Origin of the sequence: Pseudomonas sp. S5F11, assembly GCF_019641515.1 — a bacterium.
GTDB lineage: Bacteria > Pseudomonadota > Gammaproteobacteria > Pseudomonadales > Pseudomonadaceae > Aquipseudomonas > Aquipseudomonas rhodesiae.
The window spans coordinates 1,205,956-1,263,626 of record NZ_JAIFJZ010000001.1 but is presented as its reverse complement, the minus strand read 5'-3'; the positions used below and the strand labels follow the sequence as shown (position 1 = coordinate 1,263,626).

The 57,671-nt window shown below is 64.5% G+C and carries 45 protein-coding genes and 1 pseudogene; 34 read left to right on the top strand and 12 right to left on the bottom strand.

Going from position 1 to position 57,671, the window contains the following annotated elements:
* Positions 1–28 precede the first annotated feature (28 nt).
* Complete coding sequence (locus K1567_RS05385) at positions 29–901, bottom strand: undecaprenyl-diphosphate phosphatase (protein WP_034096895.1); 873 nt, start codon at positions 899–901, stop codon at positions 29–31.
* A 178-nt stretch (positions 902–1,079) separates the two neighbouring features.
* On the opposite strand from K1567_RS05385, the gene K1567_RS05380 reads away from it, so the two are divergent.
* A complete protein-coding gene (locus tag K1567_RS05380) occupies positions 1,080–1,586 on the top strand; it encodes a GNAT family N-acetyltransferase (protein WP_034096896.1) in 507 nt (168 codons plus the stop codon).
* Here the strand turns inward: K1567_RS05380 and K1567_RS05375 are convergent.
* On the bottom strand, positions 1,564–2,508 hold the full coding sequence (locus tag K1567_RS05375; protein ID WP_034096897.1) for a GlxA family transcriptional regulator: 945 nt from the start codon (positions 2,506–2,508) through the stop codon (positions 1,564–1,566). The genes K1567_RS05380 and K1567_RS05375 overlap by 23 nt on opposite strands.
* Positions 2,509–2,681: 173 nt before the next feature.
* Between K1567_RS05375 and K1567_RS05370 the strand changes: the two genes are divergently transcribed.
* The 3 genes from K1567_RS05370 to K1567_RS05360 all read left to right on the top strand — a co-directional run bounded on the left by K1567_RS05370 (position 2,682) and on the right by K1567_RS05360 (position 5,191).
* On the top strand, positions 2,682–3,311 hold the full coding sequence (locus tag K1567_RS05370; protein WP_034096898.1) for a TetR/AcrR family transcriptional regulator: 630 nt from the start codon (positions 2,682–2,684) through the stop codon (positions 3,309–3,311).
* On the top strand, positions 3,308–3,985 hold the full coding sequence (locus K1567_RS05365; protein WP_034096899.1) for a type 1 glutamine amidotransferase domain-containing protein: 678 nt from the start codon (positions 3,308–3,310) through the stop codon (positions 3,983–3,985). The genes K1567_RS05370 and K1567_RS05365 overlap by 4 nt, the downstream gene beginning before the upstream one ends.
* Before the next feature lie 81 nt (positions 3,986–4,066).
* The gene (locus K1567_RS05360) at positions 4,067–5,191 is read left to right on the top strand and encodes an alkene reductase (protein WP_040267957.1); all 1,125 of its coding nucleotides are present in this window, start codon (positions 4,067–4,069) and stop codon (positions 5,189–5,191) included.
* 122 nt (positions 5,192–5,313) lie between these two features.
* On the opposite strand, the gene K1567_RS05355 is transcribed toward K1567_RS05360, so the two are convergent.
* A complete protein-coding gene (locus tag K1567_RS05355; protein ID WP_220698226.1) occupies positions 5,314–6,312 on the bottom strand; it encodes an NAD(P)H-quinone oxidoreductase in 999 nt (332 codons plus the stop codon).
* 160 nt (positions 6,313–6,472) lie between these two features.
* Between K1567_RS05355 and K1567_RS05350 the strand changes: the two genes are divergently transcribed.
* Positions 6,473–6,859, top strand: a complete 387-nt coding sequence (locus tag K1567_RS05350; protein WP_047882910.1) for a DoxX family protein — start codon at positions 6,473–6,475, stop codon at positions 6,857–6,859.
* A gap of 43 nt (positions 6,860–6,902) precedes the next feature.
* Here the strand turns inward: K1567_RS05350 and K1567_RS05345 are convergent, their stop codons facing one another.
* The 3 genes from K1567_RS05345 to K1567_RS05335 all read right to left on the bottom strand — a co-directional run bounded on the left by K1567_RS05345 (position 6,903) and on the right by K1567_RS05335 (position 10,087).
* Positions 6,903–7,721 carry an alpha/beta fold hydrolase gene (locus K1567_RS05345; protein WP_169868769.1) on the bottom strand — a complete coding sequence of 273 codons (819 nt, stop codon included), beginning with the start codon at positions 7,719–7,721 and terminating at the stop codon, positions 6,903–6,905.
* An 81-nt stretch (positions 7,722–7,802) separates the two neighbouring features.
* Positions 7,803–9,194, bottom strand: coding sequence for an alginate export family protein (locus K1567_RS05340; protein WP_220698225.1), 1,392 nt, complete (start codon positions 9,192–9,194; stop codon positions 7,803–7,805).
* The gene (locus K1567_RS05335; protein ID WP_034096905.1) at positions 9,191–10,087 is read right to left on the bottom strand and encodes a VOC family protein; all 897 of its coding nucleotides are present in this window, start codon (positions 10,085–10,087) and stop codon (positions 9,191–9,193) included. Before K1567_RS05335 ends, K1567_RS05340 begins: the two co-directional genes overlap by 4 nt.
* A gap of 146 nt (positions 10,088–10,233) precedes the next feature.
* Here K1567_RS05335 and K1567_RS05330 point away from each other — a divergent pair, with 146 nt between their 5' ends.
* Entirely contained in the window at positions 10,234–11,301 is a 1,068-nt protein-coding gene (locus K1567_RS05330) for an NAD(P)-dependent alcohol dehydrogenase (RefSeq protein WP_034096906.1), read from the top strand.
* 72 nt (positions 11,302–11,373) lie between these two features.
* Here the strand turns inward: K1567_RS05330 and K1567_RS05325 are convergent, their stop codons facing one another.
* A complete protein-coding gene (locus K1567_RS05325) occupies positions 11,374–11,688 on the bottom strand; it encodes a hypothetical protein (protein WP_220698224.1) in 315 nt (104 codons plus the stop codon).
* A 217-nt stretch (positions 11,689–11,905) separates the two neighbouring features.
* Between K1567_RS05325 and K1567_RS05320 the strand changes: the two genes are divergently transcribed.
* The 3 genes from K1567_RS05320 to K1567_RS05310 are packed head-to-tail and all read left to right on the top strand — an operon-like array spanning position 11,906 to position 14,056.
* Entirely contained in the window at positions 11,906–12,550 is a 645-nt protein-coding gene (locus tag K1567_RS05320) for a secretin and TonB N-terminal domain-containing protein (protein WP_220699022.1), read from the top strand.
* Positions 12,547–13,092 (top strand): RNA polymerase sigma factor, encoded by a 546-nt coding sequence (locus K1567_RS05315; RefSeq protein ID WP_034096908.1) that lies wholly within the window; start codon positions 12,547–12,549, stop codon positions 13,090–13,092. Before K1567_RS05320 ends, K1567_RS05315 begins: the two co-directional genes overlap by 4 nt.
* 37 nt (positions 13,093–13,129) lie before the next feature.
* Positions 13,130–14,056 carry a FecR domain-containing protein gene (locus K1567_RS05310; RefSeq protein ID WP_034096909.1) on the top strand — a complete coding sequence of 309 codons (927 nt, stop codon included), beginning with the start codon at positions 13,130–13,132 and terminating at the stop codon, positions 14,054–14,056.
* A gap of 1,045 nt (positions 14,057–15,101) precedes the next feature.
* Here K1567_RS05310 and K1567_RS05305 read toward each other — a convergent pair.
* Positions 15,102–15,704 (bottom strand): type II secretion system protein J, encoded by a 603-nt coding sequence (locus tag K1567_RS05305; protein ID WP_034113026.1) that lies wholly within the window; start codon positions 15,702–15,704, stop codon positions 15,102–15,104.
* A complete protein-coding gene (gspH, locus tag K1567_RS05300) occupies positions 15,701–16,153 on the bottom strand; it encodes a type II secretion system minor pseudopilin GspH (RefSeq protein ID WP_047882886.1) in 453 nt (150 codons plus the stop codon). The genes K1567_RS05305 and gspH overlap by 4 nt, the downstream gene beginning before the upstream one ends.
* 93 nt (positions 16,154–16,246) lie before the next feature.
* On the opposite strand from gspH, the gene K1567_RS05295 reads away from it, so the two are divergent.
* Positions 16,247–16,678: a type II secretion system protein N gene (locus tag K1567_RS05295; RefSeq protein ID WP_220698223.1), complete on the top strand. Its 432-nt coding sequence runs from the start codon at positions 16,247–16,249 to the stop codon at positions 16,676–16,678.
* Here the strand turns inward: K1567_RS05295 and gspI are convergent.
* Entirely contained in the window at positions 16,665–17,030 is a 366-nt protein-coding gene (gene gspI / locus K1567_RS05290) for a type II secretion system minor pseudopilin GspI (RefSeq protein WP_034113028.1), read from the bottom strand. The two genes, K1567_RS05295 and gspI, sit on opposite strands and share 14 nt — an antisense overlap.
* Before the next feature lie 148 nt (positions 17,031–17,178).
* Between gspI and gspG the strand changes: the two genes are divergently transcribed.
* The 22 genes from gspG (at position 17,179) to K1567_RS05180 (ending at position 51,901) form a co-directional block, all read left to right on the top strand.
* Positions 17,179–17,628 carry a type II secretion system major pseudopilin GspG gene (gspG, locus tag K1567_RS05285; RefSeq protein WP_034096914.1) on the top strand — a complete coding sequence of 150 codons (450 nt, stop codon included), beginning with the start codon at positions 17,179–17,181 and terminating at the stop codon, positions 17,626–17,628.
* Positions 17,629–17,636: 8 nt separating this feature from the next.
* Positions 17,637–18,515: a type II secretion system minor pseudopilin GspK gene (gspK, locus tag K1567_RS05280; protein ID WP_156796369.1), complete on the top strand. Its 879-nt coding sequence runs from the start codon at positions 17,637–17,639 to the stop codon at positions 18,513–18,515.
* The gene (gene gspL / locus K1567_RS05275) at positions 18,512–19,576 is read left to right on the top strand and encodes a type II secretion system protein GspL (protein ID WP_220698222.1); all 1,065 of its coding nucleotides are present in this window, start codon (positions 18,512–18,514) and stop codon (positions 19,574–19,576) included. The genes gspK and gspL overlap by 4 nt, the downstream gene beginning before the upstream one ends.
* Positions 19,569–20,081: a type II secretion system protein GspM gene (gene gspM, locus K1567_RS05270; protein WP_169868764.1), complete on the top strand. Its 513-nt coding sequence runs from the start codon at positions 19,569–19,571 to the stop codon at positions 20,079–20,081. The genes gspL and gspM overlap by 8 nt, the downstream gene beginning before the upstream one ends.
* Positions 20,078–22,396, top strand: a complete 2,319-nt coding sequence (gspD, locus tag K1567_RS05265) for a type II secretion system secretin GspD (protein WP_220698221.1) — start codon at positions 20,078–20,080, stop codon at positions 22,394–22,396. Before gspM ends, gspD begins: the two co-directional genes overlap by 4 nt.
* Before the next feature lie 139 nt (positions 22,397–22,535).
* Positions 22,536–23,957, top strand: coding sequence for a type II secretion system ATPase GspE (gspE, locus tag K1567_RS05260; protein ID WP_034096918.1), 1,422 nt, complete (start codon positions 22,536–22,538; stop codon positions 23,955–23,957).
* Positions 23,954–25,159: a type II secretion system inner membrane protein GspF gene (gene gspF / locus K1567_RS05255; protein WP_169868762.1), complete on the top strand. Its 1,206-nt coding sequence runs from the start codon at positions 23,954–23,956 to the stop codon at positions 25,157–25,159. Before gspE ends, gspF begins: the two co-directional genes overlap by 4 nt.
* Before the next feature lie 345 nt (positions 25,160–25,504).
* Positions 25,505–26,686, top strand: a complete 1,182-nt coding sequence (locus K1567_RS05250; protein WP_220698220.1) for a substrate-binding domain-containing protein — start codon at positions 25,505–25,507, stop codon at positions 26,684–26,686.
* A 183-nt stretch (positions 26,687–26,869) separates the two neighbouring features.
* Positions 26,870–39,436 (top strand): filamentous hemagglutinin family protein, encoded by a 12,567-nt coding sequence (locus tag K1567_RS05245; RefSeq protein ID WP_220698219.1) that lies wholly within the window; start codon positions 26,870–26,872, stop codon positions 39,434–39,436.
* 241 nt (positions 39,437–39,677) lie between these two features.
* The gene (locus K1567_RS05240) at positions 39,678–40,271 is read left to right on the top strand and encodes a transposase (RefSeq protein ID WP_034096922.1); all 594 of its coding nucleotides are present in this window, start codon (positions 39,678–39,680) and stop codon (positions 40,269–40,271) included.
* A gap of 59 nt (positions 40,272–40,330) precedes the next feature.
* Positions 40,331–41,914: a ShlB/FhaC/HecB family hemolysin secretion/activation protein gene (locus tag K1567_RS05235; RefSeq protein ID WP_034096923.1), complete on the top strand. Its 1,584-nt coding sequence runs from the start codon at positions 40,331–40,333 to the stop codon at positions 41,912–41,914.
* A 24-nt stretch (positions 41,915–41,938) separates the two neighbouring features.
* Positions 41,939–43,738: a DUF2341 domain-containing protein gene (locus tag K1567_RS05230; protein ID WP_220698218.1), complete on the top strand. Its 1,800-nt coding sequence runs from the start codon at positions 41,939–41,941 to the stop codon at positions 43,736–43,738.
* An 11-nt stretch (positions 43,739–43,749) separates the two neighbouring features.
* Positions 43,750–44,175 (top strand): biopolymer transporter ExbD, encoded by a 426-nt coding sequence (locus K1567_RS05225; protein ID WP_010211136.1) that lies wholly within the window; start codon positions 43,750–43,752, stop codon positions 44,173–44,175.
* Between the two features lie 3 nt (positions 44,176–44,178).
* Positions 44,179–44,880, top strand: a complete 702-nt coding sequence (locus K1567_RS05220) for an energy transducer TonB (protein WP_034113041.1) — start codon at positions 44,179–44,181, stop codon at positions 44,878–44,880.
* Positions 44,881–44,922: 42 nt separating this feature from the next.
* A complete protein-coding gene (locus tag K1567_RS05215; protein ID WP_034113042.1) occupies positions 44,923–46,623 on the top strand; it encodes a putative porin in 1,701 nt (566 codons plus the stop codon).
* 18 nt (positions 46,624–46,641) lie between these two features.
* Positions 46,642–47,268 carry a hypothetical protein gene (locus K1567_RS05210; protein WP_047882895.1) on the top strand — a complete coding sequence of 209 codons (627 nt, stop codon included), beginning with the start codon at positions 46,642–46,644 and terminating at the stop codon, positions 47,266–47,268.
* Positions 47,269–47,288: 20 nt separating this feature from the next.
* Positions 47,289–47,765, top strand: coding sequence for a YbjN domain-containing protein (locus tag K1567_RS05205; protein ID WP_034138689.1), 477 nt, complete (start codon positions 47,289–47,291; stop codon positions 47,763–47,765).
* Positions 47,762–48,703 (top strand): peptidylprolyl isomerase, encoded by a 942-nt coding sequence (locus K1567_RS05200; RefSeq protein WP_034096929.1) that lies wholly within the window; start codon positions 47,762–47,764, stop codon positions 48,701–48,703. The genes K1567_RS05205 and K1567_RS05200 overlap by 4 nt, the downstream gene beginning before the upstream one ends.
* A gap of 51 nt (positions 48,704–48,754) precedes the next feature.
* Positions 48,755–49,732 (top strand): LysR family transcriptional regulator, encoded by a 978-nt coding sequence (locus tag K1567_RS05195; protein WP_220698217.1) that lies wholly within the window; start codon positions 48,755–48,757, stop codon positions 49,730–49,732.
* Positions 49,733–49,815: 83 nt separating this feature from the next.
* A complete protein-coding gene (locus K1567_RS05190; RefSeq protein WP_169868757.1) occupies positions 49,816–50,418 on the top strand; it encodes a histidine phosphatase family protein in 603 nt (200 codons plus the stop codon).
* The gene (gene cobF, locus K1567_RS05185; protein WP_034096931.1) at positions 50,415–51,170 is read left to right on the top strand and encodes a precorrin-6A synthase (deacetylating); all 756 of its coding nucleotides are present in this window, start codon (positions 50,415–50,417) and stop codon (positions 51,168–51,170) included. The genes K1567_RS05190 and cobF overlap by 4 nt, the downstream gene beginning before the upstream one ends.
* An 11-nt stretch (positions 51,171–51,181) precedes the next feature.
* Entirely contained in the window at positions 51,182–51,901 is a 720-nt protein-coding gene (locus K1567_RS05180; RefSeq protein ID WP_220698216.1) for an alpha/beta hydrolase, read from the top strand.
* A 135-nt stretch (positions 51,902–52,036) separates the two neighbouring features.
* On the opposite strand, the gene K1567_RS05175 is transcribed toward K1567_RS05180, so the two are convergent.
* Complete coding sequence (locus K1567_RS05175) at positions 52,037–52,591, bottom strand: hypothetical protein (protein ID WP_034096933.1); 555 nt, start codon at positions 52,589–52,591, stop codon at positions 52,037–52,039.
* A gap of 72 nt (positions 52,592–52,663) precedes the next feature.
* On the bottom strand, positions 52,664–54,472 hold the full coding sequence (locus K1567_RS05170) for a monovalent cation:proton antiporter-2 (CPA2) family protein (RefSeq protein WP_034096934.1): 1,809 nt from the start codon (positions 54,470–54,472) through the stop codon (positions 52,664–52,666).
* 282 nt (positions 54,473–54,754) lie between these two features.
* Here K1567_RS05170 and K1567_RS05165 point away from each other — a divergent pair.
* A pseudogene (locus tag K1567_RS05165) lies at positions 54,755–56,298 on the top strand (DUF726 domain-containing protein).
* A 41-nt stretch (positions 56,299–56,339) separates the two neighbouring features.
* Positions 56,340–57,659, top strand: coding sequence for an Nramp family divalent metal transporter (locus K1567_RS05160; protein ID WP_034096936.1), 1,320 nt, complete (start codon positions 56,340–56,342; stop codon positions 57,657–57,659).
* Positions 57,660–57,671: the final 12 nt, after the last annotated feature.

The window sequence follows — 57,671 nt, the reverse complement described above, 5'->3', positions numbered from 1 at the left end:
TTTATGCCGGGTTGAGACGGGTGTTATATCAACTCAGCAGCCCGGTGCTGACGGCCACAATCAGGAACACCCCCAGCAGCGCGCGGTAGATCACGAAGGGCCAGGTGGAGAACCGCTCCAGGAATTTCATCAGGCCCCAGATCGCGAAGAAGGCCGAGACACTGGCCACCACCAGCCCGAACAGCAAATGCGGCCAGGCATGGGCAGGCAGCTCGGCGTGCAGTAGCACCCACAACTCTTTCAACCCCGCCAGGGCGATGGCCGGCAGGCCCAGCAGGAAGGAAAAGCGCGCGGCTTCTTCGCGTTTGAAGTTGAGGAACAGCGCCGCAGTGAGGGTCGAGCCGGAACGCGATACGCCCGGAATCAACGCGCCAATCTGCGCGACACCGACGATCAGCGCATCCCGCAGGCGCATCTGGCTGACCTCACGGGTATGCCGGGCTCGCAGCTCGGCCGCCGCCAGTAGCACCGCCATCACCACACAGGAAATCCCGATCACCATCAGTCCGCGCAGCGGCGAGTTGCAGGTGTTCAGGGTCGAGGACAACGCCAACCCGGCGATGCAGATCGGCACCGTCGCCAGCACAATCGCCACCGCCAGCTTGAACCACGGGCTGTCGTAGTCGCCCTGGCGTACTGCACCGATGCTGCCGCTGACCACCTGGCGCACATCGCGCCAGAAGTAGCTGACCACCGCCGCCAGCGCCGCCAACTGCATGGCGGCGGAGAACGCCGAGCCGGGGTCTTGCCAGCCGAGCAGGGCGGGTACTACGCGCATATGGGCCGTGGAGGACACCGGCAGCAGCTCGGTAATGCCCTGGATCACGCCCAGGATGAAAATCTGCAAGTAATCCAGAGAGGCGAAGCCTACATCCAGGCCGGCGGTACAGACGTTGGTCAAAGTGCGTGTCCTTGAAAAAGTGGCGAACCGGCGAAGTCTATTCGAAATGTTTCAAGAATTTGGCCGAGTCCATGGCTAACTGTGATCCGTTCAGCCAGCAGAAAGGTTCGCCGCGCGCTTGGCCCCTGCCGGGGTTTTGTGAACAATGGCGCCCTGTTTTTTTCTGACTGAGCGCCCTATGCCTGAAACCACCGTGGAATTGATCCAGACCGGCCCCGAAGAGGCCGAGCTGATCCGCAATCTCTACCAGTACTACGCCTACGAGTCGTCGGACTGGGAGCAGGAAGATGTCGAGGCCGATGGCCGTTTTTACATTCACGACGAACACTTGGCCCGCTATTGGCAAGACCCGCGTTGGAGCGCCAACCTGCTGTTGGTGGACGGCTATATCGCCGGCTTCCTGCTGATCGAAGACAGCGAGCTGCCCGGCATCGACGCGCTGGAGCTGGCTGACCTGTTTATTCTCAAGCGCTACCGCCGCAAAGGCATCGGCCGCGCCATTGCCAACCAGGTGCTCTGCAGCGGCCAGACAAATTGGCTGGTGCGCTTTTATGATCAGGATGAAGTGTCACAGGCGTTCTGGCGCACGGTGCTGGATAACCTGCCACGCCCAGTGCAGATGCTTGAGCTGGATGACGACCCGCAACTGCTGAGCTTTTTGATTACCCGAGCGGCGCTGCATTAAACGCCTGTTGCATCGCCTGGGGCGGCTGGCCGAACGCCCGTAGAAACGCCTGGCGCATGCGCTCGCGATCACCGAAACCGGTCTCGCGGGCCACCACTTCCACCGGGTGCCGGCTGGTTTCCATCAGCGCCCGCGCGGCTTCCACCCGCAGGGCTTCGATGGCCTTGGCCGGGGTTTGCCCGGTTTCCTCGCGGAACACTCGGCTGAACTGGCGCGGGCTCAACCGCGCCACATCGGCCAATGCCTCCACGGAGAGGTCATGGGTCAGGTTCTCGCGGGCGTAGGCCAGGGCCAACTGCACGCGGTCGGATTTGGGGTCCAGTTCCAGCAGCGCCGACAGTTGCGACTGCTCGCTGCCACGGCGCTGGGCGATCACCAGTTTGCGTGCGATGCGCCGGGCGAGGTCGCTGCCCAAGTCGTTTTCCACCATGGCCAAGGCCATGTCGACGCCAGCGCTCATGCCGGCGCCGGTCCAGACCTGGCCGTCCACCACAAACAGTTTGTCGTCTTCCAGGCGGATGTCCGGGTAGCGCTTGCGAAAGGCCGGCGCGTGAATCCAGTGGGTGGTGGTGCGCTTGCCCGCCAGCAGGCCGGCCTCGGCCAGCACGAAGATGCCCATGCACAGCGAGGCCACGCGCCGTGATTGCGCGGACGCGGCCTTGACCATGTCCAGCAGGTTGGCTTCCGGCAGGCGGAATTCCAGATAACCGCTGACGATCAGCGTGTCGTAGCCCTGGGGGCGAATCGGCGAGGTGTTCACCGAAAAGCCCTGGGACGTCATCACCGCGCCGCCGCTTTCCGATACCAAGTGAAACTCATAGGCCGGCTCGCCGCGCAGCAGGTTCGCGCACTCGAACACCGAACCCAGGCTGAGGCTCAGGGACTGGAAGTTCGGGTAGACCATCAGCGCAACGCTGTGCATCGTCATTCTCCAAGGGGCGCGTGAGGGGAGATTGTCGGCGTGTACCGGGTAAACGGCAACTGGCTTGGATGGCATGTCCGGAATCCTTGCGGATCTGACATTGTGGGCATCCGGCCTGCCTCCTACCATGGCCCCACGCACTAGACGACTGGTCTAATCGGCAGGAGTGAAGCATGAGCAACCCCAGTAAAGACGCACGCCAGACGATTCTGCAAACCGCGCAAGCGATTGTCGGGCGCAAGGGTTTTTCCGCGGTTGGGCTGACCGAAATCCTGCAGGCCGCCGATGTGCCCAAAGGCTCGTTCTATCACTACTTCGATTCCAAGGACGCGTTCGGCGTGGTGTTGCTCGACACCTACTTCGACCATTACGTACTGGGCATGCAGCAACTGTTCGATCAGCCGGGGCTGAGCCAGCACGCCAAATTGATGCGTTATTGGCAAGCCTGGATCGACAACCAGACCGGCTGCACCGATGCGGGCAAATGCCTTGCCGTCAAACTCGGTGCCGAGGTGTCAGACCTTTCAGAGCCGATGCGTCTGGCGTTGCAACGCGGTACGTCGCGCACCATCGATTTACTAGGGGTGGCGCTGCAACGTGGCATCGACGACGGCTCCCTCAGCTTTACGCAGCACCCGCAGCACCTGGCCCAGCGTCTTTATGCGTTGTGGTTGGGCAGCAGCGTCATGAGCAAAATCACCCGTACATCGGCGCCGTTCGACGCGGCGCTCGGGTTGACCCAGCACCTGTTGGGCGGCCCCGAACACACTGACATTCACACCGATCGAGGCACTGGAAAATGAAAGTATTAATGGTACTGACCTCTCACGACCAGCTCGGCGATACCGGGCGCAAGACTGGCTTCTGGCTCGAAGAGTTTGCCGCGCCGTATTACGTGTTCAAGGACGCCGGCGCCGAGCTGGTGCTGGCATCCCCAGCCGGTGGCCAGCCGCCGCTGGACCCGGTCAGCGATGCACCGGATGCGCAAACCGAACAGACCCGCCGTTTCGCCGCCGACCCGGCCGCGCAACAGGCGCTGGCCAATACGGTCAAGCTGGATTCGGTGAACGCCGCCGATTTCGACACGGTGTTCTACCCAGGCGGCCACGGCCCGTTGTGGGACCTGGCGGAGTCGCCGACCTCCATCGCACTGATCGAGGCCTTCGAGCGCGCCGGCAAGCCCATCGGATTCGTCTGCCACGCACCGGGGGCGTTGCGCCACGTCAAGGCGGTCAATGGCGAGCCGCTGGTCAAGGGCCGTCGCGTCACCGGTTTCTCCAACTCCGAAGAAGCTGCCGTGGGCCTGACCGAAGTGGTGCCGTTCTTGATTGAAGATGAGTTCAAGAAGCTCGGCGGCCACTACCAGAAGGGCGCCGACTGGTCGTCCTTCGTGCTTGAGGACGGGCTGTTGATCACCGGCCAGAACCCGGCCAGCTCTGCCGATGTGGCCAAGGCCCTGCTGAAACTCACCGCTTAAGTTAACCCCCCTGCGCTGTATTCATTGGCGACTCCAACGAGTCGCCAATGCTTTTGTTCGCCTCGAATTTGGAATAACGCAATGACTGACAGTCTCTTGAACACCCCGGTAAAACTCGGGCATCACACCTTGAACAACCGCGTCGTGCTGCCGCCCCTGACCCGCCAGCGCAGCGCGCAACCGGGCGACATCCCCACCGCGCTGATGGCCGAGTATTACCGCCAGCGTGCCAGCGCCGGCTTTATGGTCAGCGAAGGCACCCAGATCGAACCGCGCGGCCAGGGGTATGCCTGGACGCCGGGTATCTACTCACCGGCCCAGATCGATGGCTGGCGCAAAGTCACCGATGCGGTGCACGCCGACGGCGGGGTGATCTTTGCCCAGCTCTGGCATGTGGGCCGCGTATCCCATAACGCCTTGCAACCGGACGGTGCGGCACCGGTGGCACCCTCCGCGCTCCCGGCCTTGCAGGCCAAAGCCTTTATCCAGACCGGCCCGGGCGTCGGCGAGCTGAAGCAACCGCCGGTGCCGCGCGCCTTGAGCACGCTGGAAATCGAAGAATTAGTCGCGCAGTACGCCCAAGCGGCCCGCAATGCGCTGGACGCCGGCTTCGACGGCGTGGAGATCCACTCGGCCAACGGTTACCTGGTCAACCAGTTCATCTCGGCCCATTCCAACACCCGCGACGACCAATACGGCGGATCGCTGCACAATCGCCTGCGCTTCCTGCGCGAGATTGTCGAAGCGGTGTGCAAAGTGGTCGGCCCGGAACGCCTGGGCGTGCGTTTTTCGCCGCTGTTCAGCGGCACCGATCAGGACCGCGTGTACATCGGCCTGGTAGAAGAAGATCCCCATCACACCTACATCGAAGCGATCAAGGTGCTGGAAGAATCGGGGATTGCCTATGTGTCCATCGCCGAAGCCGACTGGGACAACGCGCCGGACCTGCCCGACAGCTTCCGCGAAGCGGTACGCAGCACCTTCAGCGGCCGCATCATCTACGCCGGGCGCTACACCGCCGAACGCGGCGAGCGTCTGGTGCAGGCGGGGTTGGCGGATTTGATCGCGTTCGGACGGCCTTTTATCGCCAACCCGGACCTGCCCCAGCGCCTGTTCAATGGCTGGCCGTTGAATCCGCTGCGGGAAGAGGGGATGTACGGTGGCGGTGAGGCGGGCTATATCGACTACCCCACCTACCTCAGATAATCACGCGGACAATGTGGGAGGGGGCTTGCCCCCGATAGCGGTAGGACAGTCACAGCATCATTGACTGACCCACCTCTATCGGGGGCAAGCCCCCTCCCACATTGTTTTGTAGTGTTTTTGAATCAGGCGACCTGCAACACAATCTTGCCGATATGATCGCCGCCTTCCATCCGCGCATGGGCCTGGTCGGCGTCGGTGTAGGGGTAGACCTTGTCGATGATCGGCAGGCAGCGCCCGGCGGTGAGGACCGGCCAGATGTACTCGCGCAGTTGCTCGGCGATGGCGGCTTTTTCCGCGCCGGTGCGTGCGCGCAGCAGGGAACCGGTAATCACCGCGCGTTTGGCGAGGATGCTCAGCAGATCCACGTCATGGGCTTTGCCGCCGCCGAGGAAGCCGAGCATCACCAGGTGCCCGTCCATGGCCAGGGACTTGAGGTTATTGTTCAGGTACGAGGCGCCCATGATGTCGAGGATCACATCTACGCCATGGCCTTCGGTCTGTTGGGCGATGACATCGGCGAAGTCCTGCTCGCGGTAATTGATCGGTTCGGCGCCGAGTTTGGCGATGGCCGCGCATTTGTCGGCGCTGCCGGCGGTGGCGAACGCCTGGATGCCAAACTCGCGGCACAGCATCAGCGCGGTGGTGCCGATACCGCTGGTGCCGCCGTGGATCAGCACGCGCTGGCCGGTATGGGCATCGCCCAGGCCGAACAGGTTGGCCCAGACGGTGAAGAAGGTTTCCGGTACGGCGGCGGCCTGGATCCAGTCCATGCCTTCGGGGATCGGCAACGCCTGGCCGGCCGGAACCGCGCAGAACTGCGCATAACCGCCGCCGTTGGTCAGCGCGCAGACCTTGTCGCCGATGGCGTATTCGCTAACGCCGTCGCCCAGCGCCACTACTTCCCCAGCCACTTCCAGCCCGGGGATCGGGCTCATGCCCGGTTTCATCGGGTACTTGCCGGCGCGTTGCAGAGCGTCGGGGCGATTGACCCCGGCGGCGTGCACACGAATCAGAATCTCACCGGGGCCAGCCTCCGGCACCGCCGCCTGACGCGGTTGCAGCACCTCGGGGCCACCGGGGGTGGTGATTTCGATCAAGGTCATTTCTTTTGGGAGTGTCATTCGAACGTTCCTGCAACGATGAGCGTATGGGGTGGGACCGCGCCAAGCGGCCGGCGGTTCAGCGCGCGACGGTGAGCAGGTCAGCACAAGGCTGCAAGCGTGGGTGTGCATCTGCCCGCACCATCGGTGGCACCAAAAGGCCAACGAACAGGAAGCATATATGAATGACGGCAAAAACCAGGACTTCGGGTTGCTCTTTTTGCGCGTGAGCGGGGCGCTGTTTCTGCTGTGGGTGCATGGTTTGCCCAAGGTGCTGCACTACAGGGAACAACTGACGCTTATCGAAGACCCGTTCCACCTCGGTGCCCACGTGACCCTCGGGCTGGCGATTTTCGCCGAGGTGCTGTGCCCGCTGCTGATCGTGGCCGGGGTGCTGGTGCGTCTGGCGTGCCTGCCGATCATTGCCGTTTTAGTGATCGCCATGCTGGTGGTGCATCCGGAGTGGACGCTATTGGAGGGCCAATTCGGCTGGCTGCTGCTGATCATCTTCACCAGTCTTCTGATCGCCGGGCCTGGGCGGTTGGTGGTGGGCCAGCGTTTCTCTTGAGCAAAAAAAGGCCGGGCAAGCCCGGCCAAAACGAGAGGATGTTTCAGCGGTTCAGGAATGCCAGCAAATCTTCATTGAGTGCCTGGGCGTGGGTCACGGCAAAACCGTGGGGGGCGTCTTTGTACACCTTCAGCTCGGCGCCCTTGATCATCTCGGCGGCCACCTTGCCGGTGGTTTCGAACGGCACGATCTGGTCACCGTCGCCGTGGATCACCAGGGTCGGTACATCGACCTTGGCCATGTCTGCGCGGAAGTCGGTTTGCGAGAACGCGCTGACGCAGTCCACGGTCGACTTGAGGGACGCCAGCATGGCGATCTGCAGGGTCTGCGACAGCACGCCGTCGGAGACGGTCTGGCCTTTGTTCAGGCCGAAGAACGGCGTGTTGAAGTCCGCGATAAATTGCGCGCGATCCTTGAGCAGGCCGGCCTTGATTCCGTCGAATACTTCAGCCGGCACGCCCTGCGGGTAATCCGCAGCCTGGCCGAAAATCGGCGTGACCGCACCCAGCAACACCAGGCCGGCAACCCGTGCGCTGCCGTGGCGCCCGATGTAGCGCGCTACGTCGCCGCCGCCCATGGAGAAACCGACCAGCGTCACGTCGCGCAGGTCCAGGTGTTCGATCAGTTGCGCGATGTCATCGGCGAAGGTGTTGTAGTCGTTGCCGGCCCACGGCTGGTCGGAGCGGCCGAAACCACGGCGGTCGAAGGCGATGGTGCGGTAGCCGCGACTGCTGAGGTATTCCATCTGGTATTCCCACATATCGGCATCCAGTGGCCAGCCATGGCTGAACAACACGGGCTTACCGCTGCCCCAATCCTTGTAGTAGATCTGGGTACCGTCTTTGGCAACGAATGTGCTCATGGAAAACTCCTGGGTGGGTGAAAACCGTCACTATTGGGGTAAATCGAATGGGCGGCTTGTACGCCTGTGCTCGCTTGAAGGTCACCAACTGAACTTGAGTTCGACCCCCAGGTAGTTGCTGTCATCGCCACCGGCGTCGCGCAGGGTTTGCCCGACCTGGTAATGCACCGCCTCCACGGCGCCGCTGAGGTTGCCGGTAAAGGCATAGTCGGTGCGCAGTTGTGCATAGGCCCCGGTCCAACGCTCGCCCTGGCCCGCAGTGCCGGCGACCGGCAGGTTGGGCTGAGTGTAGACCGCGTCCTCGGTGGTCTGGCGCCAGAGCAAGCCGATGGCGGTTTGCACGCTGAGCTTGTCGATCGGCTTGACGGTGATGGACGGCTTGACGTGGATCAGGTTGCTGTACCCGGTGTAGCCGGCCAGGGAAAAATAATAGCCATTGGGGAACAGCGGGTTGAACGTACCGAGCGTGCCGTCACCGCTCTTGCGGTCGCCCGAGGCGATGTCCAGTTGCAGACCGATGCGCGGCTTCCAGGCCAGGCTGTCGAACGTGTAGCCAGTGCGGCTGCCACCGGCCCAGGCGCGAATATCCTTGCTGCCCACCGCGCCGCTTTGCAGCATCCCTTCGATGTCCCAGTCAAACCCCATGGCCGCGCCGCCCAGGCGTGCGTCGACCAGGTGGCGGGTTTCGTCGCCGTCCGCGTCCAGGTAGTGCGCGGCGCTGCGTTCGTACACGCCGTAATAGGCCGACAGCTCATTCTTGCCGCCCACCAGGCGCTCCACCCGGAGTAAGTGAAAGCGCGCGTCGCTGTTGGACTTGTCGTCGAAGTGCCGGCCGTCCTGGTACTGCACCGGTTGGCTGGCGAGGCCGATAAAACGCCAGTCCGCCGTCTCCCAGTCGGCCCACAGCGCATCGAACGACTGGCGCACATTTGGCCCGTCCCGCGATGAGATAAAACGCTGCAGGTCGAAGGCGAAGTCCTGGCGCCCTACGCGAGCTTTCAGGGTGCCGCTGTTGAAGCGCTTCACGTATTCGGCGAACGCCAGGCGCAAGTCAACGCGGTTCTGGTCGGCCCCGCCCACTGTGGTTTTGTCGTAGGCCCGCACATCTTCAAGCTGGGTGAACAGCCGCCAGTGTTCGTTCAGGTGCAGGTCGGCGTGTACCTGAAAGCGCTGGATCAAATAGCGATCGCGGGCCACGTTCTTCACACCGAAACCGCTGGCGTCGTTCATCTCGAAGCGTTCGCGCAGCGTCGCGCCCAACGACAGGTAGGTGAACGGGTTGGCGCTGGACAAGGGTATGTACTTCAGGTTGTCCAGCGGCTGCGTGCGCAGCGCCGGATCCTTGAGTACCGACCAGTCTTCCTGCCAGCGATTGGTCTTGATCGTCGGGCGCGCCGGCTGCGGGTCGGCGTGGACGCTGCCGACCAGCAGCGGCCACAGCACGGCCAGGCTCCAGCCCGTACGACGAATCATTGGGCCGCGTTGAGTTGGTGAATCTCGGCGACGTAGCCACCCGGGAATTCAACCAGTGCGCTGCGCCGGCCTTTGCCGTCGAACGTCGGCACCAGCACCTTGGCGCCGGAACCAGTGGCCTTGCCCAGGGTGGCGCTCAGGTCGGCGACTTGATAGCCGGTGGTTTCATGCCCGAACGGGTAGGGCAGTTGACCGTTGGTGACCAGCACCGCCATGCGCCCGAACGGCGACTCGATGTCCACGCGACGGTAGGTGCCGTTGGCCTGGCCCACCTCTACGCCGGGTGCGTGTTTGTCATCACCCAGAACTTTGCCGTGGGAAAACCCCAGGAAGGCTTTGATGAACTCATCGGCGCGGTCGGCGGACAGGTACACGCGGTTTTCCGGCACGGTCTGAAACGCGGCGTAGTCCGGGGTCTTGGTGTGCCAGTAAAGCTGCATGTTCACACCGCCTGGCCACTGCACCACGGCGTCGCGGCCGATGGGGTCGGGGAAGTCGCTGACGATCACCGCCGCGCCGTTTGCCCGCGCGGCCTTGAGCGCCACGTCCATGTCCTTGACCAGATAACCGTTGCGTTCCTGGCCGAAGGGGTGCGGGATCGGCGTGGTAAAGCCGAACAACGACACGGTGCCGGCCGGCGTCTGCAGCAATTGCGAAGTGGTGCTGCTCGGCACCGGCAACACGTTTACCACCACCTGGGGCGTGCTTTTCCCGCCGAAGGTGGCAAGAAAGCTCTGGGCAAACCGATCCACATCCGCCGGGGCGACGTACACATGGCTGGTGTCATATTGCGGCGCTACGGCCACGCTTGGTGTCGCCGCGAATGCGTTGCCCATCATTGCGCCGGCCAGCAGCGTGACTGCCAGGCTTGCCCTGATTGCTTTGTTAACCATGCCCATTCTCCAGCGTTCTAGATGATCGAAAGCCGTGAGGTTAGGCGCCGGTGCGCAGGGGGAATTGTACGGGCGTGCTCGGTTGAACGTTTCAGCGTCTATGCTAGTCCACTGACCTCCAACGTCAGATCATATAGGTGAACGAAATGGCCAAGACTTACAGCTACGCCGCTCGGGACTCCAAGGATTCGCTCAAGCCCTTTACCTTCGAGCGCCGCGCGCCAGGGGCGGACGATGTTCAGATCGACATCCTCTACTGCGGCGTGTGCCACTCCGATTTGCACACCGCGCGCAACGAGTGGAACAACACCCTTTACCCTTCGGTACCCGGCCACGAAATCGTTGGCCGCGTGACGGCGGTGGGCGCCAATGTGAAGAATTTCAAAGTCGGCGACCTGGCGGGCGTCGGTTGCATGGTCGACAGCTGCCAGCACTGTGCATCGTGCGCCGAGGGCGAGGAGCAGTACTGCGAGAACGGCTTTACCGGCACCTACAATGGCCCGGTGTTCGGTGGTGAAAACACCTACGGCGGGTACTCGGACAACATCGTGGTCAAGGAGAAATTCGTGCTGCGCATCTCCCACGATGCCAGCAACCTGGCCGCCGTGGCGCCGCTACTGTGCGCCGGCATCACCACCTATTCGCCGTTGCATCACTGGAAGGTGGGGCCTGGCAAAAAAGTCGGCGTGGTCGGCCTTGGTGGCCTCGGCCATATGGCAGTGAAAATTGCCCATGCCATGGGCGCCCATGTGACTTTGTTCACCACCTCGCCGAACAAGCGCGAAGACGGCCTGCGCCTGGGTGCCGACCAAGTGGTGGTGTCGAAGAACCCGGACGAAATGGCCGCCGTGGCCAACAGCCTGGACTTCATCCTCAACACCGTAGCCGCGCCGCATAACCTCGATGCGTTCCTCAACCTGCTCAAGCGCGACGGCACCATGACCCTGGTCGGTGCCCCCGACAGCCCGCACCCGTCGCCGACGGTTTTTAACCTGATCTTCAAACGCCGCAGCCTGGCCGGTTCGCTGATCGGTGGTATCCAGGAAACCCAGGACATGCTGGACTTCTGTGCCAAGCATGGGATTGTCTCGGACGTGGAAATGATCGACATCCAGGGCATCAATGAAGCCTATGAGCGCATGCTCAAGGGCGACGTGAAGTACCGCTTCGTGATCGATATGGACAGCTTGAAAAAGGAAAGCCACGCAGCTTGAAACTCAATCTGCCAACCCCTCTAGCCCCCCTGCCACAGGGGGTCTGATTGGCTCAAACAGTTATCGAATAACTCAAGGCCGCTGTGGTTTGACCGAGGTGCCGAAGGTATTGCCCATGCGCACGCTGGTCGCTGCCGGGGTGGCCAGGCCCACTTTGTTCGGTGGGCGTTTTTCCACCCCGATGTTTTGCGCTTCACGGTTCTTGCTGGCCGCCTTGGCCGCCCGTGTGTCGTTGCCCATCTGCTGGCTCAAGCAGGCATAGTCGGGCGTTTTATACCCATCCACCGTCACCTCGGCGCAGCCATTGGCTGGGGGGGCGGCGGCGTGGGCAAGTGAGGCAAGTGTGGCGCACAGCAACAGGCTGGCAATGCACATCAAGCGTTTCATCGAGGGGCCTCCTGGCGGGTCGTGGGCAATGGCTTTCACGCTCGCCAGTCTAGTGCAGCGCGCCTTACGTCACCGTGATGTTTTTTTTGCTATCACCGTAACATCAGGTTCATAAACTGGCCTCAGGATGACGGTTTTCTAGGGCGCGTCGACCGTGCAGCGAGGCAAAGCGTGGGGTGAACAAAGGGCCTGGCGGCGCGCCGTATGCGCCCTGGCCTTGCTTTGCCTGCTGACCGGTGGCGGCGTGGCCCAGGCCGATGCGCCGCTGCTGACACTGAACCTGCCGGCGCAGGACCTGGAACACGCCCTGCAAGCCTACAGCCGCGCCACCGGCATGGCGGTGCTGGTGGACCGCGAGTTGACGCGGGGCCGGCGTTCCATCGCGGTGCGCGGGCGTTTCACCGCGCAGGACGCGCTGGCGATGTTGCTGACAGGGAGTGGCCTGATGGCCCGTTATGCACGCAGCGATGCGTTTACCTTGCAGATCCCCGAGATCAGCCCGCCGACGCCCACCCAAGGCGCGGCGGCGCGTCAGGCGGCGCGGATCAACAACAGTTATGCCACGGCCTTGCAACAGGCCATCGAGGCCAGCCTGTGTCGTTCGCCCCTGACCCGCCCCGGCAGTTTTCGTGCGCTGGTGCAGGTGTGGGTCAACCGCGATGGCCTGATCGAACACAGCCGGCTGGTCAGCTCCACCGGCGATGAACAACGCGATGACGCTCTGGTTCGCAGCCTGGCCGCTACCCGGGTCGAGCGCCCGGCGCCCAGTTCGCTGCGCCAACCGGTAACGTTGCTTTTAATGCCCGACACAACAGGAACACGCATGGAATGCACAGCAGCAAAAGGAGCCTGGAGCGGATGAAAGATACCGGGCACAGCACGATGGTCAGCTTGTTCCTGGCCTCCTATGAGGACTTCAAAGTCCGCCTGCGCAAGCGCCTGGGCTCGGAGGACCTGGCCAACGACGTGCTGCACGAAACCTACCTGCGGGTGGACCGCATGCAAGTGCCGCCCAACCTGGCGCAACCCAATGCTTATCTGTACCGCATGGCCTTGAATATCGCCGCCGACCGTCGTCAGGCGGATGCGCGCCTGCTTACCGGCAGCGAGGTGGAAGAACTGTTGCAAAGTGCCGATGAAGCCCAGGACCCGTTGCGGGTGGTGGGCGGCCAGAAAGAAATCCAGTCCCTGGTCAAGGCCCTCTACGAGCTGCCGGCGCGGCGCCGCAAGATCCTTATCGCGGCGCGCTTGGAGGAGGCACCGCACCTGGAAATCTCCCAGCGTTTCGGCATTTCCACGCGCATGGTCGAGAAAGAAATCAAGGCTGCCCTCGGCCACTGTGCCAAGCGCCTGGAAAGAAAAGCGATTCAGCGGTTCGGTCCCGGCGCCGGAAAACCGTCTTAGTGTTGAGTCCCTGATAAAACCGTGAGTATGTGCGCGCTTGAATATTTTCCGCTTTCCCACCGCCCGGCAAACGCCTGCCGAACCTTTGCACGATGAAGCCCGCGACTGGCTGGTCCTGCTGACCTCGGGCCGCGCCACCGTGGCCGATGCCAAAGCGCTCAAAGCGTGGTGCGCCCAGAGCCCTGCGCATGCCCAGGCATTCGAACAGGCCAAAGGGTTGTGGCAGCAATTACGCGTGGCCGCCGAGCAGGCCGAGCGCCCACGGTCGATGGGGCGCCGTGCGTTTCTCGGCGGCGCGCTGGCGGCGTCGGCGGCGGCGTTTATGGTGCATGTCGGCGTGCCCGGTGGGTTGGCTGGGTTGACGGCGGATTACCGCACCGACGTCGGCGAGCAACGGCACGTGGCCTTGAGTGACGGGGTGAGCCTGGAACTCAACACCCAGACCCGCATCAGCCGGGTCGGGCAGGGCATCGAGTTGCTTGAAGGCGAAGTGGAAGTCATCGCCCGCGCCGCGCAGCCGCTCAAGGTCCAGGCCGGTGCCGGCTGGATCAGCGCGGCGCAGGCGCGTTTCAATGTGCGCCACACCGACCACAATGTCTGCGTGACCTGCCTGGACGGCGCGTTGTCGGTGGACGTCGGCGGACGTAACGTGCGCCTGGACAGCGGCCTGCAGCTCACCTATGGCGCCGCCGGCCTGGGCGAACCCCAGACGGTGGACACCCAGGCCGTGGTGGCCTGGCGCGAGCAGGTGCTGGTGTTCAACAACGCCACCCTGGCCACAGTGGTCGATGAGATCAACCGCTACCGGCCGGGCATGCTGGTGCTGCTCAACAAACAACTCGGCCAGCGCCGCGTGCAGGCGCGTTTCAGCTTGCAGCAACTGGCCGGTGTGGCCCTGCTGATCCGCGATGCCTACGGGGCCAAATGCACGGAGTTGCCGGGTGGGGTGGTGTTGCTGAGTTGAGTGTTGGGTAATCCCTCTCTGACCCAGAGGAATTTAACTGTGGGAGGGCAAGTCTCCTCCCACCTTTTGAACTGTTTGAACACGTCCAACTGTGGGAGGGGGCTTGCTGTGGTGAGCGGGCTTGCCCCGCGCTGGGCTGCGAAGCAGCCCCATCCCAGGCGATTTGGTTTAGCTGACACACCGAGGTGCCTGGGTTTGGGGCCGCTTCGCAGCCCAGCGCGGGGCAAGCCCGCTCACCACAGAGTTAGCTCAACCTTTGAAACCTGTGTAGGGGCTATCGGAGCCAAATGCACCGAGCCACCGGTTGGTGGCCGAGAGGAATTTAACTGTGGGAGGGGGCTTGCCCCCGATGGCGGCCTAACAGCCGACCCGGAAGGTTGGTGGTGAGCAGGCTTGCTGTGGTGAGAGGGCTTGCTGTGGTGAGCGGGCTTGCCCCGCGCTGGGCTGCGAAGCAGCCCCATCCCAGGCGATTTGGTTTAGCTGACACACCGAGGTGCCTGGGTTTGGGGCCGCTTCGCAGCCCCGCGCGGGGCAAGCCCGCTCACCACAGAGTTAGCTCAACCTTTGAAACCTGTGTAGAGATCTGTGGCTATCGGGGCCAAATGCACCGAGCCACCGGTTGGTGGCCCAGAGGAATTTAACTGTGGGAGGGGGCTTGCCCCCGATGGCGGCCTAACAGCCGACCCGGAAGGTTGGTGGTGAGCAGGCTTGCTGTGGTGAGCGGGCTTGCCCCGCGCTGGGCTGCGAAGCAGCCCCATTCCAGGCGATGTGGTTTAGCTGACACACCGAGGTGCCTGGGTTTGGGGCCGCTTCGCAGCCCAGCGCGGGGCAAGCCCGCTCACCACAGAGTTAGCTCAACCTTTGAAACCTGTGTAGGGGCTATCGGAGCCAAATGCACCGAGCCACCGGTTGGTGGTCGAGAGGAATTTAACTGTGGGAGGGGGCTTGCCCCCGATGGCGGTGGGTCAGCCATACCTGTATCAGCTGACACGCCCTCATCGGGGGCAAGCCCCCTCCCAAAGTTTGCTCTTGCTGGGCAGAAACGCTACCGCAACGGCCCCACCACCTGGCGATAGCGTTCCACGCCTTGAGGTGTCTGCCTGACCAGTCGGATCTCCAGCCCCAAAGGGTCATCGCGGCGGTTGCCGCTCAATTGGCGCCAGCCTTTGTCGGCTTCCCATACCCGCACTTGCAGGTCGCTGACGCCACTCAATACCAGCACCCCATCCTTGGCCGCCGGCAATGGAAAGCGCGCGCGTGCCGGCGCGGCCGCGCGGTACAGGTCGTCGCCTTTGAGCCACCAGCGCACCCGTTGCAGGCCAGTGCCGGGGATGGCGGCGCTGCGGATCACCTCTAGCCTGAACCCCTTGGTGTCGGAGCTGCGCACCGTCAGCGCGGCCAGTCCGTCCGGGGTCTTGGTTTCGTCCGTCGGAACGCTCAATTCCACGCTGGCCCGCAGGCTGATGTCGCGCTCAAGCTGGTTCAAGGCCCGTAGTAATGCTTCGGTCTGTTCGGTGCTTGCCTGTAGGTGTTGATCGGCGCGGGTGACGCTGTCCAGGCCGCGCCAGGCGATCAGGCTGACCACCGCCATCAGCAAAATCGCCACCATCACTTCGATCAGGGTGAAGCCTTGCTGCGCGCGGTTCATGGTGCGCTCACCACGCGCAGCACACCGGCGGCGTCCCGTTGCAGGCTGAGGCGGTGTTGCCCGTCTGACAGCAGCACTCGCAACGGCGGGTTGATCCATTCGGCGTCAAGCACCAGGGTTTGGCGGGGCTCGATATCGATGTGCATGGGGGTGCTTTGCCACGGGCGCGGACGCAATTGAGGGTCGCCCTGGAAGGTGTCCAGGCTCAAGCCATCGTCGCTGCGGCGGCTGAAGCGAAAGCCCTTGGCGTCCACGCGCCAGGTAATCGGGCGACCGTCCGCGCGGGCTTCGGCCTGGGCCACTTGGAGCAATTGGCTCAGGCGTTCGGCGTCTTGGCGCAGCAGGTGCAGCGGGTCGGGCTTGATGCTCAGGCTGATGGCGGCACTGGCGATGCCGATGATCACCAGCACCACCATCAGCTCGATCAGGGTGAAGCCGCGTTGGTTCATCGGTCGGTGCCCGGTAAGTCAGGGTGTTTGTGAAATAAAAACGTGCGAATTGCGCGGTAGGCTGATGGCACGGACAAACAGGAGGTCCCGCTCATGGCAATTTCCCTGCGTCTTTGCGCAGCCCACGGCGTGCAGGTCGGCGCGCTGCTGGCCGCGTTGGCTGCGGTGGTGGTGTGGACGCCGCTGTTGCTCACGTCCGCCGAATCCCATACGCCCGCTGCCACGCCCCAGGCCCTGGCGGCGCGTAGCGATAACCCGGCATTGCAATGGTTCTCCACCACGCCGACGGCGGTGCAGGTCAAGGTTACCGGGGTGCTGGCCGGGGCCCGTGGCGCGGTGGCGATCCTCAGCCTCAACGACGGCCCGCCGCGCAGTTTCCAGGTGGGCGAACGCCTCGCCCCAGGGGTGCGCTTGACGCTCATTGAAGGCGACGCGGTGCAGATCGAGCGCGGCGGTGAAACCCTGCAGGTCAAGATGAACAAATTGCCGGATGCGCCGGCGCTGGCGCCGCTCACTCCGCCCTGACCTGGGTGGTCAGGCGCGCCAGCGGTGGCGCCTCGCGGCTGGCGTCGAGTACTTGCACCTGCACCTGATACAGCGGGCCCGCACGTTCGATGGTCTGCTCGCAGCGTAATTTCAAGCGACCCTGATCACAGTCGAAGGTCTTTCTGCCACTGCGCAGTTGCCCCTCCAGACGCAGCTCCGCCAGGCGACTCTGCGCCGCGAGCAAAGCCATGGACTTGTCCCGCAGCAGGCCGTTGCTCTGGGTCATCACCCCGGCCACGCGCACGGCGGCGGCCATGGCCACGGCGATAATTGCCAGCGCCACCAGCACTTCAATCAACGTAAAACCTTGTGCGTGGCGATAGCCGTGCATGGCGCTCTCCAAGCCCGGAAACAGGCCCGCAGACTAGCGCGGCGAGTTGACCGATTGGCGACCGAAACTCCCGAGGATTTTCAATACGACTGACATGTCTTCTTGCAACACTGCGCCCCGAACCGCACTCACCCCAAGGAATGTCGAGATGGATATCGCGCGCCTGACCTGCCCACTGCCCAGCCCTCGCGGCCAGCGTGGTTTTACCCTGATCGAGATCATGGTGGTGGTGGTGATCCTCGGGATTCTCGCCGCAATGGTGGTGCCCAAAGTGCTCGACCGTCCGGACCAGGCCCGCGCCACCGCCGCCCGGCAGGACATCGGCGGGTTGATGCAGGCGCTGAAGCTCTATCGCCTCGATCACGGCACTTACCCGAGCATGAACCAGGGCCTGAAAGTGCTGGTGGAGCGCCCGGCGGATGCCAAGAACAGCAACTGGCGTGCCTACCTCGACCGCTTGCCCAACGACCCTTGGGGCCACCCGTATCACTACCTCAACCCGGGTGCCAATGGTGAAATCGACGTGTTCTCCCTGGGCGCCGACGGCCAACCCGATGGCGACGGTGTGAATGCCGATATTGGCTCCTGGCAGTTGTAAGGCCCGCCATGAAAAGGCATTCGCCCATGACGGCGAAGCAGCGCGGCATGGCGATTATCAGCGCCTTGCTGATCGCGGCGGTGGTGGCGGTGATTGCCGCCGGCCTGCTGACGCGCCAGCGCGTGTTCACCCGCAGCCTGGAGGCCGAACAATTGCGTATCCAGGGCCAGTGGCTATTGCTCGGTGCATTGGAGGACAGTCGGCAGCGGCTATGGGAGGCGCGTCAGAAGGACGTGCTGACCCGTCTCGACCAACCGTGGGCGCGTGCTCAAAAAGGCCTATTTGAAGGGCGCCTGGAAGACGAGCAGGGCAAGTTCAACCTGCGCAATCTGGTCAACCGGGGGCGGCCGGATGCCGAGCAGGTGCAGAACTTCGAACGGTTGTGCGGCTTGATCGGCGTCGACGGGGCGTTGAGTCGCCGCATCAGTCAGCGGGTGATCGCTTCGTATGACCAAACCGAGCAACCGGCCAGGTACCCGATGCTGCGCAGCCTTGACGACCTGAGCGGTGTGGAAGGGCTCGACCCGCTGCTGTTGCAGCGCATGCAGGGTTTTATCAGCGTGTTGCCCGGGGTCACCTGGGTCAACGGCAACACCGCCCGCGCCGAAGTGCTCAGTGCGGTGGTACCGGGCTTGAGCCTGAGCCAAGCCCAGGCGCTGGTGGCCGAACGGGACGGCGGGCGCTGGTTTATCAACCGTGGCGATTTCGTCAACCGCCTGCACTTGCCCCAGGTGGCGGTGGAGTCGGTGCTGGTGGGCATCACCAGTGAGTGGTTTCGCCTGCAAGGCCAGACCCGCCGCGAACAGCGCCGGGTAACCCTCGACGCCTTGTTGCACCGCCCGGAAAATCGCCAGCCCCAGGTGATCTGGTCGCGGGTGGGGGCATGAAGCGTCTGCGTATCGGCTTGCCGCCCCTCGACCAACTGAGTGTCGACAGCCCGGTGACCTTCGCCTGGCTTGAACGTGGCGCGGTGGTGGCCCACGGGCAGGCCAGCCTGGCCGAACTGGGCAAGACTCGCCAGCCCTTGGATTGTTTTCTGCACCCGCGTGACAGCCTGCTGACCTGTCTGGATCTGCCGCCGCTGCCGCCGAGCAAAACCCATGCAGCGGTGACCTGCGCGGCGCAGGCGCTGGTGCTGGGGCCGCTGGAGCAGATGCACGTCGCTCACGGCCCACGGGGCAGCGACGGGCGCGTGCAGGTGGGCTGGGTGCCCAAGGCCGGGCTGGCGCGGTTGGATCAAGTGTTGAGCCAGGCACAATTGAAGCTGCGCGGTCTGTATCCGGCGCCCTATGCCTTGCCGGTGGGCGGCGCAGCGTTAGAGGACGGCTACGGCCTGAGTCGCGACAGCCTGCACCTGGCGACGGTGCATCCGCTGGGCTTGCCGCCACTGGCGACGCCCCCGCTGGAGCCCGCGCAGCGCTGGAGTGGTGCGCTACCCGGCTGGGGCTTGCAGGCGCGCCCAAGCCAACCGTCGGGCGCCGGCTGGGGTAGGGCGCTGGCGTGCGTCGCGCTGGCTGTCGCCCTCTGGACCCTCGGCCTCAACCTGTACGCTGCCCGCCAGGCGGACGCGGGCCAACGGCTCAAGGCGCAGATGAGCCAGCAAGTGCGCCAAGCGTTTCCCGAATTGCCGGTGGTGCTCAACCCCTTGCAGCAGGCGCGACAACAATTGGCCGCGCGCCAGGGCGGTACGGACACCGGCCCACGTTTCAGCGCCTTGCTGCAACTGGTCGGCAACCAGCTGCCGTTTATGGTCGGCAGTGTTGAGCAATTGACCTTCGAGCAAGGCCGCCTGCACTTGGCGCTGCTGGTCGGCAGTCGTCAGCCGGCGCAGCCGGGGGATTGGCAAGCGGCGTTGGCCCAGGCCGGCTTTGCCGCCACGCGCGATGAGCAGGGCTGGAGCATCGGCCCCACACAACCTGTCGAGAACGCCGAGGCCAGCGATGAATAAGTGGCTGCGCGTGCGCGGCCAGGCCCAGGTGTTCTGGGCCGGTCTGGCCCAGCGTGAAAAACGCCTGCTGATCGGTGCCGGGCTGCTGCTGGCCAGCCTGTTGACCTGGCTGGTGCTGGTGCAGCCGGCCTTGAAAAAAATTGCTTACTGGCAGGCCGAAACCCCCAAACTGCGTGCCCAGGCCGAAGCCCTGCAGGTGTTGCTGCAGGATGTCGCCGCACCCCAGGTCGCCGACGACAACGCGCTGCGCCAGGCCCTTGATGGCGCCGGTCTGCACGGCCATTACCAATTGCAGACTCTGGACCCCGGCGCATGGCGCCTGACCTTCGACAATGCCCCGGCCGACGCGGCGCTGGGCTGGTTACTGGGCAATGTACGCACGTTTTCTCTGGAGGTGTCCGAGGCGCGTCTACAACGTGCCGGGGATGCCGTCGACAACTCGGCCGGCACTGTGTCCGGGACCGTTCGCATGGATCAGGCGCTTGGCGCTAAGGACGCTTCATGAAGTGGTCAGTCCCCCCGTTTCGCACCGTTGCGCCGCTGCTGTTGCTGGCCCTCAGTGCGTGCAGTTCCCAGGAGGCGCAGAAACCCTTGCTGGTGGACAGCGAACTCGGCCAGCCTTTGGCCGACACTCGCCGTAGCGGTGAAACCGCGCTGGATCGCCAACGCGAGCCGGCCGCCAGGCCCCCGGTCAAACACGCGGTGACCAGCAGCGCCCGTGGCCAGGCCCCGGCCACCGTGAAGGTGCGCAACCCGCTGGGGGACCAGCCGGTGCAGCTCAACTTTGTCGATGCCGATATCCAGGCGGTGGTGCGCGCGTTATCCCGTGCCACCGGCCAGCAATTCCTGGTGGACCCTCGGGTCAAAGGCAACCTGACCCTGGTCAGCGAAGGCCAGGTGCCGGCCCATCAGGCTTACGACATGCTGCTGGCGGCATTGCGCATGCAGGGTTTCAGCGTGGTGGACGTGGGTGGGGTGGCCCAGGTGGTGCCGGAGGCGGATGCCAAGCTGCTCGGCGGGCCGATCTATAGCGCCGGCAGCAGCGGCATGCAGACCCGCACCTTTCGCCTGCAATATGAAAACGCGGTCAACCTGATCCCGGTGCTGCGCCCGATCGTGTCGCCAAACAACCCGATCAACGCATACCCCGGCAATAACAGCATCGTGATCACCGATTACGCCGACAACCTCGCGCGCGTCGCGCAGATCATCAGCGGTATCGACACCCCCAGTGCCATCGACACCGATGTGGTACAGGTGCAGAACGGCATCGCGGTGGACATCGCGGCCATGGTAGCCGAACTGTTGGAGACCCAGGGCGCGGACCCCACCCAGAAGATCAATGTGGTGGGCGACCCGCGCTCCAACTCCATCATCATCCGCGCCGGCAGCCCCGAGCGCACCGAGCTGGCGCGCAACCTGATCTACAAACTCGACAACGCCCAGAGCAACCCCAGCAATATGCATGTGGTGTATTTGCGCAACGCCCAGGCCGGCAAACTGGCGCAGTCGTTGCGTGGGTTGCTGACCGGCGAAAGTGAGTCGGGGGTCAGTGATGAAGCGCGCAACAAGCTCAGCGCCATGGGCGGCAACAGCCTGAACACGACAGCCGGCGGCGCAGCCCCGGCCGGCAGCGGCACGCCCACCGGCAGCAGCGTGCAGCCCGTCTATGGGCAAACCGGCGCGGCCACCACCGCAACCAGCGGCACCAGCGCCGCCAGCGATCAAAACACCGCGTTCAGTGCCGGCGGGGTGACCATCCAGGCCGACGCCACCACCAATACCTTGCTGATCTCCGCGCCGGACCCGCTGTACCGCAACCTGCGCGAGGTGATCGATATGCTCGATCAGCGCCGCGCCCAGGTGGTGATCGAAAGCCTGATCGTCGAGGTGGGGGAAGATGACGCCACCGAGTTCGGCGTGCAATGGCAGGCCGGCAATCTGGGGGGCAACGGCGCGTTTGGCGGGGTTAACCTGGGCGGCACTGGCATCAATGGCAGCCCCGCCAGCAAAACCACTATCGACGTGCTGCCCAAGGGCCTGAATATCGGCCTGGTGGACGGCACCGTGGATATCCCGGGGATCGGCAAAGTGCTGGACCTCAAGGTGCTGGCCCGTGCGTTGAAAAGCAAAGGCGGCACCAATGTGCTGTCCACGCCGAACCTGCTGACACTGGACAACGAAGCCGCGAGTATTTTCGTCGGCCAGACCATTCCCTTCGTCACCGGCAGCTATGTGACCGGCGGCGGAGGCACCAGCAACAACCCGTTCCAGACCGTCACGCGCGAAGAGGTCGGGCTCAAGCTCAACGTACGCCCGCAGATTTCCGAAGGCGGTACGGTGAAGCTGGATATCTATCAAGAGGTCAGCAGCCTGGATGCGCGGGCAACCGTGAGTGCCGGCGCGGTGACCAACAAGCGCGCGATCGACACCAGCATCCTCTTGGATGACGGGCAGATCATGGTGCTCGGCGGTCTGTTGCAGGACGGCTACAGCCAAAGCAACGACGCGGTGCCGTGGCTGTCGGATATCCCCGGGCTGGGGGCGCTGTTCCGCAATCAAAAGCGCAGCGTCAACAAGACCAACCTGATGGTGTTCCTGCGGCCCTACATCATCCGCGACAGCGGCGCCGGGCGCAGCATCACCGTGAACCGCTACAACTTCATGCGCCGCGCCCAGGGCGCATTGCAACCGGAACACAGTTGGGCCATGCCGGACGTGCAGGCGCCGCAGTTGCCGGCGGTGGAGAAGGCGATTCCGGGCGCGCAACCGGGGCCGAGGGCTGCTATCCGCGCAGTGCCGGTGGGCGCACGACCATGAATTTAAATGAAGATCCAAATGTGGGAGGGGGCTTGCCCCCGCTGAGGGTGTGTCAGCCACAGATGTACAAACTGATCCACCGCTATCGCGGGCAAGCCCGCTCCCACATTTGCACCGTGCTCGGTCAGGAAGATGCCTTGTGAGCCTTCTCCCTTACGCCTGGGCCAAGGCCCAACGCATCCTGCTGCGCCACGGCGACAGCGGCATGTTGCTCACCGTGTGCCCCTCGACACCCGGTTGGGCCATCAGTGAAGCGCGCCGCCAGTTCGGCGAGTCGCCCGTGGAGCAGGTGCGCGACGACGAACTGGACGGCCTGCTCGCCACGGCCTACGCCGACACGGGCAGCGCCGCCGCTGTGGTGGGCGCGGCGGAAAACGAAGTCGACCTCGACCGCCTGATGCAGGCCATCCCCGAGATCACCGACCTGCTCGACACCCAGGACGGCGCGCCGGTGATCCGCATGATCAACGCCTTGCTGACCCAGGCTGCGCGGGACGAGGCCAGCGATATTCATATCGAACCCTATGAAAGCCACTCGGTGGTGCGCTACCGCGTCGACGGCACCCTGCGCGACGTGGTGTCGCCGCGCAAGGCGTTGCACGGCGCGTTGGTGTCGCGGATCAAGATCATGGCGCAGCTGGACATCGCCGAAAAACGCCTGCCCCAGGACGGCCGTATCGCCCTGCGCGTGGCCGGGCGGCCGATTGATATCCGCGTGTCGACGGTGCCGACCGGCCATGGCGAGCGCGTGGTGATGCGCCTGCTCGACAAACAGGCCGGGCGCTTGCAGCTGGAAACCCTGGGCATGGACCCGCAGTTGCTGGCGCGCCTCGATACGCTGATCCGCCAGCCCCACGGCATCGTGTTGGTGACCGGCCCCACCGGCAGCGGCAAAACCACCAGCCTCTACGCCGCTCTGGCGCGGTTGGACGCCAGCACACGCAATATCCTCACCGTGGAAGACCCGGTGGAGTACGACCTGCCGGGCATCAGCCAGATCCAGGTCAACGCCAAGATCGACATGACCTTCGCCCTGGCCCTGCGCGCAATCCTGCGCCAGGACCCGGACATCATCATGATCGGTGAGATCCGTGACCTGGAAACCGCGCAGATCGCCGTGCAAGCCTCGCTGACCGGGCACCTGGTGCTCGCCACCCTGCACACCAACGACGCGGTGTCGGCGGTCAACCGCCTGGTGGACATGGGCGTGGAACCGTTTCTGTTGGCGTCGTCGTTGCTGGGGGTGTTGGCCCAGCGTTTGGTGCGGCGGCTGTGCCCGCACTGTAAGCAGCCGGACCCGACCGCGCCGGGCACCTGGCGCCCGGTGGGTTGTGCGCAGTGCAATCAGGTGGGCTACAGCGGACGCACGGGGATCCATGAGTTGTTTTATGTCGACGATGCGGTGCGCGGGCTGATCCATCAAGGTGCCGGGGAACAGGACCTGCGAGTGGCGGCACGCCGCGCCGGCATGTTCAGCCTGCGCGAAGACGGCGAGCGCTGGGTGCGCAGCGGCACCACCGCGCCGGAAGAAATCCTGCGCGTGACCCGGGACGCCGGATGAATCGCTATCGCTATGAAGCCGCCGACGCCAGCGGCCGTATCGAGACCGGGCAAACCGAAGCCGACAGCCAGAGCGCGGCCTTCAGCCTGTTGCGCGGTCGCGGCCTGACCGTGCTGGCGTTGCAGGAGCAAACCCCGGCAGCTACAGGCGGCGGCCTGTTCACCGCCAAGCTCTCCGACAACGACCTGGCCTGGGCCACCCGGCAACTGGCGAGCCTGCTCGGTGCCAGCCTGCCCCTGGAAGCGGCCTTGAGCGCCACGGTGGATCAGGCCGAGAAAAAACACATCGCCCAGACCCTCAGTGCGGTACGCACCGATGTGCGCGGCGGCATGCGCCTGGCCGATGCCCTGGCTGCGCGGCCACGGGATTTTCCGTCGATTTACCGCGCGCTGATCGCGGCGGGGGAGGAGTCTGGCGACCTGGCACAGGTCATGGAGCGTCTGGCCGACTACATCGAAGAGCGCAACAACCTGCGGGGCAAGATCCTCACCGCGTTTATCTACCCCGGCGTGGTGGGGCTGGTGTCCATCGGCATCGTGATCTTCCTGCTCAGCTACGTGGTGCCCCAGGTGGTCAGCGCGTTCTCCCAGGCACGCCAGGACCTGCCGGGGCTGACCCTGGCCATGCTCAACGCCAGCGACTTTATTCGCGCCTGGGGCTGGTTGTGCTTTACCGGCCTGGTCGGTGCGTTCTGGGGCTGGCGCCTATACCTGCGCAATCCGCTGGCGCGCCTCAACTGGCATAGCCGCGTGCTGCGCTTGCCGCTGATCGGGCGCTTCGTGCTGGGCTTGAACACAGCACGCTTTGCCTCGACCCTGGCCATCCTCGGCGGTGCCGGCGTGCCGTTGCTGCGCGCCCTGGAAGCGGCGCGGCAAACCCTGTCCAACGAGCGCCTGAGCCAATGCGTGAGCGACGCCACGGCCAAGGTGCGCGAAGGGGTCAACCTGGCGCCGGCGCTGGCGGTGGAGAAAGTCTTTCCGCCGGTGCTGATCCACCTGATCGCCAGTGGCGAAAAAACTGGGTCGCTGCCGCCGATGCTCGAACGCGCCGCGCAAACCCTGTCCAAGGATATCGAACGTCGCGCCATGGGTATGACCGCGCTGCTGGAGCCGCTGATGATCGTGGTGATGGGCGCGGTGGTGCTGGTGATCGTGATGGCGGTGCTGTTGCCGATCATCGAAATCAACCAATTGGTCACCTGATACGCGCCGGGTTTTGCCTGGCTCCCGATGGCGCGGGGCCAAGCTCGGGTTCCTCATTCCGTCATCTTTCAACCCCGTGCATGGCCCTGCGGCCAGTGGCGAAAACCATTGCGCTCGGCGGCGCCCAAACCGCTCAAAACGATGACCGAAACACCCGAGAATCTTTTTCAAAATCAAGTGCTTTCTCCCGAGGTTTTTTCCTTTAGCTGTCATCGGATGCTGCGAAATTTCCTACCCATGGCCTCCGCCTTCGCCACCCCCGGAACACGGCCTGGGTCCGAAGCCATGGCGTCATGCAAGAGCCATCTACCCCAAACGTACAAACACGATGAAAGGAGATTCTTCATGTTTAAGCGCAACGTTCTCGCGGTATCCATGACCCTCGCTGCACTGTGCTCGGCCCAGGCGGCCATGGCGGACATCAACGGCGGCGGCGCCACGCTGCCACAACCGCTGTACCAGACCGCTGGCGTACTCACCAACGGCTTCGCACCCTACATCGGTGTGGGCAGCGGCAACGGCAAGTCGGCGTTCCTGAACAACGACTACACCAAGTTCGTGGCCGGCGTGACTAACAAGAACGTGCACTGGGCCGGCAGCGATTCCAAGCTGAGCGCCGCTGAGTTGCTGGCTTACAAAACCAACAAGCAACCGACCTGGGGCAAATTGATCCAGGTGCCGTCGGTGGCCACGTCGGTGGCGATTCCATTCAACAAAACGGGCACCAACGCTGTCGATTTGAGCGTCAACCAACTGTGCGGCGTGTTCTCCGGCCGCCTGACCGACTGGAGCCAGATCACCGGCGCTGGCCGCACCGGCCCGATCACTCTGGTGTATCGCAGCGAGTCCAGCGGCACCACTGAACTGTTCACGCGCTTCCTGAACGCCAAGTGCGCCGAAGCTCAACCGTTCGCCGTGACCACCACGTTCTCGTCCAGCTACGGTGGTGGCCTGCCGTCGACCGCTGTCGCCGCCGCCGGTAGCCAAGGCGTGATGGACGCGCTGAACGCTGTGGAAGGTCGCATCACCTACATGAGCCCGGATTACGCCGCGACCACCCTGGCCGGCCTGGATGACGCCACCAAAGTCGCCAAAGTCGCCGGTGTTTCCCCTGCGCCTGCCAACGTGTCGACCGCCATCGGCCAGATTCCTGCGCCCACCGAAGCACGGGCTGACGGCTCGTTCATCGACGCGACCAACCAGGACAACTGGGTACCGGTCTTCGCGGCCACGGCCAGCGGCTCAGCCACCTTCGCTTACCCTTCCAGCGGCTACCCGATCCTGGGTTTCACCAACCTGATCTTCAGCCAGTGCTACGCCGATGCGACCCAGACCACCCAAGTGCGCGGCTTCTTCAACCGCCACTACGGCAGCCTGGTGAACAACGACACCGCCATCAACAACAACCGCTTCGTGCCGCTGCCAGCGAACTGGAAAAAAGCCGTGCGTGACACCTTCGCCACTGCCACCAGCGCTCAAGGCATCGGCAACACCAGCGTGTGCAACGCCATCGGTCGTCCGCTGTAACCCCCGCTGTTCAGCACCGCTTTACCGATCAGCAACGGCCCGTGCCGTTGCTGATTTTTTTTGCGCTAACAGCCGTATATGAACTTTGCGTGACAGAAGTTCAGTCCGGCCCCTCGCCAACCGCCTAACCCTCATACGTGAGCCTGTGTTGCTCCTGGCGATAACAAAGAAGGAAGTGTCCCGATGGTCCGCTGCAAACCCACGCTTAAGCTGAATGCCCAGGGCTCACGGGCCCAGACTGTGTTGCGTCTCAAGCCGCTGGCGCAGGTCATCGCCTTATGGGTGGTGGCGGGCAACGCCTCGGCGGCGACGGCGTTCAGTCCGGCCTGGTTCGCGGCCAAGGGGGCGACCCAGGCGACCACGGCGGCGCGCATCAATGCCGGGCAAATGCCGTCGGTGCCGACCTTGAACCAGCAGGCGCGGGTCAATCAGCAGTTGGCGCGTTCCATCAGCACCCTGAACACCAGCGTCGCGGCGATTGCGGCGCAGCAGGCCGCTCAGGCCGCCGGCCGGCAAGCGGCGTTCGGCCAGGTGTCGACGATTCCCGATGGCCTGGGCAAAGGCGGCCTGCAAGTGGACAACAGCCTGACCCAGGGCTGGACCAACGCCAAGGCGCCGACCCAGACCCAGGCCGGCGGCAAGACCACGGTGAGCATCGAGCAGACCGCCGACAAGGCGATCCTCAATTGGGAAACCTTCAACGTCGGGCGCAACACCACGGTGGACTTCCAGCAGCAGTCCACCTGGGCAGTACTCAACCGTGTCAACGACGCCCAGGCTCGCCCCAGCGAAATCCAGGGCCAGATCAAGGGCGCCGGGACGGTGATGATCATGAACCGTAACGGTGTGGTGTTCAGCGGCACCAGCCAGGTCAACGTGCGCAACCTGGTAGCGGCGGCGGCGAACATCACCGATGAACAATTCACCCAGCGCGGCCTGTATGTCGACACCAATGGCACCCAACCGACATTCACCGACGCGGCGGGCAAGGTTCAGGTGCAGCGCGGCGCATTGATCCAGACCCACAACGCCGCCACTTCCACCGACGCCGGCGGCTATGCCTTGCTGCTGGGCAGCGACGTGGAAAACGCCGGCACCATCATCACCGCCAAGGGCCAGACTACCTTGGCGGCCGGTGACAGTTTCTACATCCGCAAAGGCGTGGGCACGGCGGGTAACGAGCGTTCCACCACCCGTGGCAATGAAGTCGCCACCAGCCTCAAGGCGGGCAGCACGGCGGGTGCGGTGACCAACAGCGGCCTGATTATGGCGTCCACCGGCGACGTCACCCTGACCGGCCATCAGGTGCAGCAGAACGGCGTGGCCCTGGCCAGCACCTCGGTGGACACCCGCGGCACCGTGCACTTGCTCAACGCGGCCAGCGACAGCAGCGGCAGCGTCAGCCTGGGGGAGGGCAGCACCACCGCGATCCTGCTGGACGCCAGTGGCAGCACCGCACTCAACAGTCAGAAAGACAATGGCCTGATCAAACTCGACGGCAGCCCCGCCAATTTGATCGGCGGCGCGTTCAACCACCTCAGCGCGGTAGTCGACCGCACGGACCAGTCACGGATCGAGATCGTCAGCGGCGGCACTGTGGATTTCCGCAAGGGCTCGATCACCCTCGCCACCGGCGGCCAGGTGGCCGTCAGTGCCGGCCAGCGCAGCCTGGTGCGCGACGGGGCGATGATCGATGTATCGGGGGCCGTCGGCGTCAAGGTGGCGATGGAAGCCAACAACATCAAGATCAACGTGCAGGGTAACGAGCAGCGCGATGCGTCGGTCAACCGCGACAACGGCCAACTGATCAACAGCGATGTGTGGGTCGACCTTCGCGACCTGGTGTTTGTGCCCGCCGGCACCAACGGCTACGCCACCGACCGCTGGTACACCGCCGGTGGCCTGCTGGAAGTCGGCGGTTACCTCGGCACCCAGGGCCATTCGGTGGGTGAATGGATGGCCCAGGGCGGCACCGTGACCTTTACCGGCAAGGAAGCGGTGACCCAACAGGGCGCGCAGATCAATCTGTCGGGCGGCACCGTGGACGTGCAAGGCGGCTATATCCGCCAAACCTGGCTCAAAGGGCCGAATCGCCGTTTGTACGAGCTGTCCAAAGCGCCCGGCGACATTCTCTATTCCGGTATCTACAAGGGTTACGAAGACACTAGCGTGCGCTGGGGCCAGACCGAGTATTACTACAACCCGCTGATCGCCCCCCAAGGCCGCAATGAGGCCGGGTACACCGTGGGCCGGGACGCCGGCAAACTGGTGGTCGGCACCTCCAGCGCGGTACTGGAAGGCCGCCTGATCAGCGATGTGTTCCAAGGCGATCGCCAGACTCAGGCACCCATGCCCAACCTGGACGGTTACCAGCAATCCCAGAAGGCCATGGCCCAGCTCGCGCAGTTGATCGTGGGCCAGTACACGCCGTTCTACAACAAAGCCAACGGCACCTTGCGCTACGCCTTGGGGGGGAACGCCGATCAGGTGACGCTCGAAAACGACACGCAAGCGATTGCCGATGACCTGGACCTTGCCAATGCATTGCCGGCCGACCGCCAGGGCAAGATCGTGCTCGACAGCGACCTGCTCAATGCCGCGCCGTTGGGCGCCATCAAGGTCGCGGCTCGCCAGCAGGTCAGCGTCAATGGCGCGCTGCGCGTGGCCGACGGCGGCGATATCACCCTGTTCGGGCCGCGCGTCGACATCAATGCCAACCTCACGGCCCACGGCGGCAGCCTTAACGCCGGCAACATTCTCAGCCAGGTCAACCCGTTCAAGGCCGGCGTGGTCGAGGACACCGCCCTGGCCGGTGGCGCGCAGGTCACGCTGGGCGCAAGCGTCAAACTCGACACCAGCGGGCGCTGGAATAACCTGCTGCTGGAACCCGGCAATGGCAGCGGCCTTGCGTATATCAACGGCGGCAAGGTTTCGCTGCGCAGTTCGAGCCAGTTGAACCTGGCGGCCGGCAGTGGGGTGTACGTGTCCTCCGGGGCCACCCTGGGGGTAGACGGCAAGTTGATCGGCGGCAAAGGCGGCAACGTGACCCTGGGCGCTCTCGGCGCTCTGGCCCTGGATGGCGACGTGCGCGGTTATGGCGTCAATGGCGGCGGCACCTTGGCCTTGCAGGCGCGCACGGTGCAGATCGGCAACCGTGTCGGCGCGATGGACCCGGACACCTTGCACCTGGCCGGCGACTTCTTCGACAAGGGCTTCTCGGCCTACGACAACACCGGCAACGAAGGGCTGATCGTCACCGACGGCACTCAAGTGAATGTCAGCCTGCCGACCTATCGATTGGGCATGCAGGCGTCCACGGTGGCGACCGGCGGCGCACCGACGGCGGCCCTGGAGCAGTGGACCTCGCCGCTGTATCAGGAAGATGCCGCCAAAGGCGTGCTGACCCAGCGTCGCGGCGCCGGTTTGAGCCTTACCGCCGGCAATGTGTTTGCCACGGCGGCGCAACTGGCGAGCACGGCCTTGACCGTGGGCCAGGGGGCGGTGATCAACGTCGATCCTGGGCAGGCCATCAACTTGCGCAGCGTCGGTCAGTTGACAATGGATGGCACGCTCAATGCCTGGGGCGGCAGCGTCAGCCTTGAGGGGCTGACTGCAGCCACTTCGGAAGCGGTGAATGCGGCCGGTCATGGCCGCTCGATCTGGGTTGGCGAGCACGCGCTGATCGACGTGGCAGCGCGGGCAGCCACGGCGGTGGACAGCCAAGGGCGCCGTTATGGCGTGGTGCGTGACGGCGGCAGCATCAGCCTGGGCGGCACGCTGGACCTGAACACCGGCCTGGCCAAGGCCAGCGACCTGTTCGTGGTGGTCCGCGACGGCGCACGACTGGACGCCTCCGGCACCCAAACCGAGCTGACAGTGCCGGGGCAGGGCACGGTGTCGGTAGCCAGTAACGGCGGCAGCATCAGCCTGGCCTCCAACAACGGCCTGTACCTGGAGGGCAGCGTGATGGCCAGGGCCGGTGGCGCTGGCGCGGCGGGCGGCAGTCTTAACCTGGCGCTGGAAAGTCCGTATTACACCAAGACCGGGGTCGCTGACCGGGTGCTCAAGGTGCGTGAACTGGTGCTCGGCCAAGGGCATTCACCGAGCGCTCTGGCTGGCACGGCCGAAGCGGCGGCCGATAGCCTGGACTATGGGCACGCACGTCTGGGCGTGGATCAAGTCCAGGCCGGCGGCTTCGATAACCTCGCGCTGCTGAGCAATGGTTTGCTGAGCTTTGACGGCGACATCCGCCTGAATATGGGCCAGAGCCTGCGTCTGTACAGCCGTGGCTATGGCCTGAGCGACAACGCCGCCGCCACGGCACGCATCGACCTGTCGGCGCCGCACCTGCTGCTGGCGGGCTATCTGCCGCCCCCCGAGAGCGGCAAGGATTTCTACGTGCGTCCGGTGCCGGTGCTGCCGGTGCCGTCCCAGCGTGCCACTCAGGCGCAGTTCAACGCCGAGGGGCAGTTGGTCGAAGTGCGTGGCAATGTGATCTTCGGTAACCGCAGCAGTCTGTACCGCGCCGACGCCAGCCAGGCCAGCCTTGAGCGCCGTGGCTTCGACCAGGTCAACCTGACCAGCCAGGGCGACTTGCGCTTTCTGGCGGGGACTTCCGTGAACGACATCATCACCGGCGTCAGCACCCAGTTGCTGACCCAGGGCGACATGACCCTGCGCGCGGCGCAGGTGTACCCCGCCACGGACGTCAGTGCCCGGGTGATTGCCGGCTACCTCGGTGAATCCAGCACCATTACCCAGGGCCTGGACTTTAATCCGCTGCGCAGCTTGACCCTTGGCCGCGTCGGCAGCACGGAGGCTGCGTTGCCGTATTCAGCGTTCGGGCGCCTGCAACTGGGCGCCGCCACCGTCAAGCAAGGCGGCGTAGTGCGCGCGCCGCTGGGCTTGATCAATATCGGCAGCATGGGCAGCAGCCAGGTGCAATTGCTGCCGGGCAGCGTCACTTCGGTGAGCGGCAAGGGGTTGGTGCTGCCCTATGGCGGCACCCTGGACGGGCAGGTCTACACCTATAACGGCAAGACTGTGGCCTTTCTCGGGCAGGGCGGATTGGTCAATACCAACAGCGACCTGAGCGTCGGCGTGATTCTGGGCGGCCAGTCGGTGGCCGTGCAGTCGGGGGCGGTCGTCGATCTGTCGGGCGGTGGCGAGCTGCTGGGCGCCGGGTTTATCTCCGGACGCGGCGGCTCCACGGATGCGCGCTACAACCCCCTGGTGCAGTTCGGTGCCAGTGCCGGGTTCGTGCTGCCGGGGCTGTCCACCAACCCGGTCTACGCCATTGTGCCGGGGGCGCAGCCGGGTGCGGCGCCGGTTGCGGCCGAGGGCGGTGCCGTGGCGCCGTTGGTGGGCCAGCAGGTCACCATCGGCGCCGGGGTGCCGGGCTTGCCGGCCGGCACCTACACCTTGATGCCGTCCACCTACGCGTTGATGCCGGGGGCTTATCGCGTGGAGATCAATGGCCTGGCGGGGCTGGGCAGCGACAACGCGACCACCTTGATGCGCAACGGCTCGTGGGCCACCTCCGGGCAGTTGTCGATTGCCCATACAGGCATCCGCAACAGCGTCGCCACCCCGTTGATCCTGACTTCGGCGGACACCCTGCGCCGCTATTCCCAATACAACGAAACCAGTTACGCCCAGTTCGCCAAGGCCGATGCCGCCCGGTTGGGCGTACCGCGCCCTCTGCTGGAAGCCGACGCTAAAACCCTGAAGTTGGCCTTGCGCCCCGGCGCGGGGGCCGATGGGTTTTCATTCAACGGTATCGGGCGCTTTGACGCCGCCACCGGCGGCTACGGCGGTACGGTCGCGGTGCTCGACCAGAGCCGGTTGGGTATCGAGGTGGTGGCGCCGCAGACGTCTGCCACCGCCGGTTTCGGCGGCATTAGCCTCAGAGCCGACACCCTCAATGCTATCGGTGCCGCACGGTTGATGATCGGCGGCATGACGGTGGTGGATTACGGTCAGTCGGGTAACTTCATCAGCCTGGCCAGCGGGGTGAATGCCGCCAACAGCAACATCACTGTGCGGGCCGGTGCCACCCTGGCGGCGCCGGAAGTGTTCCTGGTCAGCGACACCGGCGCCATCGTGGTAGAGCAGGGCGCCTCCCTCAACACCTTGGGCCGGGGCAAGGCCAGCTACGATGCCCGCGACGGGTTTATTTATCAGGTCGCCAATATGCTCGGGGTGTCCAACGGCTTGCTCAACGTGGTCAGCGCCTCGCGGCCTGGCGGTGTGATCAGCGAGGGGATCAACGTCGGCGCCTGCGCTGCCCAATCTTGCGTCGGCCAGACCGGGCTGTACTCCGAGGGCAGTATCGTGGCCCTGACCGACGGCACGTTCCAACTGGGCGACCAAGTGCGCTATGGCACCCGTCACCTCAACCTGGGCGTGAGCACCATCAACCTGGGCAGCGTCGAAGCCCTGGCCGCGGCGGCCGCCGGCAACCGCTTGCCGGCCGGTTTGACCTTGAACCAGGCACTGCTCGACCGCCTACTGCGCGGCGACACGCAACTCGGCGCCCCGGCCTTGGAAACCCTGCAACTGTCGGCGCGCGACGGGTTCAACCTGTATGGCAACGCCAGCCTCGACACCTATGACCCGTTGACCGGCAAATCGCTGCTGAGCAACCTAATGCTGTCCACTCCGGCGCTGTACGGCGCCGGCGACGCCAACGACGTGGCGACCCTGCACACCGCCAATCTGATCTGGCTGGGCGCCACCCAGGCCCCGGGCGCAGTGGTAACGGGCGGTGCGGGCACCGGCAGCGGGCGCCTGGATATCAACGCCGAGCGCATTGAGTTCGGGTATGGCGCCTTCGGTCAGCCGAGCAACGTGAAAAGCTTCGACCGGTTGGCCCTGGGCTTTGCCACGGTGAACCTCAACGCCAGCGAACGCATTACCGCCAACCACAAAGGCAGCCTGTCGGTGTACCAGCGCCAGGGTGCCTATGACCCGGTCAGCGGTTACCAGTACAGCGGTGGCAACTTGACCATTCGCACGCCGTTGATGACCGGTGAGGCCGGTTCGGTGAACAGCATCAAGGCCGGCGGTGCGATTGACATCGGTGCGTCGTCAGGCCCCCGTGGCAACGCCAACGGCCAGGGCGCGCAACTGTCCCTGCAAGGCGACAGCCTGCGCGTGGCCAGTGCGGTGGTATTGCCCAGCGGCAAAGTCAGCCTCAGTACACGGGGTGATCTGGTGCTGACCGACGACGCCCTGATCGATGTGGCCGGCCGTGCGATGCGCTTCAACGACGTGACCCAATACGGCTGGGGCGGCGACGTGCTGCTGGACAGCCGCAGCGGCAATATCCTGCAGGCGGCGGGCTCGACCATCGATCTGTCGGCCCAGCATAACCAGGCCGGCAAATTGCGCGCGGTGGCCACGGATGCGGCGGGCGGTATCGTCGATCTGCAAGGCAAGATCCTCGGCAGCAGCAGTGGCTATTTCAACGCCGGCGGCACCTCGATGCCGCAACCGGCGGGCAGCGTGGAGATCCAGGCGCAGCGCCTGGGCAGCAGCGGTGCCTTGGACCAACAGTTCGCCGACCTCAACCAACGCCTGAACCAGGGCCAGATGTTCGGCGCGCGCAGTTTCCAACTCAAACAAGGCGACCTGACCATAGGCGATGGGCTCAAGGCCGGGAGCATCAGTGTGTCGGTGGACAATGGCAGCCTGCGGGTCACTGGCCTGGTGGATGCCAGCGGCGAGCGCATCGGCAGTATCAACCTGGCCGGCAAGCACGGCCTGACCCTGGACGGCAGCGCCGTGCTCGATGCCCACGGCAGCAAGTTGCGGGTGGACAGCTACGGCAAGATCATCGACGCGCCGAACCGCGCCATGGTGGTGCTGGGGTCCGGCGATGGTCAACTGACCCTGGCCGACGGCGTGCGCATCGACCTGCGCCACGGCACCGCCGCCACCGGCAACGACGGGCGCCTGCGCGGCACCCTGGAGCTGAATGCGCCGCGCCTGGTCAACCCGGATGGCAGCAGCAATGACGTGGCCATCGACGCTCACGGGCGGTTAGCCATCCAAGGCGCGCGTTCCATCACCCTCAACGGCATGGCGCGCTATGACGATGCGCCGGAAAAAACCGACCCGACCGCCAGCGGCAGGCCGTACCAGGAAATCACCCAGGGCTACCTGGACCAGAAACACGCCCTGAGCGAAGCCTTTATCAATGCGGCGCTGCTCAATCAGAACCTGCTGGATAACAAACTCGCCGGCCTGAACAACGCCACCTACGCCGATGCCTTGCACCTGCGCCCAGGGGTGGAAATCGTCAGTAAAACCCAGGATGGCGACCTGGTGGTGCAGGGTGACCTGGACCTGTCCGGCTACCGCTATGCCAGCCTCAACCCCCATAGCGTCAAGGACAACGCGGTCTACGGCTCCGGTGAATCCGGCAGCCTGACCCTGCGCGCCGGCGGCGACCTGAATATCTACGGCAGCCTCAACGATGGCTTCGCCAAACCGCCGGTGTCCGAGGATGACAAAGGCTGGGTGCTGCTACCGGGCGTCGACTTCAGCGGCGGCACTATCGTGGTGCCGGGCAACGGCGTGACCCTGGCCGATGGCACGGCGTTCCCGGCCGGCAGTACGTTGAATTACGACCTGCCTATCAAAGCGCTGACGATGGCCGCCGGCACCCGCTTGCCGGTGGCCGCGACGCTGGGCCAGGAGCTGGTATTGCCAGCGGGTAGCGTGGTCTCGGCCGATGTGCGCGATGCCGGCGGCAACCTGTTGCTCGCTGCGGGCACCTTGTTGCGGGAGGCGCAGACCCTGGCGATCGGCACCCAATTGGGCGCCGGCACACTGTTGGCCCAAGGCACCCGACTGGACGGTATGACCTGGCCCAAGGGTGTGCCGCTGCCGGCGATACACCAGGCGAACCCGGCCAATAACACGGTGCAGCTCAGTGGCAGCAAAGCCTTGCCCAAGGGCGCACTGATCCCGGCTGGGACCGATGTGAAACTGCCCAACAATGCGACCTCGGTCGCCCTGCGCGTCGGGGTTTCCGGCCCTGCCGGGCAGGTCTGGGCGATTTCGCCGATGCTGGCCGAAGGTACCCAGTCGTGGTCGTTGCGCCTGGTGGCGGGCGCCGATACCGAGGCGGCGGACAGCCGTCTGCTGCAAGCCCATCCGCGCAGCGGCGATATGCACTTGGCGGACAACCACTACGGGATGTTCGCCAAGCAATTGCCGAGCAAGGGCATTCAGACCTGGACCGCCCTGGCGGTGGCTGAACTGAGTGGCGCGGGTGTGGATGTCAAGGTAGGTGACCCCATCGAGCAATCGTTGCTCGACGCGATGGGCCAGGGTTCGATCGAGGATTTCTGTGCCAGTTCGCCGGACTACTGCGCAATGAAAGTGACCTACGTGTGGACTCAGAAAGCGGCCGATGAATTGTTGGAACAGGCCAGTATCGTGGTTCCGGTAGGGGGGGTGATCACCGAGGAGTTCCTGGCCAGCCTGCAGTTGCCGGGTGTGGACGAGCTGTGCGCCGTCGCGCCGGATTACTGCGCGGCCCAGAGCAAGACCGAATACGGCGCCACGCCGTCGAGTACGCGCTGGAGTGTGATCCGCACCGGCAGCGGCGACCTTGAACTGTTGAGCGCGGGCAACCTGCAGATGGACTCGTTGTTCGGCGTGTACACCGCGGGCACCTCATCGACCGGCACCTTCGCCGGTGACCCCTACAACCTGCCGAAGGCAAAACGGGCGGGCGCCGATCCGTTGACCAGTACGGTGCTGAACGACGCCGGCAGCTTCTTCGAACAGTTCGTCAACGGCTCGTCCACCAGTCTGTACCGCGCCTGGTACCCGGAAGCCGGCGGCAATCTGACCCTGAATGTCGGTGGTGACCTGACCGGGCATATCACCAGCAGCGTAGCCAGCAGCGTGCGCCCCAACCCCAAGGATGTCGGGGTCGACTCGGCGGCCGTCGGCAACTGGCTATGGCGCCAGGGCAGCGGTGCCGTGGCGACGGGCGGGCCGGCGCAACCGACGGCCTGGTGGATCAACTTCGGCAGTTACACCGCAACCGCGGCGGCGGACAAACTGCTCGGTTTCACCGGCTTCGGCACCCTGGGCGGCGGCAACCTGGACGTCAATGTGAGCGGCAACGCCGGGGTGCTGGATACCTTGGGCTACAGCGTGTATCGCCCCGAGGTGAACCCCCATAGCCAGGGCTTGGTTCTGGCCGTCGGCAGTACCGGACGGATCGCCGCCGATGGCAGCCAGCAGCTGACCGGTGGCGGCGATTTGCGTGTCCGCATCGGCGGCGCGCTGAACCCCGCCAGCGTGGCCGCCACCACGGACCACCGTGACGGCGTGCTGGTCAACCTGCGCGGCGACGTGCAGTTGCGCAGCGCGACCATGGGCAGTGTCGACCTGCTGTACGGCAGCACGGCGCGCAGCCAAAGCCCGGGTGAAACCCGCGCGTTCGACCCGCAGGTCGCGACCCGTGGCGTTGCCCGTGGCGGCATGACCCTGGTCCCCGGTGATGCCACGTTCAACCTGCAGACCCTGGGCGACCTGGTGGTGCAGAACGTCGAAGACCCAGGCCGGGTGGTGCTCTCCCATGTGTCGCCGTTTGCCCAAGGCGCCTCACTTGGTGGCGGTTCCAGCTGGTTTACGCTGTGGACCCGAGACACCGCCATCGACCTGTTTTCCCTGGGCGGCAACCTCACGCCCTTCAGCCGCATCGACGCGCTCCCCGACTTGGCGGTGGTGTATCCCTCGATCCTCAGGGCCACCGCCGCCGGCGGCAGCCTGTATTACGGTAAAGCGGCCGAGGCCCAGGCCAACGGCGATAACACCTACATGTTCCCCTTGCTGTTGGCGCCCGCCGACAATGGCCAGTTGCAGTTCCTCGCCCAGGATTCGATCTACGCCGGCGGCATGACCGTCAGCCGCTCCGGCACTGCCAGCAGTGCCATGGCGACGCCGTGGAATCCGGCCTTCCAGGGCATGCTCGGCACCCAGGTGGTGGCGAGCAACCTGTCGGCCAGCGGCAACCTGGATGCCCGCGCGCTATTTGCGTTCGGGCCCGGCACCACGTCCGCATCCACCGGCGGGCGTGGCGAGCCCGCGCGGTTTTATGCCATGGACGGCGACCTGGTGGGCGTCAGCAGTGGCCGGATCATTCGGTTCGACACCTCCCCTGGCAGCTTGCATGAAGGTCAGACCTGGTACGAAGGCAGCGGCCCGGTCCGCATGCTGGCCGGGCGGGATATCGTCAGCAGCGGGCGCGCGTTCGGCGATGACATGATGTTTGGCCGTTCGAGCAATAACCTGTTTATGCACGACGCGACCCAGGACATCTCCATCGTGTCCGCCGGGCGCGACATTCTCTACAGCAGCTTCCAAGTGGCCGGCCCTGGCCTGCTGGAAGTCTCGGCCGGGCGCAATATCCTGCTTACCGGTGTCGGCGGCGAGCACAGCGTGACCAGCCTCGGCGCGGTGTTGCCGGGCGACAACCGCCCCGGCGCGAGCATCGTTATGCAGGCCGGTGTGGGCGCCAGCGGGCCGGATTACAGTCGGTTCGTCGAGGCTTACCTGAACCCGCTCAATCAGGCGCAGGCCGGTGAATCCTTGCAGAGCGGCAAAGTGGCCAAGACCTACGACGATGAATTGGTCAGTTGGCTCGCCGAGCGCTTCGGCTTTGTCGGCGACACCGTCCAGGCTCGCGCCTACTACGCTGCGTTGCCCGCCGAGCAGCAACGGGTGTTTGCCCGCGATGTGTATTTCGCCGAGCTCAAGGCCGCCGGTCGCGAATACACCCAGGCCGGCGGCGTGCGCCAGGGCAGTTACGTGCGAGGTCGCGCAGCGATTGCAGCGCTGTTCCCGACCAAGGACGTGGCCGGCAACCCGATCACGTATCAGGGCGATATCACCCTGTTCAACGGCTCGGGTGTGCACACCAACGCTGGCGGAGCGATTCAGATGCTCACTCCGGGCGGTAGCCAGACCTTCGGTATCGAAGGCGCGGCGCCACCGTCGACGGCGGGTGTGATCACCCAAGGCGCGGGGGATATCCAGCTGTACTCGATGGGCAGCATTCTCCTGGGGCAAAGCCGCATCATGACCACCTTCGGCGGCTCGATCCTAGGCTGGACCGCCCAGGGCGATATCAACGCCGGCCGTGGCTCCAAGACCACCGTGGTGTACACACCGCCCAAGCGTGTCTATGACAACTGGGGCAACGTCGGCCTGTCGCCCTCGGTACCGAGCACCGGGGCGGGGATCGCCACCCTGAACCCGATCCCGGAAGTGCCGGCGGGGGATATCGACCTGATCGCGCCGCTGGGCACTATCGATGCGGGCGAGGCGGGCATTCGTGTGTCCGGCAACGTCAACATCGCCGCCTTGCGAGTGGTGAACGCGACGAATATCCAGACCCAGGGCAAATCCAGCGGCGTGCCGGTGACGGCCACGGTCAATACCGGCGCCCTGAGTTCGGCCAGCGCCGCCGGGGCGGCCGCCTCCCAGGCTGCGGAAGACGCGGCCCGCAGCCAGCAGGCGGCGGCCAGGCAGAGCCGGGCGTCGATCGTCACCGTGGAGGTGTTGAGCTTTGGCTCCGAGCCGGTGCCGCGTGAGCCGCAGGAGCAGCAGAAAACCTCGGCCTACAACCCCGACAGCCCTGTGCAGGTGCTGGGCGCCGGGCCGCTGAGCGAACAGGCGCGTGCGCGGTTGACCGACGAGGAGCGCAGACAGATCAGCCTTTAACGGGCGCCGGAACCTCTCGATGGACCTTGGGGGCGATCTATGATCGCCCCGTTTTTTTTTTTGCGCGCAGCCCTGGGTGATCAGCGCGTAAATGCCCCCGACCCAATCCCAAATGAAGCTTTCATGACAAAAGTTCGGTAGCCCATGGCCACTCCCGTCTCTCCTGTGTAACGCGCTCGACAGCATCCACAAGGTGCTCATCACGCGCATGCGGCAGGCCAGGAGTGGGGCAATGGGAACTATGGAACGTTATTCGAAAGTGGGCATGCAGGAGCTTGATCAGCGCCTGTCGAAGATCGTCGAAGCGGCGCGCAAGAAGCCGGTGTCGGTCTATCGCTACGGTGCGCCCTGGGTGTGGATCGTGTCCCAGGAAGATTGGCAGGGCGCGTTAAAAGAGGTCTCCAGCTATATCCCCGCCGGTCATTCCCTGGTGCTGCTGCGCCCGCAGATCGACGAGGCGCTCGACCAGCACCGCGACTGGCTGGCGGCCGAGCCGTCGATGACGATCGCGCCGCAGACCGTGCTGCAGATCCTGTTGCTGCAATTGCTGTATTCGGTGCCCAGCGAGCAGCAACTGCATGAACAACTCAATTACAACCTGTTGTTCCGCTGGTTCGTCGGCCTGGGGTTGAACCAGAAGGTCTGGAGCATCCAGGTGTTGACCCGCGACATCGCCACGCTGCTGAGCAACCCGCGCGCGGTGCAACTGATTCAGAAAATCATCGGTGAAGTGTTCTGTGGCGCCTTGCTGCACATGCCGGAGTTCTCCTTGAACTTCGCCCTGTTGCACACCTGGCTGGCACGGCATGGCAACCCTGCGATCGCCAGCCATTGAACCGGCCAGACGCAGTGCATAGCGCGGCGACGCACAACATAACTAGTTCAGGGGGCGGTGTGGAGCATCTGTTCAAATCAACGCTGGCGCTGTGCGGCCTGGTGCTGTGGAGTGCGGTTCAACCGGCGCTGGCCGAGGGCGACGCCCCGGTACGCCGGGTGGACGTCAACGAGTACTTCGTGCGCGGCAATACCGTGCTCGACGCGGCGACCATCGAGGAAGCGGTGTACCCGTTCCTGGGCCCGCAAAAGACCCTGGACGATATCGAAGGCGCCCGCGATGCGTTGCAGAAGATCTATCAGGCGCGCGGTTACCAGTCGGTGTTCGTCGAGCTGCCGGAGCAGAAGGTCGACGACGGTATCGTCTATTTGCAGGTCAGCGAAACCAAGGTCGGCCGGGTGCGCGTGGTGGGCGCCAAGCATTACTCGCCGGTGGAGATCCGTGAGCAGGTGCCGGCCCTGGAGGAGGGCGCCGTGCCGGACTTCGCCAGCGTGCAAACCCAACTGGCCGGCCTCAATCGCGGCACGGGGCGCCAGGTTACGCCGCTGGTGCGCGAAGGTCAGCGGCCCGGCACCATGGACGTGGACCTGCAAGTGGAAGACCAGAACCCCTGGCACGCCAGCCTGGGGCTGAACAACGACTACAGCGCCGACACCGAGAAGCTGCGTTCGGTCGCCACCCTGGGCTACGACAACCTCTGGCAATTGGGCCACAGCATTTCCCTGACCTACTTCACGGCGCCCCAGGACACCGAGAACGCCAAGGTCTGGTCGGCCACCTACAGCGCGCCGCTGGATGAGCGCTGGACCTTGCAGTTCTCCGGTTATCAGTCCGACAGCAACATCGCCACCATCGGCGGCAGCAACGTGCTGGGCAAGGGGCATTCGTACGGAGTGTCGGCGATCTACAACCTGCCGGCCGCCGACAACTGGGCCAACTCGTTCTCCCTCGGCGTGGATTTCAAGGACTTCGACGAGCAGCTCAACTTCGGCGCCAGCGGCGATCAGGTGCCGCTCAAGTACGCGCCGTTGACCCTGGGCTACAACGGCTATCGCTACACCGAACAGTCCCAACTGGGCCTGGGCCTGAACCTGGTGGTCGGCACCCGTGCGTTCTTTGGCTACGGCAGCGACGACGACGCATTTGCGTACAAGCGCTACAAGGCCAGCGCCAGTTTTGCCGTGCTCAAGGGCGACCTGAATTACACCTACACCTTCGCCAACGACTGGCAATCGGCGTCCAAGGCCGGCTTCCAGCTGGCCTCGGGGCCGCTGGTGTCCAACGAGCAGTACTCGGCCGGGGGCGCCACGTCAGTGCGTGGCTATCTGGCGGCCGAGCGCACCGGGGACGAGGGGTATTTGCTCTCCCAGGAACTGCGCACGCCGTCCCTGGCCAAGTTCCTCGGCAGTTATGTGCAGGAGTGGCGCTTTTACGCCTTCGCCGAGGGCGCGCGCCTGCGTCTGCACGACCCGCTGCCCGAGCAAGAAGACGAATACAGCCTGGCCAGCGTCGGCCTGGGCACCCGCGCCAGTTTGAGCAAATGGTTGTCCGGCAGCCTGGATTGGGGCTACCCGCTGCTCGATGGACCGAACACCCAGAAACAGGACTCGCGGCTGCACTTCAGTGTGCAGGCGACTTTCTGACTTTTTCTTCCGGAGACTTCACCCATGCAACGCCTATTTCTGAGCCTGTTGATCTGCCTGGGCTTCGCGCTCCCGGCCACCGCCCACGCCTGGTGGCAGGATGACTGGCATTACCGCAAACAGATTTCCGTGGACACCACCGCCCAAGGCGCCGCGATCAACCAGGCCCTGGGCCGTACCGCGCTGCTGGTACGCCTGCATACCGGCAATTTCAGCTTTGACGGGGTCAAGGAAGACGGGGCCGACCTGCGCTTCGTGAGTGCCGATGACAAGACCGTGTTCAACCACCAGATCGAAAGCTTCGACCCGCTGATGGGCATGGCGCTGATCTGGGTCGATGTGCCCAAGGTCGAAGGCGGCCAACGCCAGGATTTGTGGATGTACTACGGCAACCAGAAGGCCCCGGCTACTGCCAATGGCCAACTGACCTTCGACCCCGATTACACCGCGCTGTACCACTTCGACGGAGCCCCGGCCACACCGCCGCGCGACACCACGGCCTATGCCAACACCGCGTCGAACGCCACCGGCAGCAGCATCGACGGCGTGATCGGCCGCGCGCTGCAATTTGGCGGCCAGGCGCTGTTGCTGCCGGCCAGCCCCTCGCTGCAACACGCTGCCGGCGCGGCGTTTACCTTCAGTGCCTGGCTGCGTCTGGACCAGGCCAGTGGCGAGCAGATCGTCCTGGCCCGCCGCGACGGTGCTCACAGCCTGCTGCTGGGGTTGAACCAGGGTGTGCCGTTTGTGGAAGTCGATGGGCAACGTGCGGTGTCGACCCAGCCGTTGAACCCCGGCCAATGGCAGCACCTGGCGTTCACCGCCGAGGGCGCCAATGGGCTGCTGTTTGTGAACGGCCGCGAAACCGCACGTCTGGGCGTGGCGCTGCCGGCGTTCAATACGCCACTGGCCATCGGCGCCGACCTGCCGGACGCCGCGAGCAGGCACCTGCCGTTCGCCGGGGCTATCGATGAGCTGCGCCTCTCCAAGGTGGCGCGGCCGGCGGCCCTGTTGCTGGCCGATGCCAGTGCCCAGGGCGCCGAGTCGAAGCTGGTGGCGTATGGCGTGGATGAAGAACAGTCCGGCTTTGGCTTCGGCAGCCTGGGCTTTTTGCTTAACGCGGTGCCGGTGGATGCCTGGGTAATCATTCTGGTGCTGGTGGCGATGATGGTGCAGTCGTGGTTCATCATGCTGCGCAAGAACCGCCAGGTCAGCCGGGTCAGCCGCGCCAACGAAGCGTTCCGTGAGCAGTTCGCGCAAATCGGCACCCGCCTGGAAATGTATTACGACGATGCGCTGCTCGCCGAGCGCCTGAGCCACTCCTCGCTGTGGCGCCTGTATTGCGTGGCGGTCAAAGAAATCCGCACCCGCCGCGCCCAGGGCGCTGACACCTCGTCGGTCTCGGCGGCCACCATCGAAGCCATCCGTTGCTCCATGGACGGTGTGCGCACCCGCGAAAACCAGGCCCTCAGCGCCAAGCTCTCGACCCTGTCCAACGCCATCGCCGGCGGCCCGTATATCGGCCTGCTGGGTACGGTGCTGGGGATCATGGTGGTGTTTCTCGGCACGGCCATGGCCGGTGACGTCAATATCAATGCCATCGCCCCCGGCATGGCGGCGGCCTTGCTGGCCACGGCCATGGGGCTGTTCGTCGCGATCCCGGCACTGTTCGGCTACAACCGCCTGATCACGCGCAACAAGGAAGTCAGCTCCGACATGCGGGTGTTCGTCGACGAGTTCATCACCCGCCTGGCCGAGATGCACGGCGAAAGCCAGCACAGTGAAGCGGCGCATCGGCGCTCGCCGCACGCATCTGTTCCGGCCTGAGGAGAATCGCCATGGCTTCCGTAAATGCCTCCCACGACGATGACGATGACGCCGCCGTCGACAGCATCAATATCACGCCCCTGGTGGACGTGCTGATGGTGGTGCTGGTGATGTTTATCCTCACCGCCACCGCCCAGGTGTCGGGGATCCAGATTCACCTGCCCAAGGCCAGCGCCTCGGTGTCGTTATCGGAGGCCAAGACCAAGGCCATCTCCGTCAACGACGGCGGCCAGGTGTTTCTCGATGCCTACCCGGTGACCCTCGGCGAGCTGGAAGAGCGCCTGCGTATCGAAAAAGCGCTGAACCCGGACTTCCCGGTGATCGTGCGCGGCGATGCCATGGTGCAGTACCAGAAAGTCATCGAAGTGCTCGACCTGCTGCGCCGCCTGGAGCTGTCCCAGGTCGGGCTGGTCACCGGCAAACCGAGCCAGGGCTGAGCCATGACCGCACAGATGCCGATCACACCGCCGACCAAGACCCCACGGCCATTGCGCCCACTGAAGTGGGGCGCGGGCCTGCTGCTGGGCGCCGTGGCCGCCTGGTTGTTGTGGCAGTGGGCCAACGACATGAGCGGCGTGCGCCGCGAGGCGCCCAAGGTGCCGACCATCATTCCGTTGCCGCCTCCGCCACCACCGCCGCCGGAAAAACCCAAGGAACCGGAGCCCAAGGTGGAAGAAAAAATCCCTGAGCCGGAGCCGACTCCGGCGCCGGAAGAGGTCAAGCCGGCCGAGGAAGCACCGCCGTCACCGGCCGATGACCTGGCCAACCCGATGCAGATCGACGGCGACGCCCAGTCCGGCACCGACGGTTTCAACATCGGCGCGGGCAAGGGCGGCGGCATGGCCGGGTCCGGCGGCGGTGGCCTGGGTACCGGCACTTACAAGCAATACCTGGCGGGCGTGTTTCAACGCTTGCTGCGCGACGACCCCGAGCTGCGCAAGAAGGCGTATGCGGTGCAGGCGGATTTATGGCTGAACGCCGAGGGGCAGGTGGTACGCGCCGAGCTGGTCAAGTCCAGCGGCGATGCCCAGACCGACGCCCAGGTGCTGGCGGCGCTGCGTGCGCCCCATGCCACACAGCGAGTGCCGGCGGCCGTGACCATGCCGGTGCGCCTGGCGCTCAAGGGCCGTCGCCCGGATTGATCGAACCCTTTCTCTACGGTTTTTTACAGGAGTTGCGTACACATGATTTCCCCCGTGAATCGACTGACCCTGGCGGTCGGCATGGTCATCGCGACCCTCGTCGGCACCGCGGCGGCAGCGCCGGTGGCGCCCTCGGAAAACGTCACCGTCAACCTGATCCGCCTGTTGGTGCAGCAAGGTGTGCTCACCCAGGACACCGCCAACGGCTTGATCGCCCAGGCCGAAAAAGAGGCCCAGCAGGCGCGCCAGGCCAATGCCGCGCCGGTGGTCGCCAGCGGCCCGCCCACTGCGCCTGGGGATGTGCGCGTGCAGTATGTGCCGCAGGCGGTGCGCGACCAGATCCGCGACCAGGTCAAGGCTGAGGTCATGGCCACCGCCAAACAGGAAAACTGGGCGCAACCCAACACGTTCCCGGACTGGGTGTCCCGCATGAGTTTCGATGGCGATATCCGCTTGCGTGACGAGTCGCGTTACTTCTCGGGGCGCAACGACGACACCATCACCGACTACGCCAAGCTCAACGACAACGGCCCGTATGACGTCAACCCCAGCTCCAATACGCGCTTCCCGCCGTTGCTCAATACCCGCGAGGACCGCTCCAACCTGTTCCGCCTGCGCGCACGCCTGGGCATGAAAGCGGTGATTTCGCCGGAGTGGACCGCGGGCATTCGCTTGGGCACGGGCTCGGACAACAACCCAGTGTCCACCACCCAGACCCTGGGCGGTGGCTTTGGCAAAAAAGACATCTGGCTCGATCAGGGTTACCTGAGCTGGAAAGCCGCCGACGGGGTGACGCTGACCGGCGGGCGGATCGGCAACCCGTTCTATTCCACCGACATGATGTATTCCAACGACCTCAACTTCGACGGTGTGGCGGCGATCTTCAATCACCGGCTCAACAACGAATGGGGCCTGTTCGGCACCCTCGGCGCGTTCCCGGTGGAGTACACCTCCGACACCGCCAGCAGCAACGGCATCGACAAGGAAAGCAGCGACACCAAGTGGCTGTTTGGCGGACAGATCGGCGCGGACTGGAAGATCAACCGCGCCAACACGCTCAAGCTCGCGGCGGCCTATTACCAGTTCCAGGACATCGAAGGCGAGCGCTCCAGCCCGTGCAGCCCATGGGCCGGTCAACCCGGCTGCGACACCGATGGCTCGCGGGTGGCCTTTATGCAAAAGGGCAACAGCGTGTTCAACCTGCGCAATATCACGCCCAACCCGGCCACGCCCGGCACGACGCCGGAACCGCAATACGTCGGCTTGGCCTCCAAGTTCAACGTGCTGGACCTCAACGCGGTATGGGACAGCGAGTTGCCCAGCGACTTCAAGCTGCGCACCCAGGCCAACTTCATCCACAACCTGGCCTACGACAAGGGCGAGATGCTCAAGCGCAGCGAGGGCCAGATCGTCAACAACATCAACAGCAACGGCCAGTTTGAAAGTGGCGGCAATGCCTTGATGGTTTCGTTCACCCTCGGCAGCGCGCTGGAGATGCGCAAACGCGGCGACTGGAACCTGTTGGCCGGCTACAAGTACATCCAGCCCGACGCCTTGCCAGACGGGTTTAACGACTCCTCGTTCCACTTGGGCGGCACCAACGCCAAGGGCTATTTCATCGGCGCCAACTACGGCATCGAAAAGAATATCTACGCCAGCGCCCGTTGGTTGAGCGCCTCGGAAGTCTACGGCCAGCCGTTCGAAGTCGATGTGATGCAACTGGAACTCAACACGCGCTTCTGATGCGCAGGGAGATGCCCCATGAACACGCGAATCTGCGGGTTGTTATTGCTGCTGGTCGCCGGCGCGGCCTCGGCCGAAGGCATGGAGGAGCGCCTGCGCACGCAACTGCGCAGCACCACCCAGCAATTGCAGGCCCTGCAAAGCGAGCAAGCCCAGGCCAGTGCCGCGCGACTGGCCGCCGAAAACCAGGCCAAGCAGGCCCAGGTGCAAATCCAGCAACTGACCGCCGAGCTGAACAAGGCGCGCGGCGTGGCCGAGCAGCTGGCCGGCCAGCAACAGAGCCTGCACAACCAGGCCCAGGCCCAAGTGGCGGCGAGTAACGAGCAGATCGGCAAGTTCAAGAAGGCTTATGACGAACTGCTGGTGCTGGCCAAGGGCAAGGAGGCCGAGCGTGCGCGCTTGCAGGCGCAATTGGCCGAACGTGACACACAAGTGCAGCAATGTTCAGTCAAGAATCAACAGATGTACGGCGTGGCCCGGCAGCTGCTGGCGGCCTACGAAAAAATCGACGTGGCCGAGGTAATGAGCATCCGCCAGCCCTTCGCCAGCAGCGCGCGGGTCAAGTTCGAAGAACTGGCCCAGGGCTTTGGCGACGATTTGTACAAGAGCCGTTTCGATGCGCCCCAGGCGGGCGCCCACCCCTGATCGACAAGGAAGCACCGAACATGAACGCATTGATCAATCACGTCACCGCCCAGAGCCTGACCGAATTGCTGCAAGAGGCCGGCTACCGGGTCAATCAGACCGACCAGAACGGCATCGTGCAATTGCTCAGCGCCAGCCAGGGCATCGGGTTTGCCGTGCGCTTCGGCAACCCGGCGACGGAGCAGGGCGCCTATGTGGATTTCACCTACAGCTGCGCTCTGCGGGTGCAGGGCCAGTTGCCTGAGGGCCTGGCCCAGGTGTGGAACGCTTCGCGCCGTTTCGCCCGGCTGTCGCTACAAGGCGAGTTTTTGCTGATGGAAATGGACGTGGTGGTGGCGGGTGTCGCGGCCACTCACCTGCGCAGTCAGTTGGAATTGTGGGACCGCCTGTTGCAGGAGTTTATCGTCTACCTGCGCGAATACAGCCAGAACGCCGCGCAGCTGCAGGCGCAAAGCGCCGCTCCGGCGGTGGCTGAAGAGGAGGTGGCAACGCTGTGAAAAAGCCAACCCTGATGGTCGGCGCGGGTGCGCTGGCCCTGCTGGTGGTGGCCGTGGGGTTGAGTCTGCGCCCGGGCAGCGACCCGGTCGCCGCACAAGCCCCGGCGCCGGTGGCCAGCCCCAGCGTTGCGGGCCCGGCGGTGGCGCGTCTGGGCAACCAGCAGATCGACCCGCAAGAGCTGAAAAGTGTGCTGGCCAGCCTGCCCGCCGAAACCCGCGAGCAACTGCGCGGCAACCGCGGCGCGCTGGAAACCTGGATTCGCTCGCGCCTGGCGCAGAAGGCCGTGCTCGAACAGGCCGACGCCCAGGGCTGGCGGCAACGCCCGGAGGTCGAGCAACAGACTCGCGCCGCCACTGAGCAGATTGTGTTCCGCGATTACATGCTGTCGGTCAGTCAGGTGCCGGCCGATTACCCCAGCGCCGCCGAATTGCAGCAAGCCTATGACAGCGGCAAGGCGCAATGGGTGACGCCGCCGTTGTACCGCGTCAGTCAGATCTTCCTCAGCGTGAATGACCCGCAAAGCCTTGAGACGGTACGCCGCCAGGCCCAAGAGCTGAGCCGCAAGGCCCAGGCCGCGCCGGCGGATTTCGCCGCCCTGGCCACGCAGTTTTCCCAGGACCCGGACACCGCCGCACGCGGTGGCGATTCGGGCTTGCAACCCTTGCAACAACTGGTGCCTCAGGTGCGCGAGACGGTGGCGCGCCTCAAGGTCGGCGCGGTTTCGGACGCGGTGCAAAGCGCCGCTGGGTTCCATGTGCTCAAACTCACCGCCCAGCAACCGGCGCGCACCGCCACCCTCGACGAGGTGCGTGAACGCTTGACCCAAGCCCTGCGTGCCCAACGCCAGGAGCAGATCGCCAAGGCTTATCTGGAGGGCATGCTCAACACGGCGACCCTGAGCATCGACGGCGCCGAACTCAACAAAGTGCTGGAGTAACACGCGGCAAGCGGCATTGGATGCACCGACCCACAAGACAAGGAGTCTGCCATGGCATTACTGGAACCGTCCGGCCCACAGGGCACCGCCGCCTATCGCGTGCCCACCGAGTCACGGCGCAATTGGCTGGCATTGGCCGATGAGATCGACCCGGAGGTGGCGCGCTATTTCCTCGTGAGCGCCCGTTGCGGCTGTTTTATGCAGGCAGCGCGCAGTTTGAACGTCAAGGCGACCCTGCTGCGCAAACGCCTGGCGCAACTGGAAGAACAGCTGCGCCGTGGGCTGTTCAGCTACCACGGCAACGGCCTGGTGCTCAGCCGCGACGGTCAGCACTTGCAGGCGCAACTGCTCGCCCTGGCCGATGAGCGGCGTTTACCGGTGGTGGAGCAGCCGCTGATTCGCCTGGCGGTGGCCGCGCCGATCCTGCATGACATCCTCGGGCGCGACCTGATCGCCTTGCTGCGACGCAACGCCAGCGTGCGCCTGGAGATCATCGCCCTCGACAGCCATCTATCCCTGCACGCCGTTGAGGCAGACGTGGTGCTGTGGCTGGCTGATATGGACGAGCGTGCATCCGGCCCGAGTTTTGCCACCCACGCGCCCCAGGCCCTGGCGCGCCTGCGCTACCTGCCGCATATCGCCAAACGTTATTCACGCCTGACCACCCGCCCGGACAGTGTGGAAGACCTGGATGACTACATGCTGGTGCAATGGCAACCCGATGCCCAGGTCGATGCGCTGCAACCGTGGAACCAACTGGTGCAGCAACGGCTGGCCGCCATGGTGCAGGTGCACGCTTATGCGCTGATGCTGGAAATGATCCGCTGCGGCGCCTGCATCGGTCTGTTGCCGCAGTATATGAGCAGTGTCGACCGCGGCCTGGTGGCCCTGCCGGGGTTACTGGCCGACAGCATGCAGCGCCAGGTCTGGTTGGCGGTGAATGCGCAGGTGCGCCACCCCGAAGCGGTGCAGATGATCGTCGAGCTGATCGTCGGAACATTTGAGGGGCGGCGCGACTGGTTTGACTAGTGCCATCGGGCAGCCGTCGTTGCGTCCTGGCGGCAACTGCGCCAGGCTTGCCGGCCTTGACTGCTGCGTTGGAGCCGCCTGCGATGCGCGCCACCCGTTTGACCCTGATCTGCCATGCCGTCACCCCCCACCAAAAGCAGGGGCGCTTTGCCGATGACGAGTCGGTGCTTATGGATTGGCAAAGCGCGGCGTTATCCCTGGCCGACCAATACGGCCCAAATTCGCAACTGTTGAGTGGGCCGGAGGCGCGTACCCGGCAGACGGCGGGGTTGTTCGGCGCGGCGGTGCAGATCCACCAGGCCCTGGGCGATCTCGATCTGGGGCATTGGAAGGGCCGGGATATTGGCCGGATCGAGCCGGCCCAGTTGAGTACCTGGCACACCGACAGCGCCAGTGCGCCCCACGCTGGCGAGTCGGTCGACCAGCTGCGCGCGCGGGTGGCGCTGTGGCTGAAGTCCCTTGAAGGGCAGCCGGGCCATGTGCTGGCCGTCACCCATCCGTTCGTGATTCGTGCCGCGCTGCTATCGGTTATGGCGTTGCCGATGTCGATGTTCTACCGCATCGATGTCGAGCCACTGTCGGCCACCGAGCTGCGCTTCAATGAGGTGTGGCGCCTGCGTCTGGAAACTCACGCCCAAGCCGTGAACATGGCAAAATCCACGCCCCGCACTGAGAGCACCCCATGAAACGCATCCTGATTATCGGCATTGGCGCCGGCAACCCTGACTACATCACGATGCAGGCCGTGAAGGCGCTGAATCGCACCGACGTGTTTTTCCTGATGGACAAAGGCCAGAGCAAAGACAAGTTGATCGACCTGCGCCGCGAGATCTGCGAGACCTACATCACCGAACCCGGCTACCGCTTTGTCGAGGCCGACTGCCCCGAGCGCGTGCGCGGCGATATCGACTACACCACCGCCGTGCAAGACCTCAACCGCGACAAGCAAGCCACCTTCGAGCGCATGATCAACGAGGAAATGGCTGATGGTGAAGTCGGTGCGTTCCTGGCCTGGGGCGACCCGGCGCTGTACGACAGCACCATTCGCATCCTGCAGGCGATCCTGGCCAGTGGCCGATGCGTGTTCGAGTTCGAAGTAATCCCCGGCATCACCAGCGTGCAGGCCCTGGCGGCCCAGCATAAGGTGGCCTTGAACCGCATCGGCAAGTCCGTGGAGATCACCACCGGGCGACGCCTGGCGGCGGGGCAGGCCAGCGACGCCGATACCCTGGTGGTGATGCTCGACGCCGAAGACTCCTACCGCACCGTCGCCGATCAAGACCTGGACATCTACTGGGGCGCCTACCTGGGCACGCCGGATGAAATCCTCATCAGCGGCAAAGTGGCTGACGTGGCCGAAGATATCCAACGGGTGCGCAAGGCCGCGCGCCAAGCCAATGGCTGGATCATGGACACCTATTTGCTGCGCAAACCCTGAGGTAACGCCCGATGTTCAAACTCTTCGCCCTGGCGCTGGCCATGATGGCCGGCGGCGCCCATGCCGACACCGAGCTGCACACTGACTTGCCCCTGGCCTACCTGGAACAGACCCAGAGCGAGGCGCGCAACCAGCCGCTGGTGATTTTCCTGCACGGTTTCGGTAGCGACGAGCGAGATCTGTTCGGCATCAAAGACGCGCTGCCGTCGACCTGGACTTACCTGTCGGCACGCGCCCCAATGCCGGTGGCGCCCAGCGGTTATCGCTGGTTCACCAAGACCCCGGGCGATGGCGAATACGACGGCGAGACCGCCGACCTGCAGCGCAGTGCCGCGCTGATCCAGGACTTCGTGGGCCAGGCCACCGCCAAATACCACACCCGCAGCGATCGGGTGTTCCTGATTGGGTTCAGCCAGGGCGCGATCATGGCGTATGAAGTGGCGTTGCGTGATCCGCAGCGGGTGCATGGCATCGCAGCGTTGAGCGGCAGCGTTCTGCCCGTACTCAAGGCTGAGCTCAAGCCCGATCCGCGCTTGAATGAACTGGCGATCTTTATCGGCCACGGCACCTTGGATCAGGCGCTGCCCTACGCATCGGCGACGCGGGCTAACGAGGTGTTGAGGGGGCTGGGCCTTAAACCGACGTTTCATGGGTATCCGGGGATGCCGCATACCATCAGCGAAGCAGAAGTGCAGGACGTGAAGGTGTGGTTGGAAGATAGCCTGAAGTAATGCCTGATCCAACTTTTGGGGCGCACTTCACACCGCCATCGGGGGTAAGCCCCCTCCCACAGTAGATCGAGAATGTGGGAGGGGGCTTGCCCCCGGCGGGTCGATACTCATCTTCTGCACAACTAGCAAGTCGGGTTATTTGCCGCCGGTAATCTGCTTGACCAGTGCCGCATGACCCTTCGCGTCGTCGGCCCGAGAAATCGCTTGGATCACCAGCAGATGGTTGCCCGAACCGCCAAGGAACGTGGAGTTGAGCGTCTTGCCGCCGCCCTGGGTGGCAGTGCTGTCCACCTGGCGCAGGCCGAGGCCCTTGAAGGTGAGTTTTTTCTCGCTCAGTTTCTTGAAGTCGGGCAGGGCGGCGCTCTGGTCCTTGACGAAGCCGGCCACGGCGCCATCGAGGAACTGCGGGTCGTTGTCCTGGATGTCGATAGCGTCGTTGCGTACGGTTTCGGCGACGATCACCACACTTTTCGTGGTCTGGTTGGCGTACATCGTGCCTTGGGTGACACCGCTGCCGTCCTGGGCCTTGTCGGGCGGCAGGGTGTCGGCGGCATAGGCCTTGGGCAGCGTGAAGCTGAACTTACCGCCCAGGGTGGTGATGGTTTGCGTGGTCGGTTTGGCGGCGGCGAATACGCTGCCGGCGGTAAGCGCAAGGGCCAGCAGGACGGCGGTCTTGGTGAAAGTGGCCATGAAGCGCTCCAGGGATAAACGAAATTGCGGCGTATTCTGTCAGAAATTTCGCAAGATCGTTTATCCCTCACCTCACACCTTGTCGGACTCTTCCTCAAGTCGGTCCATTTCAAACAGCCGCGCCAGCTCTGCCCGGGCTTCCTGGGCGGTCTGCATGACTTTGGCGGCGTCGTCGTACACCGCGTGTTGGGCGGCGAGCACTTGCTGGTCGTGGTTCTTGAAGCGCGCGATGCGCGCATCGGCCTGGGCCTGGCTGAGCCCCAGGCCGACCAGGGCGCGGCGGCTCATTTCCAGGCTGGAGTAGAAGGTCTCGCGCACCGGTGAGGCGTCCAGGTCCACCAAGCGATGGACGTGCTGGCGGTTACGGGCACGGGCGATGATTTTCATGTGCGGGTAGAGGTTACGTACCAGCTCGGCGGTCTTGATGTTGATCTCCGGGTCGTCCATGGCGATCACGAAGAACTCCGCCTGGTCGACCTTGGCCGCGTGCAGGATCTCGGGGCGCTGCGGATCGCCGTAGAACACCGGCATGCCGCCAAAGCTGCGGGTCAATTCGATGGTTTCCACCGAGGTGTCGAGGGCAATAAAGGAGATGTTCTGCGCGCGCAGGATCCGCGCCACGATCTGGCCCATACGGCCCATGCCGGCAATGACCACGCGCGGTGCGTCGCTTTCGATGGCGCGGTATTCCTCGGGCACTTCCACCGGTTTGACCTTGGGCCTGAACAGCTTTGGGCACACCAGCAACAGCAGCGGCGTGACGGCCATGGACAGGGTGATGGTCAGCACCAGCACGTCGTAGAGGTGCGGCTCGAACAGGCCCTGGTCGCGGCCGATCTTGAACACCACGAAGGCGAACTCACCGCCGGCCGCCAGCACCACGCCCAGGCGCAGGGCGCTTTCGCGATTGAGATCGCCCACCAGACGGCCGACCGCGTACAGCAACGGCAACTTCAGACCGATCAGCAGCAGGGTCAGCCCGATCACAATCAACGGTGAGCTGAGCAGCAGACTGAGGTTGGCGCCCATGCCCACGCTGATAAAGAACAGCCCCAGCAGCAGGCCCTTGAACGGTTCGATCTGCGCTTCCAGTTCGTGGCGGTACTCCGAATCCGCCAGCAGCAGGCCAGCGAGGAAGGCGCCGAGGGCCATGGACACACCCGCCAGTTCCATCAGCCACGCCGTGCCGATCACCACCAGCAGTGCGGTGGCGGTGGACACTTCGCGCAAGCCGGTCTTGGCGACGATACGAAACACAGGGCGCAACAGGTAGCGTCCGCCGACGATTACCACGGCGATGCTGCCGAGGATCTGCAACACATGCTGCAGGCCCTGGGCTTCAGTGGTGGGGTGATCGCTGCCGGCCAGCAGCGGCACCATGGCAATCAGCGGGATCGCAGCGATGTCCTGGAACAGCAGGATCGCGAAAGCCAGACGACCATGGGGCTGGTTCAGCTCCTTGCGTTCGGCCAGGCTTTGCAGGCCAAACGCCGTGGACGACAGCGCCAGGCCAAGGCCCAGCACGATGGCGCTGTTCCATGTCTGGCCAAATAGCCACAGTGCCACCACGCCCATCACCAGACCGGTCAACAGCACTTGGGCCAGGCCGACGCCGAACACCGCCTTGCGCATCACCCATAAGCGCTTGGGCGACAGTTCCAGGCCAATGATAAACAGCAGCAGCACCACCCCCAGTTCCGAAAACTGCGCCACGCTTTGCGGGTTGCCGATCAGACCCAGCACCGACGGGCCGATGATCACCCCGGCGAACAGATAGCCCAGCACCGCGCCCAATTGCAGGCGTTTGGCCAGGGGCACGGTGAGCACAGCCGCGAGCAGAAACACCACGGCTGCTTGTAACAGGTTGCCTTCATGGGGCATTGCGAACTCCAAAATCTTCAAAACCAATCAACAGGCGGGTATTAGAGCGCTTTTTACAGGATGAGAAGTGTGTTTTTGCTGCGTAGCAGGTGGCGACCTTCCCGGATGGGCAGGGGAAAATCGATAACTTCGCCAGTTGGGCGTTTTGCCATCGCCTGAGCCTGTCTCGGGCTTATGCATGGAGGCCGAGCATTAGAAACGGCCACGCCGGTCAGGATTCACCTTGCCGTCACTCACAGTTTGTTACTATCGCCGTCCCTCGTTACCCGGAGTCTTTACCCCATGCAGCACCAGTGGGATGACATGCACCGCACCCGCAAGCCCACGTTTCTGCTGTGCGGCGAACCCCAGGGCGAGGTGCTCAATCTCTACGTGCACGGGTATTCGGCATTCTTCAACCGGCAGCAGTTGGGCAATTTCACGCAACAACTGGCCGGCATCGAAGGCTCGACCAACCTGATGCTGTTCTGGCCAGCGGGACATTTTCTGGAGAACCTGTTCGCGCCGTTCAAGGACGTGATCACGGCCATGCTCGGCGGCGGTAGCCTGGGCGCGGCGACAGTGGGGGTAGGCAAGGCCATTGCCTATTTCCTCGATCACTACAAGAGCGTTGAGGCGCGGGTCGATGAAGTGGCCAAGAGTTTGCTGCCTGAATTGGCCAGCTACCTGCAGCAAGCGTCGTTGCCGGTGCAGCGTATCAACCTGATCGGGCATTCCCTGGGCGCGCGGATTCTGGTCAAGAGCCTGCTGGCCAACCCGGACACCGCTCGCGAGTTGCCGCTGGACAACCTGCTGCTGATGGGCGGGGCGATCTGCACGTCAAGCCCGTGGGATGAGGTGTCGGCGCTGCTGAAAGGGCGGGTGATCAACTGCCATTCCAGCAAGGACTGGGCCCTGGCCATCAAGCCGGACACCGAGCGTTGTATCGGCCGCTATCCGATCCCGGTCACCCCTGCGCTTAAAGCCAAGGTCTGCAATGTGCACCTGGCCACCTTCGATCACGCGGCTTATTGGCCGCAATTGCGAACAGTGGTGCAGTACACCGACCTGCTGCACGAGCGGCGCGGCATGATCCGTTCAGACCAGCGCAGCAGCGAAGTGCGCTTTGCGGAGGAGGACGCGGATCTGTATACGGCCCTGGTGCAAGGGCGGCCGGAGGAGTTGAAGTTTCTGGCCGAGCTGCTGGCGCAAAAACGCAGTGCCTCGATCGACGCCACGGTGCGTGACCCGCTCAAGTTGACCATCGCCTTGCAACGCATGGGCGGTGACAGCTTTATGAACCTTGCCCGTGGCCATGGCGTGAGCTATCGGCAAATTGCCGACGATGTGGCGCAGCGCGTGGGCATCACATTCGACGCGCCACTCGAAACCCTGGCGTTGGCTGACCTTGAGGCCCGGATCGCGGAAAAACTGATCGCGCAGTACAAAGACAAACTCAGCAACGCCGACCGGCTGGTGTTCGATGCGGAACTCAAGGTGGCCGCGCAGAAAGAGCAGGGCGTCTTCAGTCGTTTCGACAAGGGGCGTTCGGCCACCGCAGCATTGAGCGGCACCGCCCTGGCCGGGCTGACCGGTTTTATCCTGCGGCGTGGGGCGGCCACGGCTATTCCGGTGGTGGGCCAGGCGTTGGCCGCCGCGATGCTGCTGTGCGGGCGTTTTCCGGCCCGGCGTATTCGGTCACCACCCTGGCGGTGCTGGTGATCGGCGCGATTCGCCAGCGCATGGAGCGCGAAGCGCTGAATCAGGAGCTGGACCTGGTGGTGCAGGTGGTGGAAGCGTATGACCTGCCTCGGGAGACGGTGATGCGCACGGTCGCGTCCGACTGATAAGCTGCACGCTTGTCGAGTGCGTTTGCCTGGGATACCGCGTGAAATTCAGCCTGCCAAAAATCGCTACCGCCCCTTTTTGCCCGCCGGAAGTGGCCGGCTCCGTCATCGTTGATCCCAAGGCGTCGTTTTTCAAGCGCGCCCTGATGTTCGCCGGCCCTGGGCTATTGATCTCCATCGGGTATATGGACCCGGGCAACTGGGCCACGGCCATCGAAGCGGGCTCGCGTTACGGCTACAGCCTGTTGTTCGTGGTGTTGCTGGCCAGCCTGGCGGGCATGGCGGTGCAGTGCCTGTGCTCGCGGTTGGGCATCGCCACCGGCAAAGACCTTGCGCAACTGTGCCGCGAACGCTACAGCCGACGCTCGGCGCGCACCCAGTGGGTGCTGGCGGAAATCTCCATCATCGCCACCGACCTGGCCGAAGTGCTTGGCTGCGCCCTGGCGTTTCATTTGCTGCTGGGGGTGTCGCTGACCACCGGCATTGTCATTACCGCATTCGATACCTTGTTGGTCCTGGCCCTGCAAAACCGCGGTTTCCGTCGCCTGGAAGCGATCATGCTGGCGTTGGTGGCGACCATTGGCGTGTGTTTCTTTGTCGAGCTGGTGCTGATCAAACCCCATTGGCCCGAGGTATTCAGCGGCTTCGTGCCGTCATTGTCGGCGATCAGCGATGCGGCGCCGCTGTACTTGGCCATCGGCATCCTGGGCGCCACGGTGATGCCCCATAACCTTTATCTGCACAGTTCCGTGGTGCAAACCCGCTTGATCGGCAAGGACCTCGCCAGCAAACAGGACGCGGTGAAGCTGGCGCGCATCGACACCATCGGCTCCCTGGCCCTGGCCCTGCTGGTGAACGGCGCGATCCTGGTGTTGGCCGCCGCCGCGTTTCACCAGACTGGCCACACCGATGTGGTGGAAATCCAGGACGCCTATCACCTGCTCGACCCTCTGGTCGGCGGCGCCTTCGCCAGTATTCTGTTCGGCATCGCCTTGCTGGCGTCCGGACAAAGTTCGACCTTTACCGGCACCATCGCCGGGCAGGTGATCATGGAGGGCTACCTCAACCTGCGCATTCCCTGCTGGCAACGCCGCCTGATCACCCGTGGGCTGGCGCTGATCCCGGCGTTTGTCGGGGTGTGGCTGATGGGCGATGAGGCGATCGGCAAACTGCTGGTGCTCAGCCAGGTGGTGCTTAGCCTGCAATTGCCGTTTGCGCTGTACCCGTTGATTCGCATGACCGGTGACAAACAACTGATGGGCCCCTTTGTGAATCGGCTACCGACGCGTTTGCTGGCGTGGCTGCTGTTCGCACTGATCAGTGGCGCGAATGCGTGGTTGATTGGGCAGTGGTTGTTCTGAATCCAGGCATCG

Bases quoted from the DNA above. Each gene is read 5' to 3' on its own strand.
- K1567_RS05335 (WP_034096905.1), bottom strand. From the start codon at position 10,087: ATGGTTAACAAAGCAATCAGGGCAAGCCTGGCAGTCACGCTGCTGGCC.
- K1567_RS05350 (WP_047882910.1), top strand. From the start codon at position 6,473: ATGAATGACGGCAAAAACCAGGACTTCGGGTTGCTCTTTTTGCGCGTG.
- K1567_RS05345 (WP_169868769.1), bottom strand. From the start codon at position 7,721: ATGAGCACATTCGTTGCCAAAGACGGTACCCAGATCTACTACAAGGAT.
- K1567_RS05315 (WP_034096908.1), top strand. From the start codon at position 12,547: ATGAAAGATACCGGGCACAGCACGATGGTCAGCTTGTTCCTGGCCTCC.
- K1567_RS05210 (WP_047882895.1), top strand. From the start codon at position 46,642: ATGAACACGCGAATCTGCGGGTTGTTATTGCTGCTGGTCGCCGGCGCG.
- K1567_RS05380 (WP_034096896.1), top strand. From the start codon at position 1,080: ATGCCTGAAACCACCGTGGAATTGATCCAGACCGGCCCCGAAGAGGCC.
- K1567_RS05240 (WP_034096922.1), top strand. From the start codon at position 39,678: ATGGAACGTTATTCGAAAGTGGGCATGCAGGAGCTTGATCAGCGCCTG.
- cobF (WP_034096931.1), top strand. From the start codon at position 50,415: ATGAAACGCATCCTGATTATCGGCATTGGCGCCGGCAACCCTGACTAC.
- K1567_RS05195 (WP_220698217.1), top strand. From the start codon at position 48,755: ATGGCATTACTGGAACCGTCCGGCCCACAGGGCACCGCCGCCTATCGC.
- gspK (WP_156796369.1), top strand. From the start codon at position 17,637: ATGAAAAGGCATTCGCCCATGACGGCGAAGCAGCGCGGCATGGCGATT.
- K1567_RS05170 (WP_034096934.1), bottom strand. From the start codon at position 54,472: ATGCCCCATGAAGGCAACCTGTTACAAGCAGCCGTGGTGTTTCTGCTC.
- gspG (WP_034096914.1), top strand. From the start codon at position 17,179: ATGGATATCGCGCGCCTGACCTGCCCACTGCCCAGCCCTCGCGGCCAG.
- K1567_RS05295 (WP_220698223.1), top strand. From the start codon at position 16,247: ATGGCAATTTCCCTGCGTCTTTGCGCAGCCCACGGCGTGCAGGTCGGC.
- gspL (WP_220698222.1), top strand. From the start codon at position 18,512: ATGAAGCGTCTGCGTATCGGCTTGCCGCCCCTCGACCAACTGAGTGTC.
- K1567_RS05305 (WP_034113026.1), bottom strand. From the start codon at position 15,704: ATGAACCGCGCGCAGCAAGGCTTCACCCTGATCGAAGTGATGGTGGCG.
- K1567_RS05220 (WP_034113041.1), top strand. From the start codon at position 44,179: ATGACCGCACAGATGCCGATCACACCGCCGACCAAGACCCCACGGCCA.
- gspF (WP_169868762.1), top strand. From the start codon at position 23,954: ATGAATCGCTATCGCTATGAAGCCGCCGACGCCAGCGGCCGTATCGAG.
- K1567_RS05215 (WP_034113042.1), top strand. From the start codon at position 44,923: ATGATTTCCCCCGTGAATCGACTGACCCTGGCGGTCGGCATGGTCATC.
- K1567_RS05340 (WP_220698225.1), bottom strand. From the start codon at position 9,194: ATGATTCGTCGTACGGGCTGGAGCCTGGCCGTGCTGTGGCCGCTGCTG.
- K1567_RS05375 (WP_034096897.1), bottom strand. From the start codon at position 2,508: ATGCACAGCGTTGCGCTGATGGTCTACCCGAACTTCCAGTCCCTGAGC.
- K1567_RS05175 (WP_034096933.1), bottom strand. From the start codon at position 52,591: ATGGCCACTTTCACCAAGACCGCCGTCCTGCTGGCCCTTGCGCTTACC.
- gspH (WP_047882886.1), bottom strand. From the start codon at position 16,153: ATGAACCAACGCGGCTTCACCCTGATCGAGCTGATGGTGGTGCTGGTG.
- K1567_RS05205 (WP_034138689.1), top strand. From the start codon at position 47,289: ATGAACGCATTGATCAATCACGTCACCGCCCAGAGCCTGACCGAATTG.
- K1567_RS05370 (WP_034096898.1), top strand. From the start codon at position 2,682: ATGAGCAACCCCAGTAAAGACGCACGCCAGACGATTCTGCAAACCGCG.
- K1567_RS05225 (WP_010211136.1), top strand. From the start codon at position 43,750: ATGGCTTCCGTAAATGCCTCCCACGACGATGACGATGACGCCGCCGTC.
- K1567_RS05365 (WP_034096899.1), top strand. From the start codon at position 3,308: ATGAAAGTATTAATGGTACTGACCTCTCACGACCAGCTCGGCGATACC.
- gspI (WP_034113028.1), bottom strand. From the start codon at position 17,030: ATGCACGGCTATCGCCACGCACAAGGTTTTACGTTGATTGAAGTGCTG.
- gspD (WP_220698221.1), top strand. From the start codon at position 20,078: ATGAAGTGGTCAGTCCCCCCGTTTCGCACCGTTGCGCCGCTGCTGTTG.
- K1567_RS05325 (WP_220698224.1), bottom strand. From the start codon at position 11,688: ATGAAACGCTTGATGTGCATTGCCAGCCTGTTGCTGTGCGCCACACTT.
- K1567_RS05330 (WP_034096906.1), top strand. From the start codon at position 10,234: ATGGCCAAGACTTACAGCTACGCCGCTCGGGACTCCAAGGATTCGCTC.
- K1567_RS05245 (WP_220698219.1), top strand. From the start codon at position 26,870: ATGGTCCGCTGCAAACCCACGCTTAAGCTGAATGCCCAGGGCTCACGG.
- K1567_RS05190 (WP_169868757.1), top strand. From the start codon at position 49,816: ATGCGCGCCACCCGTTTGACCCTGATCTGCCATGCCGTCACCCCCCAC.
- gspM (WP_169868764.1), top strand. From the start codon at position 19,569: ATGAATAAGTGGCTGCGCGTGCGCGGCCAGGCCCAGGTGTTCTGGGCC.
- K1567_RS05355 (WP_220698226.1), bottom strand. From the start codon at position 6,312: ATGACACTCCCAAAAGAAATGACCTTGATCGAAATCACCACCCCCGGT.
- K1567_RS05360 (WP_040267957.1), top strand. From the start codon at position 4,067: ATGACTGACAGTCTCTTGAACACCCCGGTAAAACTCGGGCATCACACC.
- K1567_RS05180 (WP_220698216.1), top strand. From the start codon at position 51,182: ATGTTCAAACTCTTCGCCCTGGCGCTGGCCATGATGGCCGGCGGCGCC.
- K1567_RS05250 (WP_220698220.1), top strand. From the start codon at position 25,505: ATGTTTAAGCGCAACGTTCTCGCGGTATCCATGACCCTCGCTGCACTG.
- K1567_RS05230 (WP_220698218.1), top strand. From the start codon at position 41,939: ATGCAACGCCTATTTCTGAGCCTGTTGATCTGCCTGGGCTTCGCGCTC.